Annotated in this window: 54 protein-coding genes and 2 tRNA genes (2 of these 56 only partly in view); 32 read left to right on the top strand and 24 right to left on the bottom strand. The window is 70.8% G+C overall.

Annotation, left to right across the window (positions count from 1 at the left end):
- The 3 genes in view from AB0H54_RS24490 to AB0H54_RS24480 are tightly spaced (at most 45 nt apart) and all read right to left on the bottom strand, a layout consistent with a single transcriptional unit that may run on beyond the window.
- Positions 1–332, bottom strand: the 5' portion of a protein-coding gene (locus AB0H54_RS24490; protein WP_357348133.1) for a nitroreductase family deazaflavin-dependent oxidoreductase. The gene continues 100 nt to the left of window position 1, outside the view; only the first 332 of its 432 coding nucleotides appear in the window; the start codon lies at positions 330–332; the stop codon falls past the left edge of the window.
- 45 nt (positions 333–377) lie between these two features.
- On the bottom strand, positions 378–854 hold the full coding sequence (locus AB0H54_RS24485) for an NUDIX domain-containing protein (protein WP_357348131.1): 477 nt from the start codon (positions 852–854) through the stop codon (positions 378–380).
- A 25-nt stretch (positions 855–879) separates the two neighbouring features.
- Positions 880–1290 carry a MarR family winged helix-turn-helix transcriptional regulator gene (locus tag AB0H54_RS24480; protein ID WP_357348129.1) on the bottom strand — a complete coding sequence of 137 codons (411 nt, stop codon included), beginning with the start codon at positions 1288–1290 and terminating at the stop codon, positions 880–882.
- A gap of 72 nt (positions 1291–1362) precedes the next feature.
- Between AB0H54_RS24480 and AB0H54_RS24475 the strand changes: the two genes are divergently transcribed.
- Complete coding sequence (locus AB0H54_RS24475) at positions 1363–1788, top strand: MarR family transcriptional regulator (protein ID WP_357348127.1); 426 nt, start codon at positions 1363–1365, stop codon at positions 1786–1788.
- A 12-nt stretch (positions 1789–1800) separates the two neighbouring features.
- Here the strand turns inward: AB0H54_RS24475 and AB0H54_RS24470 are convergent, their stop codons facing one another.
- From AB0H54_RS24470 to AB0H54_RS24460, 3 genes are all read right to left on the bottom strand, one after another.
- On the bottom strand, positions 1801–3066 hold the full coding sequence (locus AB0H54_RS24470) for a DUF6596 domain-containing protein (RefSeq protein ID WP_357348125.1): 1266 nt from the start codon (positions 3064–3066) through the stop codon (positions 1801–1803).
- Complete coding sequence (locus AB0H54_RS24465) at positions 3063–3458, bottom strand: YciI family protein (RefSeq protein WP_355277055.1); 396 nt, start codon at positions 3456–3458, stop codon at positions 3063–3065. Before AB0H54_RS24465 ends, AB0H54_RS24470 begins: the two co-directional genes overlap by 4 nt.
- A gap of 106 nt (positions 3459–3564) precedes the next feature.
- Positions 3565–4785, bottom strand: a complete 1221-nt coding sequence (locus tag AB0H54_RS24460; protein ID WP_357348123.1) for an FAD-dependent oxidoreductase — start codon at positions 4783–4785, stop codon at positions 3565–3567.
- Between the two features lie 144 nt (positions 4786–4929).
- On the opposite strand from AB0H54_RS24460, the gene AB0H54_RS24455 reads away from it, so the two are divergent.
- Positions 4930–5574, top strand: coding sequence for a disulfide bond formation protein DsbA (locus AB0H54_RS24455; protein ID WP_357348121.1), 645 nt, complete (start codon positions 4930–4932; stop codon positions 5572–5574).
- A gap of 48 nt (positions 5575–5622) precedes the next feature.
- Here the strand turns inward: AB0H54_RS24455 and AB0H54_RS24450 are convergent, their stop codons facing one another.
- Positions 5623–6540, bottom strand: coding sequence for a M48 family metallopeptidase (locus tag AB0H54_RS24450; protein WP_355277195.1), 918 nt, complete (start codon positions 6538–6540; stop codon positions 5623–5625).
- Positions 6541–6888: 348 nt separating this feature from the next.
- Here AB0H54_RS24450 and AB0H54_RS24445 point away from each other — a divergent pair, with 348 nt between their 5' ends.
- Both AB0H54_RS24445 and AB0H54_RS24440 read left to right on the top strand, forming a co-directional pair.
- Complete coding sequence (locus AB0H54_RS24445; RefSeq protein WP_355277062.1) at positions 6889–7362, top strand: ribose-5-phosphate isomerase; 474 nt, start codon at positions 6889–6891, stop codon at positions 7360–7362.
- Between the two features lie 33 nt (positions 7363–7395).
- Complete coding sequence (locus tag AB0H54_RS24440; protein ID WP_357348119.1) at positions 7396–8199, top strand: DNA-formamidopyrimidine glycosylase family protein; 804 nt, start codon at positions 7396–7398, stop codon at positions 8197–8199.
- Here AB0H54_RS24440 and AB0H54_RS24435 read toward each other — a convergent pair.
- Positions 8150–8782 carry an XRE family transcriptional regulator gene (locus AB0H54_RS24435; protein ID WP_357348117.1) on the bottom strand — a complete coding sequence of 211 codons (633 nt, stop codon included), beginning with the start codon at positions 8780–8782 and terminating at the stop codon, positions 8150–8152. The two genes, AB0H54_RS24440 and AB0H54_RS24435, sit on opposite strands and share 50 nt — an antisense overlap.
- 92 nt (positions 8783–8874) lie before the next feature.
- Between AB0H54_RS24435 and AB0H54_RS24430 the strand changes: the two genes are divergently transcribed.
- Positions 8875–10092, top strand: a complete 1218-nt coding sequence (locus AB0H54_RS24430; RefSeq protein WP_357348115.1) for an MFS transporter — start codon at positions 8875–8877, stop codon at positions 10090–10092.
- Between the two features lie 53 nt (positions 10093–10145).
- Here the strand turns inward: AB0H54_RS24430 and AB0H54_RS24425 are convergent, their stop codons facing one another.
- Positions 10146–11102 (bottom strand): GGDEF domain-containing protein, encoded by a 957-nt coding sequence (locus AB0H54_RS24425; RefSeq protein ID WP_355277070.1) that lies wholly within the window; start codon positions 11100–11102, stop codon positions 10146–10148.
- A gap of 698 nt (positions 11103–11800) precedes the next feature.
- Here AB0H54_RS24425 and AB0H54_RS24420 point away from each other — a divergent pair.
- From AB0H54_RS24420 to AB0H54_RS24405, 4 genes are all read left to right on the top strand, one after another.
- Positions 11801–11871 (top strand) — tRNA-Gly (locus AB0H54_RS24420).
- Positions 11872–11912: 41 nt separating this feature from the next.
- A tRNA-Pro gene (locus AB0H54_RS24415) sits at positions 11913–11989 on the top strand.
- A 46-nt stretch (positions 11990–12035) separates the two neighbouring features.
- Positions 12036–12794, top strand: coding sequence for a 3-oxoacyl-ACP reductase FabG (gene fabG, locus AB0H54_RS24410; protein ID WP_357348112.1), 759 nt, complete (start codon positions 12036–12038; stop codon positions 12792–12794).
- A gap of 111 nt (positions 12795–12905) precedes the next feature.
- Complete coding sequence (locus AB0H54_RS24405) at positions 12906–14198, top strand: GDSL-type esterase/lipase family protein (RefSeq protein ID WP_357348110.1); 1293 nt, start codon at positions 12906–12908, stop codon at positions 14196–14198.
- Positions 14199–14202: 4 nt separating this feature from the next.
- On the opposite strand, the gene AB0H54_RS24400 is transcribed toward AB0H54_RS24405, so the two are convergent.
- Complete coding sequence (locus AB0H54_RS24400; protein WP_357348108.1) at positions 14203–14571, bottom strand: hypothetical protein; 369 nt, start codon at positions 14569–14571, stop codon at positions 14203–14205.
- 160 nt (positions 14572–14731) lie between these two features.
- Here AB0H54_RS24400 and AB0H54_RS24395 point away from each other — a divergent pair, with 160 nt between their 5' ends.
- Positions 14732–15136: a DUF1801 domain-containing protein gene (locus tag AB0H54_RS24395; protein WP_357348106.1), complete on the top strand. Its 405-nt coding sequence runs from the start codon at positions 14732–14734 to the stop codon at positions 15134–15136.
- Here the strand turns inward: AB0H54_RS24395 and AB0H54_RS24390 are convergent.
- Together AB0H54_RS24390 and AB0H54_RS24385 are read right to left on the bottom strand one after the other, a co-directional pair.
- Positions 15133–15933 (bottom strand): metallophosphoesterase, encoded by an 801-nt coding sequence (locus AB0H54_RS24390; RefSeq protein ID WP_357348104.1) that lies wholly within the window; start codon positions 15931–15933, stop codon positions 15133–15135. The two genes, AB0H54_RS24395 and AB0H54_RS24390, sit on opposite strands and share 4 nt — an antisense overlap.
- A 42-nt stretch (positions 15934–15975) precedes the next feature.
- On the bottom strand, positions 15976–18456 hold the full coding sequence (locus tag AB0H54_RS24385; protein ID WP_357348102.1) for a phosphoketolase family protein: 2481 nt from the start codon (positions 18454–18456) through the stop codon (positions 15976–15978).
- 165 nt (positions 18457–18621) lie between these two features.
- On the opposite strand from AB0H54_RS24385, the gene AB0H54_RS24380 reads away from it, so the two are divergent.
- The 5 genes from AB0H54_RS24380 to clpX all read left to right on the top strand — a co-directional run bounded on the left by AB0H54_RS24380 (position 18622) and on the right by clpX (position 23667).
- The gene (locus AB0H54_RS24380; RefSeq protein WP_357348100.1) at positions 18622–19173 is read left to right on the top strand and encodes an FKBP-type peptidyl-prolyl cis-trans isomerase; all 552 of its coding nucleotides are present in this window, start codon (positions 18622–18624) and stop codon (positions 19171–19173) included.
- A gap of 137 nt (positions 19174–19310) precedes the next feature.
- Entirely contained in the window at positions 19311–20675 is a 1365-nt protein-coding gene (gene tig / locus AB0H54_RS24375; protein WP_218721480.1) for a trigger factor, read from the top strand.
- A gap of 187 nt (positions 20676–20862) precedes the next feature.
- A complete protein-coding gene (locus tag AB0H54_RS24370; protein WP_030202569.1) occupies positions 20863–21438 on the top strand; it encodes an ATP-dependent Clp protease proteolytic subunit in 576 nt (191 codons plus the stop codon).
- A gap of 42 nt (positions 21439–21480) precedes the next feature.
- Entirely contained in the window at positions 21481–22146 is a 666-nt protein-coding gene (locus tag AB0H54_RS24365; protein ID WP_218721479.1) for an ATP-dependent Clp protease proteolytic subunit, read from the top strand.
- Between the two features lie 240 nt (positions 22147–22386).
- Positions 22387–23667 carry an ATP-dependent Clp protease ATP-binding subunit ClpX gene (gene clpX, locus AB0H54_RS24360; RefSeq protein WP_218721478.1) on the top strand — a complete coding sequence of 427 codons (1281 nt, stop codon included), beginning with the start codon at positions 22387–22389 and terminating at the stop codon, positions 23665–23667.
- Between the two features lie 76 nt (positions 23668–23743).
- On the opposite strand, the gene AB0H54_RS24355 is transcribed toward clpX, so the two are convergent.
- Complete coding sequence (locus AB0H54_RS24355; protein WP_357348097.1) at positions 23744–24553, bottom strand: hypothetical protein; 810 nt, start codon at positions 24551–24553, stop codon at positions 23744–23746.
- 290 nt (positions 24554–24843) lie between these two features.
- Positions 24844–25026 (bottom strand): hypothetical protein, encoded by a 183-nt coding sequence (locus AB0H54_RS24350; protein WP_357348095.1) that lies wholly within the window; start codon positions 25024–25026, stop codon positions 24844–24846.
- Positions 25027–25205: 179 nt separating this feature from the next.
- Here AB0H54_RS24350 and mihF point away from each other — a divergent pair, with 179 nt between their 5' ends.
- A complete protein-coding gene (gene mihF / locus AB0H54_RS24345) occupies positions 25206–25520 on the top strand; it encodes an integration host factor, actinobacterial type (protein WP_019045768.1) in 315 nt (104 codons plus the stop codon).
- 79 nt (positions 25521–25599) lie between these two features.
- Here the strand turns inward: mihF and AB0H54_RS24340 are convergent, their stop codons facing one another.
- Complete coding sequence (locus tag AB0H54_RS24340; RefSeq protein ID WP_357348093.1) at positions 25600–26796, bottom strand: FHA domain-containing protein; 1197 nt, start codon at positions 26794–26796, stop codon at positions 25600–25602.
- Positions 26797–27071: 275 nt separating this feature from the next.
- Here AB0H54_RS24340 and AB0H54_RS24335 point away from each other — a divergent pair, with 275 nt between their 5' ends.
- Together AB0H54_RS24335 and AB0H54_RS24330 are read left to right on the top strand one after the other, a co-directional pair.
- On the top strand, positions 27072–27749 hold the full coding sequence (locus tag AB0H54_RS24335; RefSeq protein ID WP_355277103.1) for a TetR/AcrR family transcriptional regulator: 678 nt from the start codon (positions 27072–27074) through the stop codon (positions 27747–27749).
- Complete coding sequence (locus AB0H54_RS24330; RefSeq protein WP_357348091.1) at positions 27746–28321, top strand: GNAT family N-acetyltransferase; 576 nt, start codon at positions 27746–27748, stop codon at positions 28319–28321. The genes AB0H54_RS24335 and AB0H54_RS24330 overlap by 4 nt, the downstream gene beginning before the upstream one ends.
- Positions 28322–28680: 359 nt before the next feature.
- Here AB0H54_RS24330 and AB0H54_RS24325 read toward each other — a convergent pair whose 3' ends face one another.
- Positions 28681–30228: a glycerol-3-phosphate dehydrogenase/oxidase gene (locus AB0H54_RS24325; RefSeq protein ID WP_357348089.1), complete on the bottom strand. Its 1548-nt coding sequence runs from the start codon at positions 30226–30228 to the stop codon at positions 28681–28683.
- A complete protein-coding gene (locus AB0H54_RS24320; RefSeq protein WP_316573868.1) occupies positions 30218–30838 on the bottom strand; it encodes a helix-turn-helix domain-containing protein in 621 nt (206 codons plus the stop codon). Before AB0H54_RS24320 ends, AB0H54_RS24325 begins: the two co-directional genes overlap by 11 nt.
- Before the next feature lie 193 nt (positions 30839–31031).
- On the opposite strand from AB0H54_RS24320, the gene AB0H54_RS24315 reads away from it, so the two are divergent.
- Together AB0H54_RS24315 and AB0H54_RS24310 are read left to right on the top strand one after the other, a co-directional pair.
- Positions 31032–32660 carry an FAD-binding oxidoreductase gene (locus AB0H54_RS24315; protein ID WP_357348087.1) on the top strand — a complete coding sequence of 543 codons (1629 nt, stop codon included), beginning with the start codon at positions 31032–31034 and terminating at the stop codon, positions 32658–32660.
- A gap of 76 nt (positions 32661–32736) precedes the next feature.
- On the top strand, positions 32737–33687 hold the full coding sequence (locus AB0H54_RS24310; RefSeq protein ID WP_357348085.1) for a YegS/Rv2252/BmrU family lipid kinase: 951 nt from the start codon (positions 32737–32739) through the stop codon (positions 33685–33687).
- 63 nt (positions 33688–33750) lie between these two features.
- On the opposite strand, the gene AB0H54_RS24305 is transcribed toward AB0H54_RS24310, so the two are convergent.
- A complete protein-coding gene (locus AB0H54_RS24305) occupies positions 33751–34452 on the bottom strand; it encodes an AAA family ATPase (RefSeq protein ID WP_357348083.1) in 702 nt (233 codons plus the stop codon).
- Between the two features lie 310 nt (positions 34453–34762).
- Between AB0H54_RS24305 and AB0H54_RS24300 the strand changes: the two genes are divergently transcribed.
- The 9 genes from AB0H54_RS24300 to proB all read left to right on the top strand — a co-directional run bounded on the left by AB0H54_RS24300 (position 34763) and on the right by proB (position 47183).
- Entirely contained in the window at positions 34763–37441 is a 2679-nt protein-coding gene (locus AB0H54_RS24300; protein WP_357348081.1) for a valine--tRNA ligase, read from the top strand.
- 86 nt (positions 37442–37527) lie between these two features.
- Positions 37528–38898: a folylpolyglutamate synthase/dihydrofolate synthase family protein gene (locus tag AB0H54_RS24295; protein WP_357348482.1), complete on the top strand. Its 1371-nt coding sequence runs from the start codon at positions 37528–37530 to the stop codon at positions 38896–38898.
- Positions 38895–39323 (top strand): DUF4233 domain-containing protein, encoded by a 429-nt coding sequence (locus tag AB0H54_RS24290; protein WP_355277120.1) that lies wholly within the window; start codon positions 38895–38897, stop codon positions 39321–39323. Before AB0H54_RS24295 ends, AB0H54_RS24290 begins: the two co-directional genes overlap by 4 nt.
- Before the next feature lie 9 nt (positions 39324–39332).
- Positions 39333–39749: a nucleoside-diphosphate kinase gene (ndk, locus tag AB0H54_RS24285; protein WP_218721467.1), complete on the top strand. Its 417-nt coding sequence runs from the start codon at positions 39333–39335 to the stop codon at positions 39747–39749.
- A 565-nt stretch (positions 39750–40314) separates the two neighbouring features.
- The gene (locus AB0H54_RS24280) at positions 40315–43497 is read left to right on the top strand and encodes a translation initiation factor IF-2 N-terminal domain-containing protein (protein WP_357348078.1); all 3183 of its coding nucleotides are present in this window, start codon (positions 40315–40317) and stop codon (positions 43495–43497) included.
- A gap of 265 nt (positions 43498–43762) precedes the next feature.
- Positions 43763–44074 (top strand): 50S ribosomal protein L21, encoded by a 312-nt coding sequence (rplU, locus tag AB0H54_RS24275; RefSeq protein WP_110039506.1) that lies wholly within the window; start codon positions 43763–43765, stop codon positions 44072–44074.
- Between the two features lie 22 nt (positions 44075–44096).
- Positions 44097–44363: a 50S ribosomal protein L27 gene (gene rpmA, locus AB0H54_RS24270; RefSeq protein ID WP_022567181.1), complete on the top strand. Its 267-nt coding sequence runs from the start codon at positions 44097–44099 to the stop codon at positions 44361–44363.
- A gap of 121 nt (positions 44364–44484) precedes the next feature.
- Positions 44485–45939, top strand: coding sequence for a GTPase ObgE (obgE, locus tag AB0H54_RS24265; RefSeq protein ID WP_355277126.1), 1455 nt, complete (start codon positions 44485–44487; stop codon positions 45937–45939).
- A 146-nt stretch (positions 45940–46085) separates the two neighbouring features.
- On the top strand, positions 46086–47183 hold the full coding sequence (proB, locus tag AB0H54_RS24260; RefSeq protein WP_355277201.1) for a glutamate 5-kinase: 1098 nt from the start codon (positions 46086–46088) through the stop codon (positions 47181–47183).
- A gap of 3 nt (positions 47184–47186) precedes the next feature.
- On the opposite strand, the gene AB0H54_RS24255 is transcribed toward proB, so the two are convergent.
- The 3 genes from AB0H54_RS24255 to AB0H54_RS24245 are packed head-to-tail and all read right to left on the bottom strand — an operon-like array spanning position 47187 to position 49618.
- Positions 47187–48476 carry a hypothetical protein gene (locus tag AB0H54_RS24255; RefSeq protein ID WP_357348075.1) on the bottom strand — a complete coding sequence of 430 codons (1290 nt, stop codon included), beginning with the start codon at positions 48474–48476 and terminating at the stop codon, positions 47187–47189.
- Complete coding sequence (locus tag AB0H54_RS24250) at positions 48476–48847, bottom strand: hypothetical protein (RefSeq protein WP_357348073.1); 372 nt, start codon at positions 48845–48847, stop codon at positions 48476–48478. Before AB0H54_RS24250 ends, AB0H54_RS24255 begins: the two co-directional genes overlap by 1 nt.
- A 36-nt stretch (positions 48848–48883) precedes the next feature.
- Positions 48884–49618, bottom strand: a complete 735-nt coding sequence (locus tag AB0H54_RS24245) for an ESX secretion-associated protein EspG (RefSeq protein WP_357348071.1) — start codon at positions 49616–49618, stop codon at positions 48884–48886.
- 184 nt (positions 49619–49802) lie between these two features.
- Here AB0H54_RS24245 and AB0H54_RS24240 point away from each other — a divergent pair, with 184 nt between their 5' ends.
- From AB0H54_RS24240 to AB0H54_RS24230, 3 genes are read left to right on the top strand one after another with little or no spacing between them, the layout of a single operon-like run.
- Complete coding sequence (locus tag AB0H54_RS24240) at positions 49803–50087, top strand: hypothetical protein (RefSeq protein WP_357348069.1); 285 nt, start codon at positions 49803–49805, stop codon at positions 50085–50087.
- Positions 50088–50092: 5 nt separating this feature from the next.
- A complete protein-coding gene (locus tag AB0H54_RS24235; RefSeq protein WP_357348067.1) occupies positions 50093–50890 on the top strand; it encodes a DUF5602 domain-containing protein in 798 nt (265 codons plus the stop codon).
- A 53-nt stretch (positions 50891–50943) separates the two neighbouring features.
- Positions 50944–53685 carry an AAA family ATPase gene (locus tag AB0H54_RS24230; RefSeq protein WP_357348065.1) on the top strand — a complete coding sequence of 914 codons (2742 nt, stop codon included), beginning with the start codon at positions 50944–50946 and terminating at the stop codon, positions 53683–53685.
- On the opposite strand, the gene AB0H54_RS24225 is transcribed toward AB0H54_RS24230, so the two are convergent.
- The 3 genes from AB0H54_RS24225 to AB0H54_RS24215 form a co-directional block, all read right to left on the bottom strand.
- Positions 53679–54629, bottom strand: a complete 951-nt coding sequence (locus AB0H54_RS24225) for a D-isomer specific 2-hydroxyacid dehydrogenase family protein (RefSeq protein ID WP_355277139.1) — start codon at positions 54627–54629, stop codon at positions 53679–53681. The genes AB0H54_RS24230 and AB0H54_RS24225 overlap by 7 nt on opposite strands.
- A gap of 127 nt (positions 54630–54756) precedes the next feature.
- Positions 54757–55716 (bottom strand): non-homologous end-joining DNA ligase, encoded by a 960-nt coding sequence (ligD, locus tag AB0H54_RS24220; protein ID WP_357348063.1) that lies wholly within the window; start codon positions 55714–55716, stop codon positions 54757–54759.
- Between the two features lie 63 nt (positions 55717–55779).
- Positions 55780–56301, bottom strand: the final stretch of a protein-coding gene (locus AB0H54_RS24215; protein ID WP_357348061.1) for an MMPL family transporter. It continues 1647 nt past the right edge of the window; 522 of the gene's 2169 nt are visible here — the last part of the coding sequence; its start codon lies off the right edge, out of view; it ends in the stop codon at positions 55780–55782.

Below are 56301 nucleotides of genomic sequence, written 5' to 3'. Positions count from 1 at the left end.
TTCGCCCGTTCTTCGGGCGTGGCGATGTGGGCCGTCATCGGGCGGGTCGGGCCGGTCTGCAGCGACACCTCGACGTCCGGGTTGTCGCGCAGGTTGAGGTACCAGGCCGGATGGGTCGGATCGCCGCCGCGCGAGGCGACGACGACGATGGTGTCACCGTCGACGACCGGCGCGGTCAGCATCACCTTGCGCGGGGTGCCGGATTTGCGGCCGATCGTGGTCAGTTCGAGGGACGGCATCCCGAAGATGCTCTTGCCGATGCGGCCGCCGGTGAGCGTGAGCAGGGCGCGGTGACCGGCGTTCATGATCTTCAGCTGCAAGTCGCTGGGCATGTCCGCAATCTACTCCGCTTCCGTGAACGGGCGGGGTGCCCGCGATCAGCCGAGCAGCTCGGTGAGGCGGGCGAGGAAGGGCCGCTGGCCTTTTCCGAGTTTGTCCAGCGCGGTGGCCGGATCGAACCAGTCCGCGCGGTCGATCTCGGGGAACTCGCGCAGCCGGCCGGAGCGGGGCGGCCACTCCATCTCGAAGGTCCCCGGGACCACCTCGGTCGGGTCCAGATCGCCCTCGACCGCCCACACGGTGACGGTCTTGCGCCGGTTGCCGCTGCCGTAGGTCACGTCGCCGAGTCCGGTCCACTCGCCCTCTGGGACCGGAAGGCCGAGTTCCTCGGTGAACTCCCTGGCCGCGGCCGCGCGCGCCGATTCCTCCTCGGGCACGTACTCGCCCTTGGGAATCGACCACGCCGAGGCGTCCTTCTTCGCCCACAGCGGGCCACCCAGGTGCCCGAGCAGGACTTCGATCCCGCCCTCGCCGCGGCGGTAGACCAGGACACCCGCGCTGAATACATCCGTCACGACGGAGAGTCTGCCAGGAACGCGGTCAGTCGAGGCCGTCGACGAAGCGGCCGAGCAGGCGGGCGAACTCGGCGCGGTCGGCGTCCGGCCATCCGGTCATCGCGCGGTCGAAGGCGCCGCGGCGGCGCTCGTGCGCGCGCTCGAGCAGGTCCCGGCCGGGCTCGGTGAGCACCAGCAGCGAGCGCCGGCCGTCGGATTGGTCGGCGACGCGGCGCAGGTAGCCCGCCGTCACGGCGGCGGCGACGAGCTTGCTGGCCCGGGGCTGGTCCACCGCCAGCGCGGCGGCCACCGTGGACACCGTCGGCTCGGTGGCGTCCTCGACGACGTCGAGCACGTCGAAGGCCTGCCCGCTCGGCGCGTCCGCCGCCAGAGTGCGCCGGGTCTGGTGCCGTCGGATGGCGATCATCGCCCGTTCGATTCGCTCGACCTCGTTCACGGGCTCATGCTACCGTCGAGCATGTACATGCAATAGAACATGTAGTTGCTGATAGGCATGAAAGGGTGTGCGATGACCGAGCGCAGGTTGATCGGCTACCAGGTCAAGCGCCTGGACCAGCTCATCGAGGCGAGCTTCGATCGGGCGGTCGAGAGCGTGGGGATGTCGCGGCGCGAATGGCAGACGCTGAACACGATCGCCCGGGAACCCGGCGCCGATCTGGTCGACGCGCTGCGCCCGTTCTGGGAATCCGACGGCGAGTCGATCGCGGACGTCACCGCTGCCTTGGCCACGCGTGGGTGGATCACCCGCGAGGCGGACGGCCGGTGGACCGTCACCGACGCGGGCGGGGCGGCGCACGAGTCCTCCGCGCGGTCGGTGGGGGCGATCCGTCGACAGCTGGCCGAGGGTGTCACCGAAGACGAATTCGCCGCGCTCACAGGCACTCTCGCGCGCATGATCGCGAACCTGGAGCGGGCGGGCAGGTCCGCTCCTTGAGCGTGGCGGCGCTCAAGGGACGGGTGCGGCCGGACCCGGGTCGACGGCATCGGCGACGCCGGGGCGGTCCACCGCGCCCGAACGCACGCGGGCGGCGCGCAACAGCAGGTAGTCGCGCTCCGGCACGCTCGCCGTCTGTGTGGCGGCCAGCTGGTACTGGGCGACGGCGGCCGCGTCGTCACCCGTCATCTCGTGCAGGTGCCCGCGCACCGCGGCCAGGCGGTGGGAGCGGGCCAGCGGCTCGGCCACCGTGTCGGCGAGGGCGAGTCCGGCGGCCGGGCCGTGCACCATGGCGGTCGCCACGGCCCGGTTCAAGGTGACCATCGGATTCGGATTCGATCGCTCGATCATGGTGTAGAGCACCAGGATCCGGGCCCAGTCGGTGTCCGCCACGTGCGCGGCCTGGGCGTGCAGGCCCGCGATCGCGGCCTGGAGCTGGTAGCTCCCGGTCAGGCCCGCGGGCATGGTCGCGGTGAGCAGGCGCAGGCCCTCGGTGATCTGGGCGCGATCCCAGCGGGTGCGGTCCTGTTCGTGCAGCGGGACCAGCTCGCCGTGCGGACCCGAGCGGGTGGCCCGGCGGGCGTCGGTGAGCAGCATCAGCGCGAGCAGGCCGGTGACCTCGGTGTTGTCGGGTAGCAGGGCGCGCAGCGCGCGGGTCAGCCGGATCGCCTCGGCCGACAGGTCCGCGCGGCGCAGCCCCGACCCGGCACTGCTGGTGTGGCCCTCGGTGAAGATCACGTAGAGCACCTGGAGCACCGCGCTCAGCCGCGCGGCGTCCTGCGCGCCGTCGGCGAACGGGCGCTCCGACTCGGCCAGCCGCTTCTTCGCGCGGGAGATGCGTTGCGCCATGGTCGCTTCGGGGACCAGGAAGGCGGCGGCGATCTCGGCGGTGCTCAGGCCGCCGACCGCGCGCAGCGTCAACGCGATCGCGCCCGCGGGCGGCAGGTCGGGGTGGCAGCACAGGAAGTACATGTCGAGGGTGTCGTCGTCGGCGCTCGCCTCGACGGGCACCTCGCGCACGAACACCGTGGTCTCCCTGCGTCGCCGGGCGACCTCGGCGCGCACCGCGTCGGCCATCCGGCGCTGGGCGACCTGGATCAGCCAGCCGCGCGGATGCTCCGGCAGGCCCTCGGTCCGCCACTGGGTGGCGGCGGCCAGCAGCGCGTCCTGCACGGCGTCCTCGGCCAGGTCGAAATCGCCGAACCGGCGGACCAGGACACCGAGGACCTGCGGGGCGAGCTCGCGCAGCAGGTCCTCGGTGCGTGGGGTCGTACTCACTCCGCCGGGGCGCTCATGACCTGGCGCACCTCGATGTACTCGCCGATCGGCGTGCCGCCGGGGCCGGGCGCGGCCGAGGCCTGCGCGGCGATCTCGATGGCACGCTCGCGCGAGTCGACGTCGACGATCCAGTAGCCGGCCAGGAACTCCTTGGTCTCCGGGAACGGGCCGTCGGTGACCACCGGCGCCGAGCGGCCGTCGGAGAGCACGATCAGCGCCTGATCCGGCCCGGCAAGGCCCTGGGCGTCGACCAGTTCGCCCGCGGCGGCGAGCTGTTCGCCCAGTACCCGCTGGAAATCGATGTGGGCGGCGATGTCCTCGGGCGCCCACTCGGGAATCGGGGTGTTGCAGTAGGCGGCCTCGGCGTAGGTCTTGACCAGCATGAACTTCATCGCATCGCTCCTGGTGTCGGGGGCGCCCCGCGGGCGCGCTCGAGACATGGTCGGAGCGGGCGCGCGCCGTTCGACACATCCGCCCCGCCAGTCGGTGTGAACTGGGTCACAGGGGAATGTCGGGGTCGGCCAGCCGTTCCGGATCGACCGGGGCACCCGAGAGGATCAGCTGCTTGATCCGCTCGGTCACGTCCCAGACATTGACGTTCATCCCCGCCACGACCCGGTTCTGCGGGTCCAGCCAGAACGCCACGAACTCGCGTTCGTCCTGGTCGCCGCGCACCACCACGCGCACGTCGTCGTCGCGGCCGACATAGCCGGTGTACTCCATGCCGACGTCGTACTGATCGCTGAAGAAGTACGGGAGGCGGTCGTAGGAGGCGGGTTTGCCCAGCATGGTCAGCGCCGCCACGGCGGGCTGGTTCAGCGCGGTGGCCCAGTGCTCGACCCGCACCGGCCGGTTCAGCACCGGATGCTGCTGCTCGGCGATGTCGCCGACCGCGACCACGTCCGGATCGCTGGTGCGCAGGGCCGCGTCGACCACCACGCCGCCGTTCGTCGTGAGCCCGGCGGCCAGGGCGCCTTCGATATTGGGCGCCGCGCCCACCGCGACCAGCACCGCCTGCGCGGGCACCACCGTGCCGTCGCCGAGCTGCACGCCGGTCGCGATGCCGTCCTCGGTCAGGATCATCTCGACATTCGTGCCGGTCCGCAGGTCGACGCCGTGCGAGCGATGCAGCTCGGCGTAGAACGCGCCCATCTCGGGACCGAGCGCGCCGATCAGCGGCAGCTCGGCCGCCTCTAGCACGGTGACGTCGACCTGCCTGGCCCGCGCCTGCGCGGCGACCTCGAGCCCGATCCAGCCCGCGCCGATGATCACCAGCTTGCGGTGCGAGCGCAGGATCTCGGCGAGCACATCCGAATCGCCGATCGTGCGCAGGGTGTACACGTTCGGCGCGGCGGCCCCCGGAATCGGCAGGGTGCGCGGGCGCGAACCGGTGGCCAGGGCCAGCTTGTCGTAGCTCAGGGTGGAACCGTCGGGCAGCGTGACGGTGTGCGCGGCCGGATCGAAGGCCGTCGCGGTGGTGCCCAGCCGCAGGTCGATGTGGTGATCGCGGTACCAGGACCCCTGGTCGACGGTGAAATCGGGAAGCTGCTGGGTGCCGGCCAGATGCTGTTTGGACAGCGGCGGCCGCTCGTAGGGCAGCTCCTCCTCGGCGGCCAGCACCGTCACCCGGCCGTCGAAGTCGTTGGCGCGCAGAGCCTCGGCCAGCTTGGCTGCACCGAGTCCGCCGCCGATGACGACGAAATGCTGATTCGAGCTCATGAACGGACTCCTTCTCGCGGACGACCGGACTCCCTCGCCTCGAGCCTAGTGCGCGAGCTGCCGCACGGGAACGATTCCGGTCGTCGCGGGGTTGCACCATCCGGTGGGCGTATCGGCCCGCCGTGCTGACCCGAGAGGAAAATCGTGAGCGATCAGGCCACGAAGGACGTCGTCGATTTCTGGTTCGATCCGCTGTGCCCCTGGTGCTGGATCACGTCCCGCTGGATCCTCGAAGTGGAGCAGGTGCGCGATATCGAGGCGCGCTTCCACGTGATGAGCCTGTCGGTGCTCAACGAGGGCAAGGACGATCTGCCCGAGGTCTACGTCGACCTGATGGCGGCGGGCTGGGGCCCGGTCCGGGTCGCCATCGCCGCCGCCGAGAAGTCCGGTGACGAGATCCTGCTGCCGCTCTACACCGCGCTGGGCACCCGCATCCACGAGCGCAGGGACGAGTACCAGCGCGACACCGTCGCCGAGACGCTGTCCGCGGTCGTCGCCGACGCGCTGGCCGAGCTGGAGCTGCCCGCCGAGCTGGCCGGCGCCGCGACCAGCACCGAGTTCGACGAGGCGCTGCGCACCAGCCACCACGCGGGCATGGACAAGGTCGGCCCCGATGTGGGCACGCCGACCATCCACGTCAACGGCGTCGCGTTCTTCGGTCCCGTGCTCTCGCGCATCCCGCGCGGCGAGGACGCGGGCCGGGTGTGGGACGGCGTGGTCGCGCTGGCCTCGTACCCGCACTTCTTCGAGCTCAAGCGCACGCGCACCGAGGACCCGGTCTTCGACTGAGTGCCGAACGGGGTGCCGGACTCACCGTCCGGCACCCCGCCGACTTGATCACACCGGCTTCGGCGGCAGCGCGCGCGGCGCGGTGATCGGCGGATAGCCGCCCGGTGGCGGGATGGCCCCGGGGTGGGGTGCGCTCGGGCGCAGGAACATCGGGCCGTGCTTGCTGCGGTCGCGCAGCGCCCACATCCGCCAGGTGAGGACGGGATGGCTGGACATGGCGTTGACCAGCCAGACGAATCCGCCCTTCTCGATCGCGGCCCGGTCGGCCATCTCGTCGAAACCGACCTGGGCGTTGAGGTACTTGCCCGCGGCCAGCGTCCCCATCGCGCCGGGCGCGCCCTGGTACCGATTGCAGAAGCCGTGATTGTCCGCGGTGTACTCCTGCGCGCGGATCAGCGAGGACCCCAGGATCGGCAGCCACGGCGCGACGAACATGCCGAGCTGGCGCCAGTACGACACGTGCCCCGCGGCGATATGCCCCACCTCGTGGCCGATGATGAAGGCCAGCGCGTCGGGATCGCGGGCGGTGCCGCCGATTTCGAACAGGTCGCTGTAGACCACCACGAACCGGCGGAACCCGTGCCCGGACGCGAACGCGTTGATCTGGCCGTTGCCCAGCACGACGTAGGCGTCGGGCACCTTGCTCATCCCGAATCGCGCCGCCGCCTCCTGCACCATCCGGTAGCCCTCGGGGAACTGCGTCGGCGACATCTTCACGCCGTTGATCCGCTGGGTGGCGTAGTTGAGGCCACGGCCGAGCCACAGCAGCACCGGCGCGAACACGAGCAGCAGCACGTACGGACTGGTCAGGATCGAACCGGTGTCGACCGGCTGGCCCTTGTCGTCGAGCACCGGCTCGGCGAACAGCTCGACCAGCAGGATCAGCGCGACCAGCAGATACGCCACCGTCGTGAACATGATCACGACCACCAGCAGCGGGATCTCCCACGAATGCCGGGCGGGCATCCCGAACGGCGACAGCCCGCGCGGCTGCTGCTGCGGGGGGATCGGCGGGCCGCCGGGCGGGTAGTAACCGGCCTGTGGCACCGGGGGATACGGGCCGGGGTACTGCGGGGCGGGCGCGTACGGCTGCGCCGGGAATCCACCGGTCGGCGGGGCCTGCTGGGCCCAGGGCGACGAGGCGGGCCCGGGGTACTGCGGTGGAACGGGGGCGTCGCCGGTGCCCTTGTCCAGCGACGGTACCGACTCGGCGGGTGGGCCGGAATGCCCCGGCGGGGGACCTGCCGAAGGCGGCTGATGCGGTTCGTGCGGGTGCATGAAACGACTCTAAGCGGGCCTGACACAATCGCAGCCATGCGCGTTTACCTGGGTGCCGACCATGCCGGTTTCGAACTGAAGAATCACGTCAAGGCCCATCTGCAGGAGGCCGGACACGACGTCGTCGACTGTGGTGCTCTCGAGTACGACGCCCTCGACGACTACCCCGCGTTCTGCATCGAGGCGGCCCGCCGCACCGTCGCCGACCCGGGCTCGCTCGGCCTGGTCTTCGGTGGCAGCGGCAACGGCGAGCAGATCGCCGCCAACAAGGTCCCCGGCGCGCGCTGCGCCCTGGCCTGGAGCGTCGAAACCGCCAAGCTGGCCCGCGAACACAACAACGCCCAGCTGATCGGGATCGGCGGCCGCATGCACACCACCGAGGAGGCGCTCGCCATCGTCGACGCGTTCCTCGCCCAGGCGTGGTCGGAAGAGCCGCGCCACCAGCGCCGCATCGACATCCTCGCCGACTACGAGAAGTCCGGCGAGGCCCCCGCGGTCCCCGCGTACTGACCGTTCCGTACCAGATCGAGGAAGGTGTGTTTCTTGCCTGAGGGGCACACCCTTCATCGCATCGCCCGCCTGCATCACGAGCGGTTCGCCGGTGGAGCCGTGCGGGTTTCGAGTCCGCAGGGGCGGTTCGCCGAGGGCGCGGCGATGGTGGACGGGCGGGTGCTGGAGTCGGCCGAGGCCGTCGGGAAGCATCTGCTGCACCACTACGCGTCCGGGCTGACGGTGCACGTGCATCTGGGCCTGTACGGCACCTTCAGCGAGGGCGAACTGCCGTTGGCCGCGCCGGTCGGCCAGGTGCGGATGCGGATGCTCGGCGCCGCAACGGATTTCGGCAGCGACCTGCGCGGGCCGACCGCCTGCGAGGTGCTGCTGCCGCCGGAGGTCGACGCGCTCCTCGCCCGCCTCGGCGCCGACCCGCTGCGCCCCGACGCCGATCACGAACGGGCGGGTGCGCGCATCCGGCGCTCGCGCCGGGCGATCGGCGCGCTGCTGATGGATCAGGCGCTGATCGCCGGCGTCGGCAATGTCTACCGCGCGGAAGTGCTGTTCCGGCACGGTATCTCGCCGTTCCGGCCGGGCACCTCGATCAGCGCCGAGGCGTGGGACGCGCTGTGGGCCGACCTGGTCGAGCTGATGCCGGTCGGTGTGGCCACCGGCCGCATGCACGTGGTCCGGCCCGAACACGACACCGGCGCACCGTCCTACGCCAAGGACCGGCCGCGCACCTACGTCTACCGCCGCCAGGGCGAGCCCTGCCGGGTGTGCGCGACCCCGATCGCCCACGGTGTCATGGAGGGGCGAAACCTCTTCTGGTGCCCGACCTGTCAGCCGCGCTGAGGCTGCCGGGCGAACTCGCCCTGACGTGGATGCGCTCACCGTGCGCACCGAAGAGACTGAGGATCTCGACACCGCCCCGGCCCGCCGCGCCGAACCAGTGCGGGATCCGGCAGTCGAATTCGGCCGCCTCGCCCGCGCCCATGACGAAATCGTGGTCACCGAGCCGGACCCGCAGCCGCCCGCGCAGCACGTACAGCCACTCGTAGCCGTCATGGGCGCGCGGGAACGGGTCCTCGTCGCGGGCGGGAATGATCATCTTGTAGGCGCGGGGTTCCCCGGGGTGACGGGACAGCGGGATCAGCAGCCGGCCGCCGTCGCCGGTGGACCCCTGCGGCACCCGGGGATCGACGACGCGTGGCGCCGCGACGATCTCGTCCAGCCCGATGCCCAGCGCCGCCGTAATCGGCAGCAGCAGTTCGAGACCGGGTCTGCGCTGCCCCGATTCCAGCCGTGACAGCGTGCTCGTCGAGACGCCGGTGGCCCGCGCGACCGCGGCCAGGCTGACGTTCCGCTTCTCCCGCGCCCGGCGCAACCGCGGCCCGATCTGCTCGATCACCGCGCCGACGGTCGGTTGGTCCTCCATGTGCCCAGTGGATTCGATTCGTCCCGGAAACGGCAAGGTTCTTTGCCGATACCGCAAAGGCGTCGGGATGCTCGTCGCGGAGGTGATCCGAGATGGATTCGACAATGGAAACGGGCATGATCGCCCCGGCGTCACGTATCGGCGCCTGGCTGCCCGCCGGGGTATATCTGCTGGGGTTCAGTCTGTTCGCGATGGGCAGCGCGGAGTTCCTGCTCGCGGGCGTGCTGCCCGATGTGGCGCTCGATCTGGGGGTGCCGCTCTCGTCCGCGGGCATGCTCATCACCGCGTTCGCGCTCGGTGTGGTCGTCGGCGGACCGCCGTGCGCGGTGCTCGGCCTGCGCCTGCCGCGGCGCTCGGCGCTGCTGGTGACCCAGGCGGTCTTCGCGGCGAGTATCGCGATCGGGCTGGTCGGTGACTATCGGGTGCTGCTGATCTCGCGGGTCGTCGCCGGTGTCGCCTACGCGGGGTTCTTCGCCGTCGCGTCGGTCACGGCGGTTCGCCTGGTCACCCCGGATCGGGTCGGGCGGGCGTCCGCGGTGGTGGTGAGCGGGCTGAGTGTGGCGATGGTGGTCGGTGGTCCGATGGGGACGCTGCTGAGCCATTTCCTCGGCTGGCGTGGGGGATTCGTCGCGGTCGTGCTGCTGACGCTCGCGGGAGTGGTCGGCTGCCTGCTCGGAATCCCCACCGCCGCAGCGGAATCCGAGGTGAGGCCGGAGGTGCGCCGCGAGCTCGCCGTGATGCGCGAGCCGGCGCTGTGGGGCATCTACGCGATCACCATCCTGAGCACGGCCGCCTACATGATCACGTTCAACTACCTGGCGGCGCTGCTCGGCGAGGTCACCGGTGTTGCGGCCGTGTGGATTCCGGCCGTCCTCGCGCTGTTCGGCGTGGGCGCCTTCGTCGGTCTGTCCGTCGGCGGCCGGATCGCCGACCGGCGGCCGCACACCGCGCTGACGGCCGGGACGATCGCCATCGGCCTGCTGTCGGTGCTGCTCGCGACGGCGACGGCGTGGGTAGGGGTGGTGGTGCCCGCGGTCTTCGCGCTCGGGGTCGCGGCGTTCGTCCTCAATCCCGCGCTCTACGGCCGGGTCTTCACCATCGCGGCCGCGGCGCCGACGCTCGCGGGCGCCACCACGGTGTCGGCCTTCCAGCTGGGGATCAGCGGCACTCCGGTGCTCGCGGCCGTCACCCTCACCCACGGCGGCGGGCTCACCTCGGTCGGCCTGATCGGCGCGGTGCTCGCGGTCGCGGCGCTGCCGCTGATCCGGCTCGACGCGAGACGCCGAGCCGGATCCGAGCACACTGCCTGACTACATCGAAAGGGGTTGAGCCGGAACGCGAAGTGCAGGCTTCGCGATCCGACTCAGCCCGCGACCGCGGTTCCCAGTTCCGGGTCGCCCGATTCGGCGAGCGCGAAACGCCGCCCGCCCGCGGATTTCGCCGAATACATCGCGCGGTCGGCGCGACGCAGCAGATCGGTGAAATCGCACGTCTTTCCCGGCGCGCAGAACGCCGTGCCCACGCTCGCCGAGACCGGTACCGGCCCCGCGCTCGACCACACCGGGTCGCGCAGCGCCGCCACCACGTGGTGCGCCAGCTCGCCGAGGGTGTCGCGCCGCGGGTTGGCGGCGACGACGAACTCGTCACCGCCGTACCGGCAGATCACCGTCTCGGGCGGGCACACCTCGCGCAGCCGGTTGGCCAGTTCGACCAAGACCTCGTCGCCGATCGCGTGCCCGTAGCCGTCGTTGATCTGCTTGAACCGGTCCAGGTCGACCACCAGTACACCGACGCCGCGGGTCGGGTCGGCCGCGAAGGCCCGCACCCGTTCCTGCAGCAACGTGCGGTTGGCCAGATCGGTCAGCGCGTCGTGGGTTGCTTCGTGGCGCAAGCGGTGCTGCAGCGCGGCGATCTCCTGTACGCGCAGCGACACTTTCGCCGAGATGTTCTGTTCCTGTTGCGCGAGCGCCCGTTCCTGCAGCGCCTGCGCGTAACTGTCGATGGCCTGACTGGCGACCAGCGGCCAGCGGGTGGCCACCAGCGAGCCGGGCACGCCGGAGGGGAAGCCGAGCAGCCAGCGGGTGGCGTGCGCCAGCATCCTGGTTCGTTCGAAGGGCGCCTCGGCCAGCCGGGCGCCGAGCATCCGCGCCTGTGGCACCGGGAACGGTTCGGTCCGCGCCAGATGCAGCAGCCGCTCGACGATCTCGACGAGCACCGGCTCCAGCTGGTGCGGCGCCGTGGACGATCCCGGTTCGGCGCACACCGCGCGGGCCCAGGCGCGGGCCATCGCGGCGACCGGTGGCTCGATGTGGACAGTCATCGACATCACCGGCGGTCGGTGGCGACGAGCTCGCCACCTCGATCGTTCGCACTGCTACGCGGTTGAGTCCACCGAGTTCGGCACACGCTCACCGCCCCCTTTCCAGATACCCCCGTCCGGCAAAAAGGATCCTAGCAAGCCACCCGAGACCGAAAATCCGCGTTGTAGAACGCGTTGCAGTCTCTCGCGAATGGCGATCGGCTATGACATCGCTACAGGTGTTCCGGCGTTACACACTTCCCGAAAAAACTTTGGGAAGACCGAAACATGCAGCGTAGAGCCCATCTCGAGGGGGTGGGCGTTGCATTGCCATGCGGTTCCTCCTGGCCCAGGGGCGAGTCGTGACGAGGTGGCCGAGTGACCACGACTCCCCCCGACAAGGAGCCCGTCACGCGCCATTTCATGGTGGCCTACTCGCCGCCCACATGCCAGGTTTTTAAGGAAAATTCTCCTATTTATTCCCCCGGTGGAGCAGGCGCCGGTCCCCATTGGCGCGCATCAACCATCGTGGCCGGGCGGGGGTTCGTGTGGATAGGGTCATTAGGCCCTAATCGGGCACCGGCGCCGGCGGGGGTCGTCACCGCGGGGGCGGGGCGCGCCGCCGTGCTCGCCGGGGGCGGATTGGCATTTAGCGCGCGGGATTCGGTACAGTCGTGGCGCACACGACATCGTGGCGATCCCATCGATGTCGTATGCCTGCGGGTGTAGTTCAATGGTAGAACCTCAGCCTTCCAAGCTGATGGTGCGGGTTCGATTCCCGTCACCCGCTCAAACATGAATTCCCTCGACGGCGTCGCAGCCCCGAGGCCTCGGGGTGTAGCGCAGCTTGGTAGCGCATCCGCTTTGGGAGCGGAGGGTCGCAGGTTCAAATCCTGTCACCCCGACCATCACCATTCGCCCAGCTCACGGTTGTGTCAGCGCGGAGGAGTGCACATGTCCACGGAACGCAGGGTCGCGATCGTCACCGGTGCCGCGCGGGGCATCGGCGCCGCGGTCGCCGGAAAGCTCGCCGCCGACGGATTCGCCGTCGCCGTGCTCGATCTCGACGCCGCCGCCTGCGCGAACACCGTCGCCGCCATCGAGGCCGCCGGGGGCAGCGCCCTCGCCGTCGGTGCCGATGTGGCCGACGAGGCCGCGGTCGCCGCCGCGGTCGAGCGGATCGCCACCGAGCTCGGCGCGCCGACCGTGCTGATCAACAACGCGGGCGTGCTGCGCGACAACCTGCTGTTCAAGATGTCGGTGGACGACTGGGACACCGTCCTGAACGTGCACCTGCGCGGCGCCTTCCTGATGACGAAGGCGGTGCAGAAGTACATGGTGGACGCGAAGTTCGGCCGCATCGTGAACCTGTCGAGCACCTCGGCGCTCGGCAACCGCGGCCAGGCCAACTACTCCGCCGCCAAGGCGGGCATGCAGGGCTTCACCAAGACCCTGGCCTTCGAGCTGGGCAAGTTCGGCGTCACCGCGAACGCGATCGCGCCCGGCTTCATCGAAACCGACATGACCGCCGCGACCGCCGCGCGGGTCGGCGTCGACTTCGAGGCGTTCAAGCAGGCCGCCGCCGCGCAGATCCCGGTCAACCGGGTCGGCACGCCCGCCGACATCGCCAACGCGGCATCGTTCTTCGTGAGCGAGGGCGCGGGCTTCGTGTCCGGCCAGGTCCTCTACGTCGCCGGTGGCCCCACCAACTGACGCTAAGCCGGTGGGCGCGAAGAATTTTCGCGATTCGTACCCGCCGGTACGGCACCGCTTTTACTGTTACCCCCGATAACGGTCGGGTGGTGACTCTGGAGGCTGTGCGGCGTGGGGAAGTGGGCGGTTCTCGGGGCCGCGTTGGTACTGGCCGGATCGATGTCGACCGGGATCGCCGGGGCAGCGCCGAGCACCTGCGATGAACCCGCCTGGGTGGGCAGCTGGATGGCGGCGCCGTCCGATTCGCTCAGTGCCGCCGACCCGTCGCTGATTCCCCAGCTGTCGGTCTCGGATCAGACCTATCGCGTGGTGATCACGCCGCACCGGGGTGGCTCGGAGCTGCGGGTCCACCTGACCAATCGCACCCGGCCGATCGCGATGACCGTGGGGCACGTGACGGTGGGGGCCCAGAGCGCGGGCGCGGCGGTGCGCCCCGACTCCGTGCGCGAGGTGACCTTCGGCGGCGAGCGGGCCGTGACCATCGCGCCGTGGAGCGATGTGGTGAGCGACCCGGTCCGGCTCGAGTTCGAGGCGTTCGCGCCGCTGGCGGTGAGCGTGCACGCGCCCGGACTCGCGGTGCTGCCGACCGAGCATTTCAACGGCAACGCCACCAGTTATTACAGCCTCCCGTTCGCCGGTGATCGCACCACCGATCCGTCGGGCGCGCCGCTGCCGTTGAGTACGACCACGGTGCCGTTCGTCTCGGGTCTCGATGTGCGGGCGCCGGGGGCGGTCTCGACCATCGTGGCCTTCGGCGACTCGATCACCGACGGCTATGTGTCGGCCACCTACCTCGGCACCCCGCAGGACCCGAGCGTGATCGATCGGAACGTGCGCTATCCCGACTTCCTGCAGCGCAGGCTCGACGCCGCGGGCAAGCCGTTCAGCGTGCTCAACGCGGGGATCTCGGGCAACCGGGTCACCCGCGACGGCTTCATCCCGCAGTTCGGGCCGCACGCGGGCGCCCGGCTGCAGGCCGACGTCATCGACAAGGCCGGGGTCAGCGAGGTGATCGTGCTCGAGGGCATCAACGACCTGGGGATTCCGATCGGCGCGGGCTACGACGAGGTGGTCGCCGGCTACACCGGGCTGATCGACCGCCTGCACGCCGCCGGGCTGCGCGTCCACCTGGGCACCCTGCTGCCGACGAGCAACGCCCTGCTGGACGGCATGGCCACGCTGCCGTACGCGAATCCGGTCCGGCAGCGGATCAACGCCTGGATCCGGACCCAGCGGCTGTCCGACAGCGTGGTGGATTTCGATGCGGCGCTGCGGGATCCGGCGAACCCGGACGTCCTCGATCCCCGCTACGCGGGCGCGGACAACCTGCACCCCAACGCGGCGGGCTACCGGGCGATGGCCGAGGCGATCGACCTCGACCGGTTTCTTCCCGTCTGCGGCTGAAGACTCAGGCGCAGCGGAACCGGAACTCGGTACTCACCTGGGTGCCCGCGGCGACCTGCAGGCGCACCGGTGCGGTGTCGGCCAGCGCGCACCCGCCGGGCACGGTGATCACCCTCGCCTCGTAGCAGCCGTCGGGCAGAGCGGCGGTGGCGCGGCCGTCGGGGCCGCTGGTCAGGGTCGTCACGACCTGGCTCTCGCCGCAGCGGGTCACCGTGATCTCGGCGCGGTTGACCGGGATCGGGTCGCGGCCGGTGAAGGCCAGGACGCTCAGCGTCCCGGCGGTGCCGGTCCCCGGCGGCGCCGGATCGGCGGCGGCCAGCCCGGCGCCGACCAGCGGACAGAGCACGGACAGGGCGAGCATCGTTCGGCGCATGAACCTCTCCTCGGCGATGAGTCGGGTCGTCCGCTGCGATGGTAAGCCCGTTTCGCCAGGTCGCGGCCCGCTCGCCCGGGATGTCGAGTTGACGATTCGGCGACGATCCCGCCGGGCGCGCTGCCCGGACACCGGCCCGCCGATGTGTCACCATCGATCGGTGACCTACGTCGCCGATCCGCGCGTGGACGCCTACATCGACGCGCTCCCCACCTGGCAGCAGGCCGTCTGCCGCCAGGTCCGCGACCTCGTCCACGCCGCCGACCCCGAGGTCACCGAGACCGTGAAGCGGCGCGTGCAGCCCTATTTCGTCCTCGACGGCAATATCTGCGCGCTGCTCGCCGCCAAGACGCACGTCAACATCTTCCTCTACGACGGCGCCATCGTCCCCGACCCGGACAACATCATCACCGGCGGCCACGACAACAAGACCGCGCGCACCGTCGCCGTCTACGAGGGCCAGACCCTCAACGACCGCGCGCTGAGCAAGATGCTGAAACAGATCATCGCCGACAACCGCGCCGGCGGCTGGCGCAAGATCAAACAGGCCCGCGGCGAGGACTAGCTGCCGGGGGTGATGCCCGCGCGTTCGCTCCAGATCTGTTCGGCGGGGACGGAGATCGTGGTCAGTTCGGGGTAGCGCAGGGCGGAGAGGGTGCCGCCGAAGACGGCGCCGGTGTCGAGGCAGAGGGTGTTGTTGACCCAGGTCAGTTTGGTGACGGGGGTGTGGCCGTAGAGGACGGTGGCGGCGCCGCGGTAGTCCTGGGCCCAGTCGTAGCGGATGGGCAGGCCGTGTTCGTCGAAGTCGCCGGTGGGGGAGCCGTAGAGGGCGAAGGAGCGGGCGCGGCCGGAGGTGCTGCCGTGCAGGCTCTCCGGGAGGCCGGCGTGGGCGACGACCAGCTTGCCGCGGTCGAGCAGATAGTGGCTCGGTAGCTCGCGCAGGAAAGTGTGTGCGGCGGCGCGGAATTCGGCGTCTTCGGTGGCCAGCTGGGCCAGGGACAGCTCGAGACCGTGGGCGACGCGGACATTGCGGCCGTCCAGCGCGCGCACCAGTTTGTACTCGTGGTTCCCGGTGACGCACAGCGCGGTGCGCGCGGCGACCATGCCCATCGCCAGGCGCAGCACGCCGGGGGTGTCGGGGCCGCGGTCGACGAGATCGCCGACGAAGACCACCGTGCGCGCGTCCGGGTGCGCGGCGCCGACCGCCCGGCCGCGCTCGTCGCGCTCGATGATGTAGCCGAGTTCGCCCAGCAGGGTTTCCAGCTCGCCGCGGCAGCCGTGTACGTCGCCGATCACGTCGAAGGGGCCGGTGAGGTCGCGACGATCGCGGGGGAGGGTGTCGGGGCGGCGGGGCTCGGTCATCGACTCCATCGTCGTGCAGCGCGGGCCCGCGCCGCAACCGCGTTACGTCACAGTGGGGATCGCGGCCTCGGGCCAGACCCAGTTCGCGACGACCGGGATGTCCTCGCCGTGCTCCCTGGTCCAGCGCCGGGCGATCAGCCGGGCGTCGACCATCTCCTGGCGCAGGCCCGCCGCCCGCCCGCGCAGGCCGGGCACCCGATCGATCACGTCGAGCACGAGGTGGAAGCGGTCGAGGTCGTTGAGCATCACCATGTCGAAGGGAGTGGTGGTCGTGCCCTTCTCCTTGTATCCCCGCACGTGCAGTTCGGCGTGGTTGGTGCGGCGGTAGGTGAGCCGGTGGATCAGCCAGGGGTAGCCGTGGAAGGCGAAGATCACCGGGCGGTCGGTGGTGAACAGCGCGTCGAACTCGGCGTCGGGCAGGCCGTGCGGGTGTTCGCCTGCGGGCAGCATCCGCATCAGGTCGACGACATTGACCACCCGGACCCGCAGGTCGGGCAGCCGATCGCGCAGGATCGCGGCGGCGGCGAGGGTTTCCAGGGTGGGGATGTCGCCCGCGCAGCCGAGCACTACGTCGGGGACGGTGCCGGGGTCGTCGTTGTGGCAGGCCCACTCCCAGATCCCGACCCCGCGGGCGCAGTGCAGCGCGGCCTCGGACACCGAAAGCCAGTCCGGCCCCGGCTGTTTGCCCGCGACGACCACATTGGCGTAATGCAGCGAGCGCAGGCAGTGGTCGTAGGTGGACAGCAGGGTGTTCGCGTCCGGCGGCAGGTACACCCGCACGATCTCGGGACTCTTGTTCGCCACGACATCGAGGAACCCCGGGTCCTGATGGGTGAATCCGTTGTGGTCCTGGCGCCACACGTGCGAGGTGAGCAGGTAGTTCAGGCTGGGGATCCGGCGCCGCCACGGCACCGCCAGGCTGGCGTCGAGCCACTTGGCGTGCTGGTTGAACATGGCGTCGACGATGTGGATGAATGCCTCGTAGCAGGTGAACACCCCGTGCCTGCCGGTGAGCAGGTAGCCCTCCAGCAGGCCCTGGCACAGGTGCTCGGAGAGCACCTCCACGGCGCGGCCGGTCGGCGACAGGTCGACGTCCCAGCGGCCGACCTCGGCCTGCCAGTCCCGTCCGGTCACCTCGAGGATGTCCTGGAGCCGGTTGCTGACCAGTTCGTCGGGGGCGAGGGTGAGGAAGTTGTGCGGATTGCGCACCGTGACATCGCGCAGCCAGCTGCCCAGCACCCGGGTCGCCTCGTGCGGTCCCGACCCCGGCCGCTCGACGGCGACGCCGTAGTCGCGCCAGTCCGGCAGGTCCAGATCGCGCACGAGCAGCCCGCCGTTGGCGACCGGGTTCAGGCTCATCGGCCGGTCCGGGATCTGGCTGAGCAGGGCGGCGACCGGGGCGCCGTGCTCGTCGAACAGTTCCTCGGGGCGATACGAGCGCAGCCACTGCTCCAGTACGCGCCGGTGCCGAGGGTTGGTGCGGGCCGCGGGCAGGGGGACCTGGTGGGCGCGGAAGGTGCCCTCGACCTGTTCGCCGTCGACGACCGGGGGACAGGTCCAGCCCTTCGGGGTGTGCAGCACGATCATCGGCCAGCGCGGCCGCGCGGTGTCGCCGTCGGCGCGGGCCGCGCGCTGGAAGCCGGCGATGGCGTCGAGGCAGGTGTCCATCGCCGCGGCCAGCGCCTGGTGTACCGGGGCCGGGTCGTCGCCGGAGACGATCAGCGGTTCGTAGCCGTAGCCGCGCAGCAGCGCGACCAGTTCGTTGGTCGGGATGCGGGCGAGGATCGTCGGGTTGGCGATCTTGTACTCGTTGAGCGCGAGGATCGGCACCACGGCGCCGTCGCGCGCCGCGTTGAGGAATTTGTTCGCGTGCCAGCTGGCCGCCAGCGGGCCGGTCTCGGCCTCGCCGTCGCCGATCACGCAGAACACCGTCAGATCGGGATGATCGAGCGCGGCGCCGTAGGCGTGCAGCAGGCTGTAGCCGAGTTCGCCGCCTTCGTGGAACGAGCCGGGCGTCTCCGGCGCGCAGTGGCTCGGCACGCCGCCGGGGAAGGAGAACTGGTGGAACAGCCTGCGCATGCCGTGGCTGTCGCGTGCGATGTCGGGGTAGAGCTCGGCGTAGGCGCCCTCCAGCCAGGCACAGGCGTTCGGTCCGGGGCCGCCGTGGCCGGGGCCCGCCACGTACACCGCGTCGAGCCCGCGATTCCGGATCACCCGATTCGCGTGCGCCCACACCAGATTCAGGCCGGGCACGGTGCCGAAATGGCCGAGCAGGCGCGGCTTGATGTCCTCGGCGTGCAGCGGCTCGCGCAGCAGCGGATTGCGCATCAGATAGATCTGGCCGACCGCCAGATAGTTGGCGGCCCGCCACCAGGTGTCCACCGCGACCAGCTCGTCGCGGGACAGCGGGCCGGGGGCGTCGGTGAGGACGTAGGGCTGCGGGGCGATGGTCTCGCCGTCGCCGTCGCCGCCGCCCACGTTGTCGGCGGCGGTGTCGGCGTCGAGATCGCTGGTCCGGGTCATCGCGGACTCTCCTCGTACTCGGTGAGCTGCGGCGCCGTCCGCGCCGCCGGGACCTGCACGGGGCGCCGATTCGGCACTCGGCGACACCGGTGGAGAAACGCACCGCCGAGCCTACCGCCGTGCCCGTTCCCGGCGCCGCGCCCGCGGTCTATTACTGTGCGGGCCATGCATTCTCTCGGCAGGATCATCGGCATCGGACTCGTCGCGGCCGCCGCGATCGCGACAGCGGCGTGCGGCTCGGACTCGGATTCGGCGAGTTCGCCGAGCAGCACCGCCGCCGCCGGCCAGTCCACGGCCAGCAAGGGCCGCGAATGCACCGCCGACGACATCGAGGTCAGCGGTGGCTACGGCGACGCACCGGAGATCACGATTCCCGACTCCTGTGATCCGCCCAAGACCCTGATCGTCAAGGACCTGGTCGCGGGCAACGGCCCCGGCGCGGTCGCCGGTCAGCCGCTGACCATGAACTACGCGCTGGTCACCTGGTCGGACAAGGAGACCCTGGACAGCTCGTTCAAGCGTGGCAAGCCGTTCCAGCTGACCCTCGGCGCCGGCCAGGTCATCGAGGGCTGGGACCAGGGTCTGCTCGGCGTGCAGCAGGGCGCGCGCCGGCTGCTGATCGTGCCGCCGAACCTCGGCTACGGTGCGGGCGGCAACGGCGTCGCGCCGAACGAGACGCTGGTCTTCGTCACCGACGCGGTGCAGGTCGGCCGCTAGCCGCCGCCCAAACAGCCGCCGATTGCACGGCCGCGAAGGCGGTCAACTACCCTGGTCGGGATGCGTTCGTCGCACCGATTCATGGCGCGACGTCCCATGCGGGGACACCACTGAACTACGAACCAAGGAGCATGTCCGTGAAGAGCACCGTCGAGCAGCTGAGCCCGACCCGGGTCCGGATCAACGTCGAGGTGCCCTTCGAGGAGCTGAAGCCCGACTTCGACAAGGCGTACAAGGCGCTGGCCCAGCAGGTCCGCATCCCCGGCTTCCGTCCGGGCAAGGCTCCGGCCAAGCTGATCGAGACCCGTGTCGGCCGTGGCGCCGTGCTGGAGCAGGTCGTCAACGACGCGCTGCCGGGTCGCTACGCCGAGGCCGTGCAGTCCGCCGAGGTGAAGGTCATCGGCCAGCCCGAGATCGAGATCACCAAGATCGAGGACGGCGAAGAGCTGGCGTTCACCGCCGAGGTCGACGTGCGCCCCGAGATCGCGCTGCCGGACTACTCGGGCCTCGAGGTCACCGTCGACGCGTTCACCATCGAGGACGCCGACATCGAGCAGCAGCTCACCTCGCTGCGTCAGCGTTTCGGCACCCTGACCGGTGTCGAGCGCGCCGTGCAGGACGGCGACTTCGTCTCGATCGACCTGTCGGCCACCGTCGACGGCGAGGACGTGCCGGAGGCGGCCACCACCGGCCTGTCGCACGAGGTCGGTTCGGGTCAGCTGATCGAGGGCCTCGACGAGGCGATCACCGGTCTGTCGGCCGGCGAGTCGAAGGAGTTCACCTCCACCCTGGTCGCCGGCGAGCACGCCGGTAAGGAAGCCGTCATCACCGTCACCGTGCAGTCGGTGAAGGAGCGCGAGCTGCCCGAGGCCGACGACGAGTTCGCCCAGCTGGCCAGCGAATTCGACACCATCGACGAGCTCAAGGAAGACCTGAAGGGCCGCGTCGAGCGCGTCAAGAAGGTCGAGCAGGCCGGTCAGATCCGCGACAAGGTGCTCGACACCCTGCTCGAGACCGTCGAGGTCCCGCTGCCCGAGGCCGTCGTCAAGGCCGAGGTCGACGCGGTGCTGCACGACGCCGTCCACGGCTTCGACCACGACGAGGCCAAGCTGGCCGAGGCGCTCGAGGCGCAGGGCTCCTCCCGCGAGGAGTTCGACAAGGACACCCAGGAAGCCGCCGAGAAGTCGGTGAAGACCCAGCTGCTGCTCGACGCCATCGCCGAGGCCGAGAACACCCAGGTCGGCCAGCAGGAGCTGACCGAGCGAATCCTGTTCCAGGCCCAGCGCTACGGCATGTCGCCGGAGCAGTTCATCCAGCAGGTGCAGCAGGCCGGTCAGCTGGGCGCGGTGTTCGCCGACGTCCGTCGTGGCAAGGCGCTGGCCGGTGTCGTCGGCCAGGTGAAGGTCACCGACTCCGAGGGCAACGTGGTGGACACCACCGAAATGTTCGGTGACCCCGCGGATTCCGCCGAGACCGAGCAGGTCGAGGCCGCCGCCGAATAAGTTTTGTGATGCCGGTGTGACCGGTACCCCACACGGGGTGCTTGGATTGCGCTGTGAGCGAAGAAGGGCGGTACCGGGAGTTCGGTGCCGCCCTGCTTCGTTACTGTTTGTGACGACGAACCGTATGGCCGTAGCAATCGGTGAGAAGAGAAGGCAGGTATCCGTGACAATCAACCAGGCAGGGGTCATGACAGCCGCTACTGCTGGTCTCAACCTCAGTGATTCGGTGTACGAGCGGCTGCTGCGCGAGCGCATCATCTTCCTCGGCACGCAGGTCGACGATGACATCGCGAACAAGCTGTGCGCGCAGATCCTGCTGCTCTCGGCCGAGGATCCGACCAAGGACATCTCGCTCTACATCAACTCCCCGGGTGGCTCGGTCACCGCGGGTATGGCCATCTACGACACGATGCAGTTCGCCGAGTGCGACATCAAGACCGTCGCGATGGGCCTGGCCGCGTCGATGGGGCAGTTCCTGCTGACCGCGGGCACCAAGGGCAAGCGTTTCGCGCTGCCGCACACCCGGATCATGATGCACCAGCCGTCGGCGGGCATCGGTGGTTCGGCGGCCGACATCGCGATCATGGCCGAGCAGTTCGCCCACACCAAGCGCGAGCTCAACGAGCTGCAGTCGCTGCACACCGGCAAGTCGGTGGAGCAGGTGACCGAGGACGCGGACCGCGACCGCTGGTTCACGGCGAAGGAAGCCCTCGAATACGGCTTCATCGACCACGTGGTCACCCACGCGAACCAGGCGAAGTAACGCCGCCGTCCCCCCTCACTCGAGACAAGCTTGGAGATAAAGATGGCCAACCTCTTCGACCCGCGCGCCGGACATGGCGGCTCCGCTGCGGGCCTCCCGCAGGCGCGCTACATCCTGCCGCAGTTCACCGAGCAGACCTCGTTCGGTGTCAAGACGTCGGACCCGTACAACAAGCTCTTCGAGGAGCGCATCATCTTCCTGGGCAACCAGGTCGACGACGTCTCGGCGAACGACATCATGGCGCAGCTGCTGGTGCTGGAGTCCCAGGACCCCGACCGCGACATCACCATGTACATCAACTCGCCCGGTGGCTCGTTCACCGCGCTGATGGCGATCTACGACACCATGCAGTACGTCCGCCCCGACGTGGTGACGGTGTGCCTGGGTCAGGCCGCCTCGGCCGCCGCGGTGCTGCTGGCCGCCGGTGCGCCCGGTAAGCGCGCCGCGCTGCCCAACGCGCGCATCCTGATCCACCAGCCGTCCTCGGGCGGCGTGCAGGGCCAGGTGTCCGACCTCGAGATCGCCGCGGCCGAGATCGAGCGGATGCGCCGCCTGATGGAGGTCACCATCTCGCGCCACACCGGCAAGTCCGAGGAGCAGGTCCGCAAGGACACCGACCGCGACAAGATCCTGACGGCCGAGGAGGCCAAGGAATACGGCATCGTCGACCAGGTCTTCGATTACCGGAAGCTCAGCGGACAGAAGTGACACGCCCGGGCCCGTCGCCCGATCTGGGCGGCGGGCCCATCTTTTTTCGACCGTGGGCCTCACAATGGTGAGAACCCGCACAACGCTTCACAGAAACATGCGCGAGTTGTCGACCTCTCTCGCGCACACCAGGTACGGTCGACTCAGGGACCACTGCTCTGATTGACGGCACCGAAACGTATTTCCGGCCCAATCGGGGGACGACGGTCGCACTCGGACAAGGAAGTAGGGACCTACGAGATGGCGCGCATCGGAGACGGCGGCGATCTGCTCAAGTGCTCGTTCTGCGGAAAGAGCCAGAAGCAGGTCAAGAAGCTCATTGCGGGCCCCGGGGTCTATATCTGCGACGAGTGCATCGACCTCTGCAACGAGATCATCGAGGAAGAGCTGGCCGAGTCGAGCGAGGTCAAGCTCGACGAGCTGCCCAAGCCGTCGGAGATCCGGGACTTCCTGGAGAACTACGTCATCGGGCAGGACACGGCCAAGCGCACCCTCGCGGTCGCGGTCTACAACCACTACAAGCGCATCCAGGCCGGCGACAAGGGCCGCGACAGCCGCGGTGAGACCGTCGAGCTGGCCAAGTCGAACATCCTGATGCTCGGCCCCACCGGCTGCGGTAAGACCTACCTCGCGCAGACGCTGGCGAAGATGCTGAACGTGCCGTTCGCCATCGCCGACGCCACCGCGCTCACCGAGGCGGGCTACGTCGGTGAGGACGTCGAGAACATCCTGCTGAAGCTCATCCAGGCCGCCGACTACGACGTCAAGCGCGCCGAGACCGGCATCATCTACATCGACGAGGTCGACAAGATCGCCCGCAAGAGCGAGAACCCGTCGATCACCCGCGATGTCTCCGGTGAGGGCGTGCAGCAGGCGCTGCTGAAGATCCTGGAGGGCACTCAGGCGAGTGTGCCGCCGCAGGGCGGTCGCAAGCACCCGCACCAGGAGTTCATCCAGATCGACACCACCAACGTGCTGTTCATCGTGGCGGGCGCGTTCGCGGGCCTGGAGAAGATCATCTCCGACCGCACCGGACACCGCGGCATCGGCTTCGGCGCCGAGGTCCGCTCCAAGGCCGAGGTCGACACCGACGACCACTTCGCCGACGTGATGCCCGAGGACCTGATCAAGTTCGGCCTGATCCCCGAGTTCATCGGCCGCCTGCCGGTCGTCGCCTCGGTGACCAACCTGGACAAGGAATCGCTGGTCAAGATCCTCTCGGAGCCGAAGAACGCGCTGGTCAAGCAGTACGTGCGGCTGTTCGAGATGGACGGCGTCGACCTCGAGTTCACCACCGACGCCCTCGAAGCCGTCGCCGACCAGGCGATCCTGCGCGGCACCGGTGCCCGTGGCCTGCGCGCCATCATGGAGGAAGTCCTGCTCCCGGTGATGTACGACATCCCCGGCCGCGACGACGTCGCCAAAGTGGTCGTGAACGCCGACACCGTCACCGAGAACGTCCTCCCGACGATCGTCCCGCGCAAGACCCAGCGCACCGAGCGCCGCGAGAAGTCGGCGTAGAGCCAACACAGCGCCATCGAAAGAGGGCCCCTGCTCCAGCTTGGAGCAGGGGCCCTCTTTTGGTGTGTGGTTGTCGCTAGCTCTCGCGGAAGGCGGGCGCCGCGGAGAGGAGGTCCTCGGCGTCGTCGGAGGGGATCTCGGCGGAGGCGCGGGCGATGGCGGTGCTGTAGCGGGCGCTGGCGGCGTTGTGGATCATCAGGGCCACGCCGATCATGACCGGGGCCACGGCGTGGACGGCGGCGTCGTACCAGTGCTTGGCGCTCAGGTGGGGATAGGTGTTGAGGGCGATGGTGAGCGAGAGCAGGAACAGTTCCGCGACCAGCACCTGGGTGCGGTTGCCCATCACGCCCCACTCGGCCACCCGGGTGGTGCCGATCATGATGATGACCAGGCAGACGCTGATCATGGCCTCCAGGCCGAAGCTGGCCCAGTAGAGCGGGTCGCTCGGGCCGCCGGGGGCGATGTTGTGCTGGACGTTCACCGCCGACCACAGCATGCCCGCGATGACCACGCCGGCCAGGGCGCGCAGCGACCAGGTGCGGTGCTGGTAGAGCGAGGCCAGCCGGGCGCGCGGGTTGGATTCGCGGCGCTGGGCGGCGATGGCCTTGCGGGCCAGCATCACGTCCGCCATCTCCGCCCGCTCCATCTCGGCGGTGGTCTCGCGCAGCCGATCGGCGTGCATGGACGCGGCCTTGATCTGCTTCCAGCGCTGGTCGCGCTCGTAGGTGCGGATCTTCTCGGCGAGCTCGCGCTCGGCGCGCAGTTCGTCTTCCGACAGTGCGTCGGTCAGGGCCGGATCGGACTGGTAGGCGATGCGCCGCCTGGCCCGTTCGACCCGGACAGGCAACGCAACGACCTCGTCATCGAGCGGGTGTTCCTCGCGCATCGCAACTCCAAGTAGCAAAGGGGTTCGCCGGGTCGCGTCATTCTTGCGCATGGAGCCGCGGAGAGCACAACCGCGGGCCGGATTTCTCGCCGACCCGCCGCTGCCGGAAACGTCTGGCGCACAACTGTGTAGCTGTCATCGCACGGTCACGGGGAGACGGTGACGACCGGTGACCGGTCGCGCCCGGGGTCGAGGAGCTTCGTTGATCCTCCGTGGTTCGCCGTTGAACCTTGGTCCCGTTTTGTGCTTCTGCTGGTGTTTCGTCGCAGCTGGGCGTGGTGTTACGTGGCTCACCCCGCGGAGAAATCGCCGTACTTCGGCGCCCCGTCGGCGCGGTGGCTCGCGATGAGCACGCCGGTGGTGGGGGCCGACCAGCCGCCGTGGGTGAAGCCGTCGACGGTGTCCTCCTGCGGCCCGCCGGGCGCCTGGTAGACGCCGTCGATGGTGAGGAACTGGGTCAGGGAGAGCTCCATGGCGCCGATCCTTTCGTCCGTTTCGTCCGTCTTGCAGGTCGTTCACCCATTACGACGGGCCCAGCACGCAAAACTCATCGGCGTATCCTCGCGGTGTGTCGGACTGGTGCTGCCGTTCGGTTGCTGTTTACTCGGTCCGTCAATCAGATGTTCGAGTGACGAGTGGAAGCGGAGGAGACATGGCACTGCCTACGATGACCGCCGAACAGCGCACCGAGGCGTTGGCCAAAGCGGCTGCCGTGCGCAAGGCGCGCTCGGAACTGATCGGCAAGGTGAAGGAGGGCAAGGTCACCGTCGCCGATCTGCTCAAGAAGGCCGACAGCGACGACCTGGTCAAGAAGACCAAGGTCGCCGCCGTGATCAAGGCGCTGCCGGGTGTCGGCCCGGTGAAGGCGGCCAAGCTGATGGATCAGGCCGAGATCCCCGAGGATCGCCGCATCGGCGGCCTCGGTGCTCGCCAGCGCGCGGCACTGCTGGACGCCCTCGAGGCCTGAGCCGAATCGCGGTCCGACGCCCGTGGACGCACAGCGTGCACACCACGGGCGTCGGGACAGTTCGGCCCGATGAGCTGGTTCAGACGCAGTAGGTCAGCAGGAAATCGTTGATGCGCAGGCGCCAGCCCGGTTGCAGTTCGATGGGCAGGGTGCCGACGCGCGACCAGCGTTCGGAGTCGGGGGCGGCGAAGAACGTACCGGAGGTGGCGGGGGCCTCCCGGACGAACACCTTGCCCCGGTCGGGGGCGACGAAGGCGTGGACCCGGGATACGAGCCGGTCGCGTTCGATCAGGATGGGGGTGGCGGCGGCGGCTCGCACCGATTCGTCGCCGGAGGGGTTACGGCCCAGGACATAGGGCCGATCCAGCGGATAGCTCAGCCCGTCCTCGGTGACGAGGGCGCCGCGCGAGCTGGTGGGATGCGGTCCGGACTTCCCCAGGGCGACGGGCTCGGCCCGTTTCGCCGCGTCCAGGGCCTGGGACCAGGCCAGCGGCGCGTTGGTGGCGGGGGAATTGCGCGGACCGGTGCTGACGGTCTCACCGTCGACGGTCGCCGGGCGCGAGCCCGTGCTCACCGTCTCGCCGTTGGGATCACCCACCTCGGGGGCGGCCACGAAACCGGTTGCCGGACCGGAGGATCCGGCCTCGGCGCTGGGGACGGCGAAACCCGCGGTCGCCGGTCTGGCCTCCCCGTTCTCGGTGTGACCCGCCGGTGTGCGCAGGGCGCGGAAGCCGGTGGCCTCGGTGGGCGGCGGCTCGTCGATCGCCTCGACCCGGCGCGGCGCTGGATTGCGGCGCCGTCCGAGGTTGAGCACGAATCCGTTGCCGGTGACGATGCCGGCCCGCAGGTCGGTGCGTGGATTGGCGCTGGTCGGGTCGGCCATCTCGGCGCCGACCGCGATCCGGCGGACGGGCTCGCGGATGATCTCGTCGACCCAGGTGAAGGCGCGGTCGCCGGCCAGGCGGCGGTTGCCCTCGGCGCCGGAGATCTCGGCGATCACCGCGCCGCGCAACAGGATCAGCATCCCGTCGGCGGTCGGGGCGAGGACGCCGAACGGCGGCGGGGCGGACGCGCCGCCGAAGACGACGCCGGCCAGTCGCTGGGCCAGCGCGGCACCGGGCGCGGAGGCCGCGGTGCTCATCGCGACGGTTTCGACCGCGCCGAGTAGTCGGTCGGTGGACGGGGTCTCACCCGCGAGATACATGACGACGTCGCCGAATCGGGCGACGATCCCGGTACCGGGCACGATGGCCACGGTAGACGAATGCGCGCGCATCAATGCCTCCTTGTCGGACTGGCCTTTGCCAGCATAGATCGAGTCGTCGCGTGCGGTTGCGGGATGTGGCCGCGAACAGTGGGCGAACAGGGGCCCACCTGCGGTTTCGCGGAAGGGAGTCGGGATCGATGCGGTACTGGCGCAGCGGTTTTCGGCAGGCCGGGCAACCCGTTCGCTCGGCGGGCGGGCACAGCGAGGCCCGCGGGAGTCGCCCATCGAGCCGTACGAACATTGTTCGTGTCAAACGTCGTTCGTCGCCCACGTATGATCGGCGCATGAACGCCGCACCCGTCAGCCGCCGGGCCCGACCGGCGAAGGCGCCGTTGAGCCGCGAGGTCGTCATCGAGACCGGTCTGCGCATCCTCGACAGCGACGGCCTGGCCGCGCTCACCATGCGCCGGGTCGCCCAGGAACTCGACACCGGCGCCGCGTCGCTCTACGTCTACGTCGCCAACCGCGACGATCTGATGACCGGCATGCTCGATCATGTCCTGTCCACCGTCACCACGCCCGCCGACGGCGACTGGCGTGCGCGCCTGACCGCCGTCGTCGAGCGCGCCATCGAGGTGCTCGGCAGGCACGAGGGGCTGGCACTGGTCGCGTTCGGCCGGATCCCGACCACCGAACACGCGCTCGGCCTGATCGAACAGCTGCTGGCGCTGCTGCGCGAGGGCGGCCTCGATCCGGCGACCGCCTCCTGGGCCGTCGACCTGATCCATCTGCACATCACCGCCGAGGCGGCCGAGCAGGCGGCCTACAACACCCAGGGCGGCACCGAGTCGGACTACCTCGCCGAGATCGGCGGGCGCTTCGCCGAACTGCCCGCCGAGCGCTACCCGACGATCGTCGCGCTGCGCGAGCAGATGCTCGCGGGCGACGGCGACGCGCGCGGCCGGTGGGCGCTGCGCGCCATGCTCAACGGCATCCTCGCCACCCCGGTGGACGCGCGGTGACCGGCGTCGACGAGTCGGGGATCGCCGAGCGACCGCGGGCGAGCGGCGGTCCCCTCCGGCCCGCGACCGAGGCCGAGATCCCGGTGCTGCAGGAGATCGAGCAGCGCGCAGGCGCCCCGTTCGCCGCGGTGGGCATGACCGCGGTCGCCGACGACGACCCGCCGCACGCCGACACCCTGCGCGACTACATCACCGCGGGGCGCGCCTGGGTCTGGCCCGACGACACCGGCCGCGCCATCGGCTACCTGGTGCTCGGCATGGTCGACGGCGAGCCGCACGTGGACCAGGTCTCGGTGGACCCGGCCCACGCCGGGCTGCGCATCGGCAAACGCCTGATCGACCACGCCGTCCGCTGGGCGAAAGAGCGTGGGCTGCGCGAGATCACCCTCACCACGTTCACCGAGGTCCCGTGGAACGGCCCGTACTACGAGCGGCTCGGGTTCACCTACATCCCGGCCGCCGACGAGACACCGGAGCTGCGCGCCATCCGCGCCGCCGAGAGCGCCCACGGCCTCGACGAATGGCCCCGCGCCTGCATGCGTGCCGACCTGGACACCTGGATCTACGGCTGACGGTCGCCCGGCCGCCGATGCGAGCGGCCGGGCGATCGGCGCAGGGGGGCTCGGTCCGCCGGACCAGCCGCGTCGCGCCGGGGTGGCAGTCGGTCGGACCGCTGTGCGAAGCCGCGCCCAGGTGGCAGTCGGTCGGACCGCTGTGCGAAGCCGCGCCCTGGTGGCAGTCGGTCGGTCCGTTGCGCGCAGCCGCGCCGGGGTAGCGGTCGGTCGCGCCAGTGCGCGCAGCCGTGCCGGGGTAGCGGTCGGTCCGTTGCGCGCAGCCGCGCCGGGGTAGCGGTCGGTCGCGCCAGTGCGCGCAGCCGCGCCGGGGTGGCGGTCGGTCGGGCCAGTGCGCGAAGCCGTGCAGGGCGGCGCGGTCAGCTGCCGACGACCGCCCTGGCGAAAGCGGCCTCGGCGGCGGGAGTGGCGGCGGCGCGGTCCTCGGGGACCAGGCCGATGCGGGTGCGGCGGTCGAGCAGGTCGTCGACGGTGAGGGCGCCCTCGTGGCTGATGGCGAAGTCGAATTCGGCGGCGGTGACATCGATTCCGGGGGCGACCGGCTCGCGCAGCGACGGGTCGGCCAGCCACGCCGAGACGATCCGGCCCGCTTCACTGCCGTAGCGCTCGATCAGGACCGGGGGCGCGTCGATGCGGTCGCGGGCCGCGCCGGCGACGGCGCCGACCAGGGGGAGCCTGGTCGTCCGGCAGGCCGAGGCGGGCAGCCCCGCGTGGTCGATGGCGGCGTCGACGGCGTCCTGCGCCATCTGGCGGTAGGTGGTGAGCTTGCCGCCGACGACGGTGATCAGGCCGTCGGGGGAGGTGAGGACCGCGTGCTCGCGGGAGATGTCGGCCGTGCTGTCGTCGGCGGTCTCGAGCAGCGGGCGCAGACCGGCGAAGCGGCCACGGATATCGGCGCGGGTCAACGGTTCCCGCAGCGCGGTGTTGATGGTGTCGAGCAGGAAGTCGATCTCGGATTCGGTGGGCTGCGGCTCGTCGGGGATCGGGCCCGGCGCCTCCTCGTCGGTGAGACCGAGGTAGACGCGGCCGTGCGCGGCGGGCAGCGCGAACACGAAGCGGCTGATGCTGCCGGGGACCGGCACCGTCAGCGCGGCGCTCAGGCCGCCGAACGCGGCGGCGTCGAACACCAGGTGGGTGCCGCGGCTGGGCCGCAGCTTGATGCTGTGGTCGACCTCGCCCGCCCACACACCGGTCGCGTTGATCACGGCGCGGGCCCGCACGGTCAGCGTCTCGCCGGTGATCGTGTCGCGCAGCTGGACCGAATCACCGCTCGCCGTCACGGCTTCCGCCCTGGTGAGCACGGTCGCGCCGTGGGCGGCCGCGGTGCGGGCCAGGGCGACGACCAGGCGCGCGTCGTCGACGAGCTGACCGTCCCAGGCCTGCAGGCCGCCGCGCAGGCCATCGCGGCGCACGGTCGGGGCCAGGCGCAGCGCCTCGGCGGCGGCGACGCGGCGGGAGCGGGGCAGGGTGTCGGCGGAGGTGCGGGCGGCGACGCGCAGCGCGTCACCGGCGGCGAAACCCGCGCGGATGAGCGAACTCTGGGACGCCTTGATGCCGGGCAGCAGCGGCACCAGCTGGGGCAGCGGGCGCACGAGATGCGGCGCGGTGGTGCGCAGCATGACGCCGCGCTCGACCGCGCTCTCGTGCGCGATGCCGACCCGCCCGCTCGCCAGGTAGCGCAGGCCGCCGTGCACCAGCTTCGAACTCCAGCGGCTGGTGCCGAACGCGAAGTCGGTGCGCTCGATGAGCAGCGTGCGCAGTCCGCGGGAGGCGGCGTCGAGCGCGACGCCGGCGCCGGTCACGCCGCCGCCGATCACCAGGACGTCGACCTCGGGGCGATCGCCCAGCGCGGTCAGGTCGGCGGTGCGGCGGGTCGCGTTCAGGGCGGCCTTCGAATCAGGAGTCATCACAGTCCTTGTCGCGAGGAGGGAGCAGGTAACCCTCGATCGCCCTCGACAGCTCCGCGTCGAACTGCGCACCGGCCAGCAGCGGCTCCACCGTGCCCGCGGACTGCACCGCGGACTGGGTGATGAGCAGCAGCATGGTCGCCATCTGCTCGGCATCGCCCGCCCGGATCGAACCGTCGTCGTGGCCGAGCCGGATCGCGGTCGCGAACAGCTCGATCAGCGTGCGCTGGTTGCGCCCCAGCCTGCCGAACACATAGGTGAGCATGAGGTCGGTGTCGGTCCGGAAGATCTTGGCGAACACCGCGTTCGCCCGGATCGCGGCCGCACCGGCGACGATGCCGCGCACCAGCCGATCCCGGCCGAGGCCGATCTCGGGCATGGTCTCGCCGACGATCGTGCGTAACTCACGGACCAGGAGCTCGGCGATCAGCGACCCGGTGTCGGGCCAGCGCCGGTACACCGTCGGCCTGCTGACCCCGGCGCGGCGCGCCACCTCGGTGAGCGTGGTGCGACGGACACCGAAATCGACGACACAGGCGCGCGTGGCATCGAGGATCGCCACGTCGGTGGGCGAGAGTTGCTCGTCCGCGTTGGTTGCGATGTCGATCATCGTGCTTCACCCCGGTGTGTTCGGCGGCGCCGGAAGGGGCGCCGTGGTCGAGCTGGAACGCTCAAGGGTATCGAGCGGGCCAGCGGGGTCGGTGTCGTGAATGCGGGGCAGTGACATCCGACAGCGATCGGATGTCGACTCGAGGACATATCGTACTGGTTACTGCTTGACACTATATGTCAGAATGTAACGCATGGTCGAGACGCAACCCGAAAATTCCGGTGCCGCCACCCTGCCGCCGAGTATGGTGTGGGACGCCTGGGGTGTCCCCGCTGGACACCAGCCCCTGTCGGCGCAGATCCGCGGCCTGCTCGCGCAGGTGTTCGGCATCTCGGGCGAGCCGGTGGCGCGTCGCGACGAGGGCGACGTGCCGCTGCGCCCCGCCGCCCTCACCGACGCCGACCGCGCCGGGATCGCCGCTATCGTCGGTGACGAAAATCTCAGTACCGAGAATGTCGCCCGGCTGCGTCACGCGGGCGGCAAGAGCACCCCCGATCTGCTCCGGCGCCGGGCCACCGGCCCGCAGGACGCGCCGGACGCCATCGTCTTCCCGGCCGATCACGCGCAGGTCCTCGCGCTGCTGGCCTACTGCTCCGAGCACGCCGTCGCGGTCGTCCCGTTCGGCGGCGGCACCAGCGTGGTCGGTGGCGTCGACCCGGTGCGCGGGCAGTTCGACACCGTCATCGCGCTGGATCTGCGCAGGCTCGACACCCTCACCGGCGTCGACCCGGTGAGCGGGCTCGCCACGCTCGGCGCCGGCGTCACCGGTCCGCAGGCCGAGAAGCTGCTCGGCGCGCACGGGCTGTCGCTGGGGCACTTCCCGCAGAGCTTCGAATTCGCCACCATCGGCGGGTTCGCCGCGACCAGGTCGTCCGGTCAGGCCTCGGCGGGCTACGGCCGCTTCGACGACATGGTCGAGCGCCTGGTCGTCGCCACTCCGCAGGGCACCGTGGAACTCGGGCGCGCGCCCGCCTCGGCCGCCGGGCCGGACCTGCGGGAGCTGTTCGTGGGTTCCGAGGGCACCCTGGGCATCATCACCTCGGTCACGCTGCGCGTGCACCCGGTCCCGGCGACCACGGCCTACCAGGCCTGGTCGTTCCCCGACTTCGCCACCGGCGCCGCCGCGCTGCGCACCCTGGTGCAGACCGGCGCCGCGCCGACCGTGCTTCGCCTGTCCGACGAGGCCGAGACCGGGCTGAACCTGGCCCGCTCCGGGGACATCGGCGGCGCGCCGGTCACCGGCTGCCTGGCCATCACCACCTACGAGGGCACCGAGGCGCACGTCGCCGCCCGCGCGCTGGAGGCGAGCGGGCTGCTCACCGCCGCCGGTGGCACCGCGCTGGGTGAGGCGCCGGCCCAGCAGTGGGAGCACGGCCGCTTCGCCGCGCCGTACCTGCGGGACGCGCTGCTCGACGTCGGCGTGCTGTGCGAGACCCTGGAGACCGCGACCACCTGGGCGAACCTGTCGAACCTGAAGACCAAGGTGACCGGGGCGCTGATGGATTCGCTCGGCGCGCAGGGCACGCCCGCCCTGGTGATGTGCCACATCTCGCACACCTACCCGACCGGCGCCTCGCTGTACTTCACCATCGTCGCCAAGCAGCTCGACGATCCGATCGCGCAGTGGCGGATCGCCAAGTCGGCGGTCGGCGACGCGATCATCGCCGCGGGCGGCACCATCACCCATCACCACGCCGTCGGCGCCGACCACCGTCCGTGGATGCAGTCGGAGATCGGTGACCTGGGTGTTCGTGTCTTGCGCGCGGTGAAGCGGGAACTCGACCCCGCCGGCGTGCTGAATCCTGGAAAGCTGGTGCCGTGAGGGAGTCTCGGCGAGTGATCCAGAACCGTCGCGCGCGGTCGCGCACGACGGCGCCGAGTCCCGGTGAGGTGGAGTCGTGAGTGAACTCGCGGTGCGACGCGTGCTCGTCGTCACCAATCCGCATTCGGGCGCGGGCCGGGGCGACGGCGTCGCCGAGGCCGTGCTGGAGCGGTTGCTGGCGCAGGGCGTCGAGGTGGCCGAGGTCCGCGCGCCCAGCGCGGCCGAATCCGTCGAGCAGGTCAGGGCGGCGGTGACCAGCGAGCTCCGCAGGCCCGACGCGGTGCTCTGCGTCGGCGGCGACGGGCTGATGAACGTGCTGCTGGCCGCGGTCGCGCACAGCACGGTGCCGCTGGGCCTCGTCCCCGCGGGCACCGGCAACGACCTGGCCAGGGAACTCGGCATCCCCACCGGTAACCCGGAGGCGGCCACCGACATCGTGCTGCGCGGGCGGGTCCGCCACATCGACCTCGGCCGGATCGAGTCGACGTACGCGACACCCACCTGGTTCGCCACCGTCGTCGGCACCGGGTTCGACGCGCGGGTCACCCTGCGCGCCAACAAGATGCGCTACCCGCGCGGGCCGCTGCGCTACACCGTGGCCGCGGTGGCCGAGCTGATGCGCGGCTACACGCTGCCGTTCACGATCGAGCTGTCGGGCCTGGCGCCCGGCGCGCTCGACAACCCCGAGGGCGAGCACACGGTCGTGCACACCGACGCCGTGATGGCCCCGATGGGCAACACCCGCACCTACGGCGGCGGCATGCTGGTCTGCCCGGAGGCGGTCGCCGACGACGGCTACCTCGACATCACCGTGGTCGGCGCGGTCTCCCGGCTGGAGATGGCCCGGCTGCTGCCCGCGCTGTCGGCGGGCAAGCGCATCGATCATCCGTCGACCAAGCGCTACCGCGCCCGGCGGATCACCGTGAGCGCCGACGGCGGTTATGCCACCGCTGACGGCGAGCCCGCCGGGATGCTGCCGGTCACCGTGCAGGCGATGCCGGGCGCGCTGACGGTACTGGTGCCCTGAGGCGACGCCGCCCGCGCGCCGTGCCGGGCGTGGCGCCGTGCCGAGCGCGGGTCGGCGGCCGGCTCAGGCGGCGTCGAAGGTGACGCGGGCGACCGTGCTCAGGGTCGGGCGGTCGACGATCACCACCGACGCCGAGTCCAGCGGTGACGGCGACACCAGGAGCGGTCCCTCGCCGCGTGCGCCCAGGTCGCGCATCATGTGTTCCCACCGGCGGCAGTGCGCGGTGAACGCCACCCCGTTGACCCGCCTGCCCCGGGTGATCTGCCCGTCCCTGGCCTGCGTCGCGGGCACATCGATCAGCACCATGTGCAGTTCCCGGCGACCCTCGCGGGCCCAGCGCGCGATCAGCTTGCGGCTCCAGCCGAAGGTGGCGCAGTCGTGGATGGCGACCGGTCCCTCGGCGGTGTGCAGCGCGGCGCGGATGGCGCGGTAGTGCGCCAGGTGCACCAGGGGTCGCCACAGCGGGTACGGCAGCAGGCCGAGCCGATGCCGGAGCCGGTTGCGGGTGTGGTTGGAATCGAGCACCAGCGCGCCCGAGGCCGTGCGCACCGGCTGCTCGGCTTCCGGTCCGGCGGCGAAGAAGCGGTGTAGCGCAGTGGATTTGCCCGCGCCGGGCACACCGGCGAAGACCAGCACGCTGGCGGCGGGGTAGTGGAGCTCGTCGACCTCGCCCGCGCGCAGGTCGAGCAGCGCGGCGGGCCGGACGGTCCGGGTGCGCGCGGCGCGGGGCGGGGGAGAGGCGGCGGAATCGAGCGGGGGCGTCACCCTCTCCAGAATCCGCGAAAACGGACAATTCGGCAATCCGGGATTACCCGGATCTTCGCCGGAGCCGGTTGGCTCACAACAACTTCCGCGTGTCGTTGTGGCCGGGGGACAAAAGTTACTCGCGCGGCAACCTGAAGCTGAGAATTGCCTATGGATTCCCCGGGGCACCGCGAATCGCCGGTAGTATCACAGGGGTAGACGGAGTCTTCGGTGTCCCTCATCCACCGAAGATTCCGTCTCTGTTTTTCTCCGGGGCCGACCGCCGGAGGTGGTGGTAAGTCGCCGAGGCGGCGCCCCTTAGGATTGGGGCGTGACCAGCGCAGCCCCAGACAACTCGCGTAATCGTGCCGATGCCCTGCCCAAGAGCTGGAACCCCAGCGAGGTAGAGGCCGACCTGTACGAGGGCTGGGTAGCCGCCGGATACTTCGGCGCCGACGCGACCAGCGGCAAGCCCGCCTACTCGATCGTGCTGCCGCCGCCGAACGTCACCGGCACCCTGCACATGGGCCACGCCCTCGACCACACCCTCATGGACACCCTCACCCGCCGCAAGCGGATGCAGGGCTACGAGGTGCTGTGGCTGCCCGGCATGGACCACGCCGGCATCGCCACCCAGACCGTGGTGGAGAAGCAGCTGGCTGTCGACGGCAAGACCAAAGAGGACTTCGGCCGCGAGCTGTTCATCGACAAGGTCTGGGACTGGAAGCGCGAATCCGGTGGCGCGATCCAGGCGCAGATGCGCCGCCTCGGTGACGGCGTCGACTGGAGCCGCGACCGTTTCACCATGGACGAGGGCCTCTCGCGCGCCGTCCGCACCATCTTCAAGAAGATGTACGACGCGGGCCTGATCTACCGGGCCGAGCGGCTGGTGAACTGGTCGCCGGTGCTCAAGACCGGCATCTCCGACCTCGAGGTGGACTACAAGGACGTCGACGGCGAGCTCGTCTCGCTGCGCTACGGCTCGCTCGACGACAACGAGCCGCACGTCGTGGTGGCCACCACCCGGGTGGAGACGATGCTCGGCGACACCGCCGTGGCCGTGCACCCCGACGATCCGCGCTACGCCGCGATGATCGGCAGCACCGTCTACCACCCGATCACCGGCACCCAGATCCCGATCATCGCCGACGACTACGTCGACCCTGAGTTCGGCACCGGCGCGGTGAAGATCACCCCCGCGCACGACCCCAACGACTTCGAGATGGGCCTGCGGCACAACCTGCCGATGCCGACGATCATGGACGAGGGCGGCCGGATCACCGGCACCGGAACCGAATTCGACGGCATGGACCGCTTCGAGGCACGGGTGAAGGTGCGCGAGCGCCTCCAGTCCGAGGGCCGCGTTGTCGCCGAGAAGCGGCCCTACGCGCACAGCGTCGGCCACTCCGAGCGCTCCGGTGAGCCGATCGAGCCGCGCCTGTCGATGCAGTGGTGGGTCAAGGTCGAATCGCTGGCCAAGGCCGCCGGCGACGCCGTGCGCGAGGGCGACGTGAAGATCCATCCGGCCAGCCAGGAGCCGCGCTGGTTCGACTGGGTCGACAACATGCACGACTGGTGCATCTCGCGCCAGCTGTGGTGGGGTCACCGCATCCCGATCTGGTACGGCCCCGAGGGCGAGATCGTCTGCCTCGGCCCCGACGAGGAAGCCCCCGAGGGCTGGGTGCAGGACCCGGACGTCCTCGACACCTGGTTCTCCTCGGGCCTGTGGCCGTTCTCCACGATGGGCTGGCCCGACGCCACCCCGGAGCTGGCCAAGTTCTATCCGACCAGCGTGCTCGTCACCGGCTACGACATCCTGTTCTTCTGGGTGGCCCGGATGATGATGTTCGGCATGTTCGTCAGCGACGACCCGGTGCTCACCGTCGGCAAGGGCGGCCAGAAGCAGGTGCCGTTCGAGGACGTCTTCCTGCACGGCCTGATCCGCGACCAGTTCGGCAAGAAGATGTCGAAGTCGCGCGGCAACGGCATCGACCCGCTGGACTGGATCAACTCCTACGGCGCCGACGCGCTGCGCTTCACCCTGGCCCGCGGCGCTCAGCCGGGTGGCGACCTCTCGGTCGGCGAACCGCATGCGCTGGCCTCGCGCAGCTTCGTCACCAAGCTGTTCAACGCCACCAAGTTCGCGCTGATGAACGGTGCCCGCTCGGGTGAGCTGCCGCCGCGCGAGACGCTGACCGACACCGACCGCTGGATCGTCGACCGGCTCGACGAGGTGCGCGCCGAAGTCGACGCCGCCTTCGACGCCTACGAGTTCGGCAAGGCCTGCGAGGCGCTCTACCACTTCGCCTGGGACGAGCTGTGCGACTGGTACCTGGAGCTGTCCAAGGTCCAGTTCGCCGAGTCCGACGCGCGCGCCGAGAGCACCGCGGTGGTGCTCGGCACGGTGCTCGACGCGGTGCTGCGCCTGCTGCACCCGGTGATCCCGTTCGTCACCGAGACCCTGTGGAAGGCGCTGACCGGCGGTGAGTCGGTGGTCGTCGCCCCGTGGCCGACCGCGAGCGGTGTGGCCACCGACACCGTGGCCGCGCAGCGGGTCGCCGACGCGCAGCGCCTGATCACCGAGATCCGCCGCTTCCGCAGCGACCAGGGCCTGGCCGACAAGCAGAAGGTGAAGGCCACGCTGGTCGGCCTGGACGAGGCCGGACTCGGCGGTTTCGCCGGCTCGGTGGCCAACCTGGCCCGGCTGACCGAACCCGGCGACGATTTCGCCACCACCGCCGAGGTGCAGGTGCGCCTGTCCGGCGCGACGGTCACCGTGCAGCTCGACACCTCCGGCGCGATCGACCTCGACGCCGAACGCCGCAGGCTGGAGAAGGATCTCGCGGTCGCGCAGAAGGACCTCGACACCACAACGGCCAAGCTGGGCAACGAGGCGTTCCTGGCCAAGGCGCCGCAGCAGGTCGTCGACAAGATCACCGGCCGCCGGGATGTGGCCGCGGCCGAAGTCGCGCGCATCGGTGCCCGGCTGGCGGAGCTGAGCGGCAAGTGAACGACGAGCCGGAGCCGCAGTACGAAGCCGACGACCACCGCCCGGCTCCGCTCGGCGCCGGACCGTCGCCGGTCGATCTGGCCGAGATGGCGCTGGTGGAGGCCGAACTCGACAAGCGCTGGCCCGAGACCAAGATCGAGCCGTCGCTGACCAGGATCAGCACGCTGATGGATCTGCTGGGCAACCCGCAGCGCAACTACCCGGCGATCCACGTCGCGGGCACCAACGGCAAGACGTCGGTGACCAGGATGATCGACGCCCTGCTCACCGCGCTGCACCGGCGCACCGGCCGGATCACCAGCCCGCACCTGCAGCTGGCGACCGAGCGGATCAGCATCGACAACGCCCCGATCAGCCCGGCCCGCTACGTGGAGACCTTCCGCGAGCTCGAGCCCTACATCGGGATGATCGACCAGCAGTCCGAGGCGGCCGGTGGCCCGGCCATGAGCAAGTTCGAGGTGCTCACCGGCATGGCCTACGCCGCCTTCGCCGAGGCGCCGGTCGACGTGGCCGTGGTCGAGACCGGCATGGGCGGCACCTGGGACGCGACCAATGTCATCGACGGGCAGGTCGCGGTGATCACCCCGATCGGCCTCGACCACACCGAGTACCTCGGCCCCGATCTCCCCTCGATCGCCAAGGAGAAGGCCGGGATCATCAAGCGCGCCCCCGAGGCACTGATCCCGGTCGACACCGTCGCGGTGATCGCCGAGCAGGAGCCCGAGGTGATGGACGTATTGCTGCGCCGCGCCGTCGAGGCCGACGCCGCGGTCGCCCGCGAGGGCGCGGAGTTCCGGGTGCTGGAGCGGGCCGTCGCGGTCGGCGGTCAGCTGCTGACCCTGCAGGGGCTCGGCGGCGTCTACGACGAGATCTTCCTGCCGCTGCACGGCGAGCACCAGGCCCGCAACGCCTCGCTCGCGCTGGCCGCGGTGGAGGCGTTCTTCGGCGCCGGCGCCGATCGTCAGCTCGACATCGAGGCCGTGCGCGCGGGTTTCGCGAGCGCGGCCAGCCCGGGCCGGATGGAGCGGATGCGCAACGCGCCCACCATCTTCGTCGACGCGGCGCACAATCCCGCGGGCGCGACGGCGCTGGCGAACACCCTGACCACCGAGTTCGACTTCCGCAAGCTGGTCGGCGTCGTCGCCGTGCTCGCGGACAAGGACGCGGCGGGCATCCTCGACGCGCTGGAACCGGTCTTCGACGAGATCGTGGTCACCAGTAACGGGTCACCGCGGGCGATGGACGTCGACGCGCTCGCCGACCTGGCCGTGCAGCGCTTCGGCGACGAGCGGGTGATCACCGCCGAGACCCTGCCCGACGCGCTGGAATCGGCGATCGCCCTGGCCGAGCAGGCGGGCGACGACGGTGACGTGATCTCGGGCGCCGGCGTCGTGGTCACCGGCTCGGTGGTGACCGCGGGCGCCGCGCGCGCCCTCTTCGGAAAGGCTCCGGCATGAGTGAGGTTCCACCGCCCACCACCGACCCGTGGAAGGGTCTGCGCGGGGTCATGGCGGGCACCCTGGTCCTCGAGGCCATCGTGGTCCTGCTGGCGCTGCCGGTGGTCGCCGATGTCGGCGGCGGGGTCACCTGGTTGTCCGGCACCTACCTGGTGGTGCTCGCGGTGCTGATGATCCTGGGCGCGGGTGTGCAGCGCAAGCCGTGGGCGATCCCGTTCAACATCGGTCTGCAGGTGCTGCTGCTGGCAGGCACGTTCATCCACCTGTCGATCGGCATCATCGGCCTGGTGTTCGTCGCGGTGTGGGCGTTCATCCTCGTGCTGCGCTCGGACGTGCAGCGCCGGATGGACGCGGGGCTACTGCCCAGTCAGCGAATGGGTGGCCGAACTGACACGAGTTCGGCTCCCGGCGGCGACGCCGGTTAGAGTGACGCCGTGACTGAGCAGACTTTGGTACTCATCAAGCCGGACGGCGTCTCCCGTGGCCTCGTCGGCGAGGTGCTCGCCCGCATCGAGCGCAAGGGCCTGACCCTCGAGGCGCTGGAGCTGAAGAACGTATCGACCGAGCTGGCCGAGGAGCACTACGCCGAGCACGCCGAGCGCCCGTTCTTCGGTTCGCTGATCGAGTTCATCACCTCGGGCCCCGTCGTCGCGGCCGTGCTGTCGGGCCCGCGCGCGATCGCCGCTTTCCGTCAGCTGGCCGGCGGCACCGATCCGGTCGAGAAGGCCACCCCCGGCACCATCCGCGGTGACTTCGGTCTGGAGACCCAGTTCAACCTCGTTCACGGTTCCGACTCGCCCGAGTCCGCCAAGCGCGAGATCGCGCTCTGGTTCCCCGAGTTCCCTGCCTGAACGGTCAGCGCCCGGAGGCGGTAGCGCAGCGTAACCACGCAGGGCGCCCGCTCAGGCAGCATCGGACGCTGCCTGAACGCGCTGTACTCGCTCGTCGCGTCCGGTGCGGACGCGACGAGCTCGAGCGGCCGAGGTTCGCGTGAGTTGCGCCGATGGCGATCCCCGCGCGAACCGTATGGGATACTGACTACGGATGTGTTCGTCACCGATGCTCGAACAGGGCGGTTGGTGACAGCCTGTCGCGCAGGTACGCGACGACGGTGACGAACATGACCGGATGACACCGCGGTTGGATGCCGATCATCGCTGCCACGGACGACCCTGTTGCTGGGGTTGCCCGCGCAGGCACGCTGGATGAGCGCTCGGAGCGCGGCGTCACGCCGTACAGCCAGGCGCCGCGTGACCGGTTGGCCCGCCAGAAGATCGATCGAGGTGAGACCGGACACGCGGGGCGAGACCAGATGACCCTCGTACCATCGGTACGAGGTGCACGGACGATGCCCCCGCGTCGGCCGCGTCACTCCCGTACCGGGGAGGGACGCGCCCGGGGGCCCGAGGAGACTTCGTGGCCGATACAGAGCCGCTGGACACAACACAACAGGATGCCGATCAATTGCCGGAGCGAATTCGAGTTCATGCACTGGCCAAGCGGTTGGGAGTGACCAGCAAACGCATCCTGGCCAAACTGGCCGAACTGGGGACCGAGGCGCGCAGCGTCCAATCGAATGTGGATCGCGCGGTCGCCGAGACCGTGCGCGACGCGATCGCCGCCGCCGACGCCGAGATCGGCGAATCCCCAGCATCCACCCCCGCGGCGGCACCGTCGCCCGCCACCCCCGTCGCCGAGCAGCCGGCCGACTCCACCACGGCGCCCGCGCCGATGTTCTCGGCGCCCGACGTCGCGAGCACCGAGGGCGTGTTCGCCGCGAGCGACGCGCACACCGATCTGTTCACCCATCGGTCCACCGAGACCCCGGCGCCCGCCGAGGCCGCGGCCTTCGACGCGCCCGCGTTCACCGCGCCGCTGTTCCTGCCGCCGGATGCCACCGCCGCCGAGGAGACGCGCAAGCGCCGCCGGGCCGAGCGCACGGCCAAGCGGACCGAGGAGCCGGTCGCCGACGTCGAGCCCGAGACCGAGACCACCGACGCCGAGGACGAGTCCGACGCCGCCGGTGACAACGACGACGCCGACGGCCAGCCGCGCCGCCGTCGCCGTGGCCGTCGTGGCCGCGGCCGTGGCCGGGGCGAGCAGTCCGCCGACGGCGACGACACCGAGACCGAGGGCGCCGAGCACGACACCGACGACGAGTCCGCCGTGTCGTCGGAGGCCGCCACCGACGAGGCCGAGCAGGCCGAGGACACCGACGCCGAGTCCGACGACGAGGACGACAACCAGCCCGAGGGCGCGAGCCGTCGCCGCCGCCGTCGCCGTCGCCGCAAGGTCGGCGGGGAGGGTGGCGATGCCGACGCCGCCGACGACGATCCGCCGAACACCGTCGTGCACGAGCGCGAGCCGCGCAACAAGAGCCGCGGCCGGGCCGGGTCCGACGAGGTGCAGGGCATCTCCGGTTCCACCCGGCTCGAGGCCAAGCGTCAGCGTCGCCGGGACGGCCGGGAGGCCGGTCGTCGTCGTCCGCCGATCCTGACCGAGTCGGAGTTCCTGGCCCGCCGCGAGGCGGTCGACCGGGTGATGGTCGTGCGGGAGAAGTCGTTCGACGCCGCCGAGCACGCGCCGGGGCACCAGATCACCACCCAGGTGGCGGTGCTCGAGGACAACATCCTGGTCGAGCACTTCGTGACCAGTTCCGGCCAGGCGTCGATGGTGGGCAATGTCTACCTCGGCAAGGTGCAGAACGTGCTGCCCAGCATGGAGGCCGCGTTCATCGACATCGGCCGTGGCCGCAACGGCGTGCTCTACGCCGGTGAGGTGAACTGGGACGCCGCCGGTCTCGGCGGCAAGGAGCGCAAGATCGAGCAGGCGCTCAAGCCCGGCGATCAGGTGCTGGTGCAGGTGTCCAAGGACCCGGTCGGTCACAAGGGCGCCCGCCTGACCACTCAGATCTCGCTCGCGGGTCGCTTCCTGGTGTACGTGCCGGGCGGCACCTCCACCGGGATCAGCCGCAAGCTGCCCGACACCGAGCGCAAGCGGCTCAAGGAGATCCTGCGCGAGATCGTGCCCGCCGACGCCGGCGTGATCATCCGCACCGCGTCCGAGGGCGTCAGCGAGCCCGAGCTGGCCCGCGACGTCGAGCGGCTGCAGGCCACCTGGCGCACCATCGAGGAGGCCGCGGCCAAGGAGTCCAACGCGCCCAAGGCCCTCTACGAGGAGCCGGACCTGCTGGTCAAGGTGATCCGCGACCTGTTCAACGAGGATTTCGCCAGGCTGGTCATCGAAGGTGACCGGGCCTGGAGCACCGTCGAGAACTACGTCCGCACCGTCGCGCCGGACCTGCTGCCGCGGGTGAACCAGCACGAGAACAACGGTGTCGACGTGTTCGAGACCTTCCGCATCGACGAGCAGCTGGCCAAGGCGCTCGACCGCAAGGTGTGGCTGCCCTCCGGCGGCACCCTGGTGATCGACCGCACCGAGGCGATGACCGTCGTCGACGTCAACACCGGCAAGTTCACCGGTTCCGGGTCGAGCAACCTGGAGGAGACCGTCACCAGGAACAACCTGGAGGCGGCCGAGGAGATCGTGCGCCAGATGCGGCTGCGCGACATCGGCGGCATGATCGTCGTCGACTTCATCGACATGGTGCTCGAATCCAACCGTGACCTGGTGCTGCGCCGGCTCACCGAGGCGCTGGGCCGCGACCGCACCCGCCACCAGGTGTCGGAGGTGACCTCGCTCGGCCTGGTCCAGATGACCCGCAAGAAGCTGGGCACCGGTCTGGTCGAGGCGTTCTCCACCACCTGTGAGCACTGCCACGGGCGCGGCATCCTCGTGCACTCCTACCCGGTCGACGCCGGGTCCGGTGCCGAGGACTCGGGCAGCCGGGCCAAGGAAGGTTCGTCGCGGCGTCGTCGCGGCAAGGACAAGAGCCAGGACAAGCCCGCCGCCACAGCCGCTCCGGCGACCAACGGCACCGCACCCGCCGAGCACGGTGAGGAGGACATCGCGGTCAAGCGGGCCCACCCGGTCGCGCTCGCGATGGCCGCCCACCACGGTGAGGACGGCGAGCCCGCCGAGGAGGTCGTGGCCGAGGCCGTGGCCACCGAGGAGGCGCCCGCCGAGCCGACCCGCTCGCGCTCGCGGTCCCGGTCGCGCCGGTCGAGCCGGGGCGCGGCCGCCCAGGCCGAGTCGGCGGTCGACAGTCCCGCGCTGACCGGGGTCATCCCGGCCGAGCAGGCCGAGGACACGGCCCCGGCCGTCGCGGCCGAGACCCCGGTCGAGCCCGTCGCCGAGCCGACCCCGGTCGAGCCGGAGCCGGTCCCGGCGGACGCCGAGCCGGAGCCCGTCGCGGCCGAGGCGGTCGCCGAGCCGGAGCCCGAGCAGGCCGAGCCCGAACCGGAGCCGGTCGTCGAGGAGCCCGCTGCCCGCGCACCGCGCAGGCGTCGGGTGGCCCGCTCGACGGCGGCCCCCGCCCCCGACAGCGCGGGCGCGGTGTTCGTCCTGTCGACGAGCGAGCAGCCGCCCGCCACGGCGGTGGTCGACTTCGCTGCCGAGCCGGTCGTCGTCCCCGCCCGCAAGCCGCGCCGTCGCGCGGTGGGCAGGCCCGCGGGCGCGCCCGCGGCCGAATCGAACTAGGAGGCCACCTGCGCGCGGGGAGCCCTCCTCGCGCGCAGGCCCCCGATCCGGCCCTGACCGGCCGAATTGGGGGAGTGGATACCGGTCTGGTAACCTAGGTCGGTCGCTGCCCCGCGATTGGGCACCTAGCCGAACGGCAGGGTGATACCGCAGGCAAGTGACCGTTGCTCTCCCCGTTCGCGGGAATGAGCCCCAGTCAAGAACACGCGTCGCGCAGCTGTGACGTGAAACGAGCACGACCAACGTGAGTGGAGGAAGCCGACCGATGGCAGCGTACGCAATCGTCAAGACCGGCGGAAAGCAGTACAAGGTCGCGGTCGGTGACCTGGTGAAGGTCGAGAAGATCGAGGGCGAGCCCGGCACCGCCGTGGCCCTGACCCCGGTTCTCGTCGTCGACGGCGCCGATCTGACCACCGACGCCGACAAGCTGGCCAAGATCTCCGTGGCCGCCGAGGTCGTCGACCAGACCAAGGGCCCGAAGATCCGGATCCACAAGTTCAAGAACAAGACCGGCTACCACAAGCGCCAGGGTCACCGTCAGCCGCTGACGGTCATCAAGGTCACCGGCATCAAGTAAGACATCCCGAGGAGACGAAGCAATGGCACATAAGAAGGGTGCATCCAGCTCCCGGAACGGTCGTGATTCGAACGCCCAGCGCCTCGGCGTGAAGCGCTTCGGTGGCCAGAAGGTCAGCGCGGGCGAGATCCTCGTCCGTCAGCGCGGAACCCACTTCCACCCCGGCGTGAACGTCGGTCGTGGCGGCGACGACACCCTGTTCGCCCTCGCGGCGGGCGCGGTCGAGTTCGGCACCAAGCGTGGCCGCAAGACCGTCAACATCGTCGTCCCGGAGCCGGCCCAGGCCTGACCGCCTGGAGCGTCAGCTCCCCACGGACACCGGAGCGGGTCAGGGTTCATTCCCTGACCCGCTCCGTCGTGTTCGCCCACCCTTACCGCAATCGACCAGTCAGAAGGAGGAGGATCAACCCATGTCCAAATTCATCGACCGCGTCGTGCTGCATGTTCGTGCCGGTAGAGGTGGACACGGTTGCGCCTCGGTGCATCGTGAGAAGTTCAAGCCGCTCGGTGGTCCCGACGGCGGCAACGGCGGCAACGGCGGGGACGTGATCCTCGAGGTCGACGCCAACGTCCACACCCTGCTCGACTTCCATTTCCACCCGCACGCCAAGGCAGGCAACGGCAAGCCCGGCGAGGGCGGCAATCGCGACGGCAAGATGGGCACCGATCTGGTGCTGAAGGTGCCCGACGGCACCGTGGTGGTCGATTCCGCCGGTGCGGTCGTCGTCGACCTGGTCGGCGCGGGCAACAAGTTCGTGGTCGCCAAGGGCGGTCGCGGCGGTCTCGGCAACGCCTCGCTGGCGTCCAAGGCGCGCAAGGCCCCCGGTTTCGCGCTGCTCGGTGAAGAGGGCGAAGAGCTCGACCTGGTGCTGGAGCTGAAGTCGGTCGCCGACGTCGGCCTGGTCGGGTTCCCGTCGGCGGGCAAGTCCTCGCTGGTGTCGGTGCTCTCGGCCGCCAAGCCTAAGATCGCCGACTACCCGTTCACCACGCTGGTCCCGAACCTGGGTGTGGTCGCCAGCGGCGACACCACCTTCACCGTCGCCGACGTGCCGGGTCTGATTCCCGGCGCCAGCGACGGCCGTGGCCTCGGCCTGGACTTCCTGCGCCACCTGGAGCGCTGCGCGGTGCTCGCGCACGTGGTCGACTGCGCGACCCTCGAACCGGGCCGTGACCCGGTCTCCGATGTCGATGCGCTCGAGGCCGAACTGGCCGCGTACAAGCCGGCGCTGGCCGGTGACGCGAGCCTCGGCGATCTGGCCGACCGGCCCCGCGTGGTCATCCTGAACAAGACCGATGTCCCCGACGCCGCCGAACTGGCCGAGATGGTGACCGCCGAGTTCACCGAACGCGGCTGGCCGGTGTTCGAGATCTCCGCGGTGAGCCGCGCCGGGCTGCGTCCGCTGACCTTCGCGCTGGCCGACATGGTCCGCCAGTATCGCGAGGATCACCCCAAGGCCGCGCCCAAGCGCCAGATCATCCGCCCGATCGCGACCGACGAGTCCGGGTTCAGCGTCATCGCCGATCCGCAGGAGCCGGGTGGCTTCATCGTGCGCGGCACCCGGCCGGAGCGCTGGGTGCGCCAGACCCAGTTCGACAACGACGAAGCCGTCGGCTACCTCGCCGACCGCCTGGCCCGCCTCGGTGTCGAGGCGGAGCTGGTCAAGCAGGGTGCCGAGCCGGGGTGCTCGGTGACCATCGGCGACGTGTCGTTCGAGTGGGAGCCGCAGGTGTCCGCGGGTGTCGACATCGTGCCGACCGGGCGTGGCACCGATGTGCGGCTGGAGAACAACAGCCGGGTCGGCGCGGCCGAGCGCAAGCACGCGTCGCGGGCGCGTCGCGGGCTGCTCGACGAGAACGAGAAGTAAGGGGTCCGGCCGCCGCGCGGCACCGAAAACCGGTGTCGCGCGCGGCCGTTCGATCGGCATACTGCGGTGGGTCACCGGCTCGGTCCGGGACCGTCGACGATGGTGATCGCGGTGCAGGGAGTAAGGCTATGCGGGTGAGTTCGGAGCTGAGTGCGGCGCGCCAGGCCATCGTGTCGGCGCGCGCGGTCGTGGTGAAGATCGGTTCGTCGGCGCTGACCAGCCTCGAGGGCGGTCTGGACACCGACCGGCTCGACCGGCTGGCCGACGCCGTGGAGGCGCGGATGCGGGCCGGCTCGGACGTGGTCGTGGTGTCCTCCGGCGCGATCGGCGCTGGCATCGCCCCGCTCGGCCTGTCGCGCAGGCCCAAGGACCTGGCCACCAAGCAGGCCGCGGCCAGCGTCGGCCAGCTGGCCCTCGCGCACGCCTGGGGCACCTCGTTCGCCCGCTACGACCGCACGGTCGGCCAGGTGCTGCTCTCCGCCGACGATTTCGCCCGCCGCGAGCACCACCGCAACGCCCAGCGCACCCTCGACCGACTACGCTCGCTCGGCGCGATCGCCGTGGTCAACGAGAACGACACGGTCGCCACCGAGGAGATCCGCTTCGGCGACAACGACCGCCTCGCCGCCCTGGTGGCGCATCTGGTCGGCGCCGACGCCCTGATCCTGCTCTCGGACGTCTCCGGCCTCTACGACGGCGACCCGCGCAAGGGCGCCGCGAACTTCATCCCCGAGGTGCGCAGCAGCGCCGACCTCGACGGCGTCATCGCGGGCAGCGGTGGCGCGCTCGGTACCGGCGGCATGGCCTCGAAGCTGTCCGCCGCCCGCCTGGCCGCCGACGCGGGCATCCCCGTGCTGCTGGCCTCGGCCGCCGACGCCGCGACGGCGCTGGCCGACGGCACCGTCGGCACCGCCTTCGCCGCCCGCCCGGTCCGCCTGTCCGGCCGCAAGTTCTGGGTCCGCCACGCCGCCGACACCCGCGGCGCGGTCCTGATCGACGCGGGCGCCGTCGAGGCCGTCGCCAAACGCCGCTCCCTGCTCGCCGCGGGCATCACCGGCGTGCGCGGCCGCTTCTTCGGCGGCGACGTCGTCGACCTGGTCAGCCCCGACAACCGCGTGGTCGCCCGCGGTGTCGTCGAATACGACAGCACCGAACTGACCACCATGCTCGGCCGCTCCACCACCGAACTCCCCGACACCATGCAGCGCCCGGTCATCCACGCCGACGACCTGGTCAAGGTCTGATCATCACCGCCGGGGTGGAATGACCCCTGGCTGATCCAGGTCCAGCGGTGGTGCGGGCGGGGGAGTGGCGGGCTGCGGCTGCGGTGCGGTCGTCTCCGGGATCGGCCCGGTGACACCCGGCTGCCCGCCCGGATCGACCGGTCCACCGGGCACCGGCGGCACCACGATGCCCGCGTGCGGTTCCGGTGCTCGCGGAACCGGTTGCGGTGCGGGTGCTTCCGGTGCGGGGCTCTGCGGCGCGGGGGGTGCTGATGATTCCGGTTGCGGCGCGGGCTGTTCCGAGGTCGGCGCAGGGGCTTGCGGCGCTGGTTCGGAGGTGGGCGGTGCGGGTTCCGGTTGGGGGGCGGGCTGTTCGGAAGTGGGTGCGGGCGACTGAGGCGCCTGGGTGGTGGGTTCCGGTTGTGGCGCAGGCGGTTCCGACGTCGGAGCGGGAGGTGCCGGTTGATCGGTTGTGGACGGTGCCGGTCGTTCACTGGTCGGAGCGGATTGTTCCGTCGTCGGGGCGGGGGTCGCCGGAGCCGGGGTGGTGGTCGGGGGAGCGGGTGTCTCGCTCGACGGTGCGGGAGTGTCCGGCTTCGGGGTTTCGGTGGTCGGGGCCGGATTCTGGCTCGGTGCAGAGCTTTCGCTGTTCCCGCCCGGCGCGGTCGTGCCGCCGGTATCCGGCGTCGAACCGCCCTGCGTCGAATCACCCTGCGGTGCAGCGGGTTGCGTTGACCCCGGCGACGATCCGTTGCGTCCCTGTTCCGTCGAACTCGGGGACCCCGGCGGCGCGGGCAAGGCGGGCACACCCGTCCCGGCCAGCGAGTACGCGGGCTTGTAGATCATGTTCATCGCCAGCACGGCTTCCTGGCGCAACGCCTCCGCCGCCATCTGCGCGTCGATGACATGGGCGGCTTCGAGCAACCGCGCGATGGTGCCGATCGGCCCGGACCCACCGGGCGCCACCACCGCGAGCTTCACCGCTTCCGCGGCCGCGGCGACGCCGCCGAGGCGGGCGCCGACCTCGCCGAAGACCGTCGCCAGCTCGCCGATCGAGTCGGCGAAGCTGCGGGTGCTGGCGAAGGCGGCGTCGGCCGCGGCGCCCTCCCACCCGGTCTCGTCGATGACGCGGTCGGCATTGGACCTGGTCAGCGGCATGGTCGTGGTCAGCGCGGCGGCGCATTCCAGCCAGGCGAGCGAGGCGTCGAGCACCTCGGCGGCGTCGATCTGCTGGGTGCGGGCATAGATCTGCTCGTGCGGCATGGACTCGAAATGCTCCATCGCACTGATGTAGGTGGGGTCGGTGCCGCCCATCAGCGCCGCCTCGGGTCGACCGCGCGCAGGGCGGCGGCCGCGGCGGCGTCGGCCTCGTCGAGTAGACCGGCGCTGAGCAGGAACGCCTCTTTCATCCGGTAGGCGGCCTCGATGTAGTGGTCGAGCAGATCGGCGGCGTCGCGGGCCTTGTGCGCGAACCCGGCCTGCAACTGCTGCGCGGAGACGAAACCGCCGAATCCACCTGCCTCACCGGCGGATTCGAGGCGCTGACGGAGCTGTCCGAGCCGGTCGGCCTGCTGTTCGTAGAGGTCGGCACAGCGGCGCGCGGCATCGGGATCGAACTTCACGGTCCCCGCCGCGGCGGCGCTGCGGAACCGGGAGATCTCGGCTCTGCTGCTCTCGATCGTCATCGCGTCTCCCCTCCAGATCGTGCGTCGGCGTCCAGGCTAGCTGGACCTTCTGGTGTTGGAACTGTGCACAGGAGCGAGCCTGCGCTGCAGCTGGGCGGCCAGCTGACCGGCCGCGGCGGGCACGACGTGCACCGTTTCCCCCGCGCGCAGCAGATAGCGGCCGTCGCCGGCCACATCGATCCAGCTGTAATGCACCGGCGGCACCGGCGTGGCGCGGTCCAGCCCGGTCTCGATGCGGATGTGGCCCTCAGCGGTGTGCGGGCGGCGCAGCAGGCGCTGGATCCGGGGGACCGCGGGATGGGTCGCGACCACGGTCTCCTCGTCACGGACGGCGTCGGCGGCGGCCTCGCGTGCCGGTTCCCGGCCGGGCGGGGTGTCGGGCAGACAGGCGGCGACCCTGGCCCCGATCCCGGCGGTGTGCCCGATCGAAACCCGCACGCGGCCACCGTAGTCGGGCCGGGTGCCGGGCTCCTGGACGATGAGGACCGCGTGATCGAAGACCGAGCAGGCGAGCAACCGGATCTCGCTGCCGGGGGTGTGCGCGCCGCCGACGAGCGCGATCCTGGCGTGGGGTGCGGCGACGATCCGCAGGCAGGCGGCGAGGTCGGGGTCGCCGCCGCCGGGTAGTCGATGATCGAGGTCGGCGCGTAATCGGGCGGCCTCGTCCTCGGTGCGCGGTGATTCGAGCACCCGGATCGGGAAGGGCATTCTGTCCTGACCGGATTCCCGCCACACGTGCGCGAATTCGTCAGCGCTGAAGGTCCATCCCATTGCCGATCCCATCCTTACCGAACCAGGACGAGGACAGCCTAACCGTCGTGTCCGATTCCGGCGCATCGTTCTTCCGTCCGGATGGAAACTTCGGGCGCTCTGAGTAGCGAGATGAGTATTTCGGCGGACGACGACCGGCGTCGCGGCTCCTACCTTCGGGACAGATCCGTCGAATGGAGGAGCCATGACCTACGTCCACATCACCGAGAGTCCCGGCGTGGGGCTCGCGCAGTATCGGACGGTGCACGAGGCGCTCGGACCGGAACCGGTCGCGGGCAATCTGTGGCACTTCGTCGGAGAATGCGACGGCGCGCTGACCGTCGTCGACATCTGGGAGTCGGCCGACGACGCCGACCGGTTCGCCGCCGAGCGGCTCTTCCCCGCCTTCGACCGGGTCGGCATCCGCCCCGGACCCGATGCCCGCGTGCGCGCTTTCGAGGCCGCCGTGCAGACCGTGGCCCAGGGGTGAGCGGCATGCGCACCCGAACCCTCACCGCCGCGCTGGCCGCCCTGCTCGTCCTGGCCACCGCCGCGGCCTGCGGCGACGACTCCGACAAGACCTACTACGGCGACGAACGCGTCCTGGGCAACGGCCAGATCCGCACCTTCGTGACCACCGACGGGTCCGGCACACCGACCGCGGTCGGCCTGCGGATCCAGGAGGCGGCCCTGGAGGGCCTGCCGATGCCCGCCACGATGCCGGAGGGCCCGCCGCCTGCCAGCCCGCCGCTGGCGTTGCCGAAGGAAGCCGCGGGCACGGTGGTCGATCACCTCACCTTCGACTGGGTGCCGCACGGCCACCCGCCGATCGGCATGTTCGACGAGCCGCATTTCGACGCCCACTTCTATTTCATCGACGACGCCGCGGTGGCGGCGATCAGCCCACAGGACCCGGCGTTCCTGACGAAGGCGGCGCACAACCCCGATTCGAAGTACATGCCTGCCAACAACACGACGCTGCCCGAACCGATCGAGGTGCAGGCGGTGCCCGCGATGGGGGTGCACTGGGTCGACATGAGCAAGCCGGTCGCGCCGGGCGATTTCACCCAGACCCTGATCAACGGCGCCTGGGACGGCCAGTACATCTTCACCGAGCCCATGTTCACCAGGGAATGGCTGCTCACCAAGCCGTCCTTCACCGGCGACATCCCGCAACCGCAGGCCTACCAGCACACGACCCGGTATCCGACCACCTATTCGATCAGCTACGACGAGAACGCGAAGGAGTACGTCGTCACGGTCGGCGGGTTCACCGAGCGCACCGCCTCCTGACCCTTCTGTAGGGCCCTCACCTGCGAGTATGCTCTGGTACTCGGAGGTGCGGCGTGATCACCGAGCTCATCGGACGCGAGGGGGAACTGGCCGATCTGCTGGCCCGGCTCGACGACGCGGTGCACGGCACGCCGCAACTGGTGATCTGCTCGGGTGAGGCGGGCGTCGGGAAGACCCGGCTGGTCGCCGAACTGGCCGGGCGCGCCCGCGATCGCGGGGTGCGCACCCTGTGGGCCCGCGCGCTCGAACTCCCCGATACTCCGCCGTTCTGGCTGTGGCGCCAGGCGCTCGGCACCGGGACACCCGCGCCCGGCGCCGACCGGGTGGCGCTGTTCGAGGGCTTCGCGGCCGGGCTCGACGGCGCCGACACCGGCGTGCTGCTGGTGGTCGACGACATCCACTGGGCCGACGAGCCGTCGCTGCAGGCACTGCTCTACGTCGTGCGCGCACTGCGGGAGCGCCGGATCATGGTGTGCGCCATCGAGCGGGCCGGCGCGACGGACGGCGGCTGGACCGCGATCAAACCGAAGCTGCTGCGCGAGCCGGTCACCGCCTCGCTGCTCCTGCGCGGCCTGTCCCCGGCGGATTCGGCCCGCTGCCTGCGCATGGAGGCGGGCCGCGAGCTGCCCGACGAGCTGGCCGGCGAGGCCTTCGACATGACCGGCGGCAATCCCTTCTACCTGCGTGAACTCGGTCGCTCGATGCGCGGATCCACCGACGGCGCGCTGCGCCTGCCGACGAGCCTGCGTGAGGTGGTGCGCGGGCGGATGGCGCCACGGTCGAGCAGGGCGCAGGAGTTGCTGCGCGCGGCGTCGATGCTGGGGGAGCGGTTCTCGATCGCGGTCGCGGCCCGGCTGGTCGCCCGTCCGGCGGTGGACTGCCTCGCCGCCGTCGACGAGGCGATCGAGGCGGGCCTGCTGACGACCGCCGACGACCCGGGCACCGTGCGGTTCGCGCATGCGCTGGTGCGGGCGGCCCTGCTCGACGGCCTGTCCCTGCAGCAGCGGGTGGTGCTGCACCAGCGGGCGGCGCTGGCCATCGAGGCGCTGTATCCCGATGCGGTCGAGGCGAATTCGGCCGCGCTGGCCTGGCACTGGGCCAACGCCGCGGTGACCGGGGCGCACGAACCCGCCGTCCGCTGGGCGCGGCGCGCGGCGGCGGTCGCCCTGCGTGAGCTGGCCTTCGAGGAGGCGGTCCGTCTGTACGGACTGGCACTGACCCACGCCGCCGCGCTGGATCCGGTCGACCGGGGCAGGCTGCTGCTCGAGCGCGCCGCCGCGTCGGTCCGGGCCGGTGACCTGGCCGCCGCCCGCGCGGATTGCGCGGCCGCGGAGGCGCTGGCGCGCAAGGCCGGGGAACCGGCGCTACAGGCCGAGGCCGCGCTGGTGCTGGAACCGATCGGGGACCGTGGCTGGGATCGCGATATCGCCGACGCCTGCGCCGAAGCGCTCACGGCCGACGACCTGCCCGAACCCCTGCGTGCCCGGCTGCTGGCCCGGGCCACCGAGACCGCGATCTACCTGGGCAGACTCGACGGCGTCGACGAATCCAGCCGGGCCGCACTGCTATCGGCCGATCGTGGTGACGATCCCACCGTCCTCGCAGCGGCGTTGCGGGCCCGGCAGCTCGCCTGTAGCGGACCCGACCATCGCGACGAACACGGCGTCCTGGCCGCCCGCATGATCGCGGCGGGCGAACGCGCGCGCGATCCGGCCGTGGAGATGTGGGGCAGGCTGTGGTGCATCGATGCCCTGTGGGAGCACGGCGACCTGGGCGAGATCACCGGGGAGCTGTCCTGCCTGAGCTGGTGCGCCGAGCGCACCGGCGGCCCGATGTCACGCTGGCATCTGCTCGTCGCCGAAGCGGCGCTGGCGCAGGCCAGGGGCGAATTCGCGCTCGCGCTCGACCGGGCCGGACAGGCCAACGCGCTGGCGACCACACTGGGCCATCCCGCGGGGGAGGGCGCGTTCCGGGCCCTGCGCGCCGTCGTCGGCCATCACGTCGGGCACGACCCGCAGGCCTTGACCCAGCCGCACGCGCCGCTGCGCGGCGAGGTCCGCAACCTGCTGTTCGCCGCCCTCGGCACCGCCTTCCCGCTGGTCGACAGCGGCATGATCGCCGAGGCCGAGCCCCTCTACCGCGGCCTCGGCCGGCCCGAGAAGTGGCCGGTCCCACCGTATTTCCTGCTCAATGTGCTTGCCATCGGCGGAGCGGTCGCCGCCGCGCTCGGCCTGCGCGAGGATGTCGCCTACTTCCGCGACCGGCTGACGCGCTATCGCGACGGACACATCACCGGCGGTGGCGGCAATGCCCACTACCTCGGCCCCACGACCCTGTGGCTCGGGAAATTCGCTGCCGCACTGGATGATCCGGACACCGCTGGTACCGACTTGCGCTCCGCCGCCCACACCGCGCGTGCCATCGGCGCCCCCGGTTTCGCCGTCGAAGCCGAATGCGAACTCGCCGAACTACAGTTCGCGAGCGGCGCCACCGCCGACGCGGTCGCCCTGGCCGCGGCCGCCCTGCCGGTGGCCGAGTCGCTCGGCATGCCGCCCTGGGCCGAGCGGCTGCGCGTGCTCACCGCCACCCGGAACGACTGCGCCACCCTGACTCCGCGCGAACGCGAGGTCGCCGACCTGGTGGCCCGCGGCCTCACCAACCGGGAGATCGCCGCCGCGCTGGTGCTGTCCGAACGCACCGCGCAGAACCATGTCCAGCACATTCTCACCAAACTCGGCTTCGCCAAGCGCAGCCAGATCGCGGCCTGGGTGGGGCGCGGCCGGATCGCTCAGTAGCCGCGGCGCGGTTCCACGATCGCCAGCAGCGGCGCGCCCGCCACGAACCGGGTCACATTCGCGGCGACGTGATCGGCGAACGCGGCCAGGCGCAGCTGGGGCGGATTCGAGTCGTGCGGGGTGATGATCGCGTTCGGCAGCGTCCACAGCGGATGCCCGTCCGGCAGCGGCTCCGGCTCGGTGACATCGAGACCGGCGCCGCCGATCACGCCCCGGGTCAGCGCGTCGACCAGCGCGTCGGTGTCGACCAGGCTGCCGCGGGCCACATTGATCACCCAGGACGAGGGCTTTAGCCGGGCCAGTTCGTCGGCGCCGACCAGATGCCGGGTCTGCGCGGTCGCCGGCGCCGCGATCACCACGTGGTCGGTGTGCGACCACACCCGGCTCAGCTGATCGGCGGGCAGCGTCTCCATGCCCTCGGGAATGCCGTCGCCGGTCACCGGCGTGCCCGACCGGTTCACCGCGATCACGTGCGCGCCCAGCGGCGCCAGCATCGGGATCAGGGCCCGCCCGATCCCGCCCGCGCCGACGATGGTCACCGTCTTGCCGCGCAACGAGCCGACGTGCGGGAAGAACTCGCGCTGCTGCCACGAGGTCGCCCGCAGGTGCTCGGGCAGATACCGGACCCCGGCCAGCAGCAGCATCAGCGCGTGCTCGGCGACACTGTGCGAGAACGCGCCCGCCGCGGAGGTGAACAGCACGTCGGGGTGCGCGGCGAAGACGTCGGCGTCGAAGTAGTCCTCGATCCCCGCCGCGGGCAGCTGCACCCAGCGCACCGACGACGGCAGCGTCGCCGGGAAGGCACCCGGTGTGCCGGTCCAGATCAGCGCCTCCGCGTCGGCGAGCTCGCCGACCTGGGCACCCGCCCCGACGACCGCCTTCTCCAGCAGACGGGATGCCTGCGGGTCCGGACCGAGCGCGATCGTGGTCGCGGATTCCTGCACGGAGACCTCCTGGATGCTCGGCCGCCCACGCCGCACCGTGCGGCCGAGCAGTGTCGGAATCCGATTCTTCCCTCTCGCGCGCGACCGTGCCGCCCCACCCCGGCTGCGCGGGGTCAGCCGGGCGGGTTCACGGTTCGTCGAGGTCGACGGGTTCGTCGACGCCGTGCCGGTCGGCCAGGTCGAGCAGCGGCGTGATGTCGAAGACCGCGTCGTCCATGTCGGCCTGGAGATCGCCGAGTTCGGCGTAGCGGGCCGGGACGGTTTCGATGGTGAAGTCGCGCGGGTGGATGTCGTCGATCTCGGTCCAGCGCACCGGCGTCGACACCGTCGCCGCGGGCACCCCGCGCACCGAGTAGGCGGCGGCGATGGTGTGATCGCGGGCGTTCTGGTTGTAGTCGACGAACAGCCGGTCCGGATCGCGGTCCTTGCGCCACCACGCGGTCGTCACGTCGGCGGGCGCGCGCCGCTCCACTTCCTGAGCGAAGGCCAGCGCGGCCCGCCGGACCTCCTTGAAGCCGTGTTCGGGCGCGATCCGCACGTAGACGTGCAGTCCCGAGCCACCGGAGGTCTTGGGCCAGCCGACCGCGCCCAGCTCGTCGAGCACCTCGTGCACCACCCCGGCGACCCGCCGCACCCGCGACCACGGGCAGTCCGGCATGGGATCGAGGTCGATGCGCCACTCGTCGGGTGACTCGGTATCGCTCGCCCGCGAATTCCAGGGATGGAACTCCACGGTCGACATCTGCACCGCCCAGATCACGTCGGCGAGTTCGTGCACGCAGAGTTCGTCGGCGTGCCTGCCGTAGCGCGGGAAGTACACCCGCACCGTCGAGATCCAGTCCGGCGCGCCACCGGGCAACCGCTTCTGATGCACCTTCCCGCCGGGCAGGCCCTTGGGGAACCGGTGCAGCATGCAGGGCCGGTCGCGCAGCGCGTTGACGATGCCGTCGCCCACGCTCAGGTAGTACCGCACCAGGTCGAGCTTGGTCGCGCCGAGCTCGGGGAAGTACACCCGGTCCGGATTGCTGACCCGCACCGTGTGCTCACCCACCGGTAGCTCCACCGCCGGTGTCGCAGACTTGGCCACACGGGCAACGATAGACGAGCAGGCCCGCTCCCGAGGGGGAGCGGACCTGCGGTGCCTTCCGTGTCAGCGGCGCTGTCGCGCCGGTGGCGTGTAGTAGCTCTCGGCGTAGGAGTACTCGGCCCAGCGGGGTGAGCGCTCCTCGTCGCTGTCGCCACCGTGGCCAGGCCACCAGGCCCGCTTGCCCAGCAGCGCGGTGACCGCAGGGGTGAAGAACAGCGCCATCACGAAGGCCGCGATCGCGATGCCCACCGAGATCGCGAAGCCCATCTGCGACAGCGAGCTGTTGCCCGCCAGCATCATCGAGGCGAAGGTGCCCGCCAGGATGAGTCCGGCCGCGGCCACCGTCGGCCCGGTGTGGCGCACCGCCAGCGCCGCCGCCTCGCGGGGCGTGTGCCCCTCCCGCGATTCCTCCCGCAACCGGGCGACCATCAGGATGTTGTAGTCGGTGCCGAGGGCGACGACGAACAGGTACATGATCACCGGCAACGTGAAGATCAGCCCGTGCTCGCCCTGGATCTGCTGGAACACCAGCACCGTCGCGCCCAGCGTCGCGGCGAAGCCGAGAAACACCGATGCCATCAGGTA

The organism is Nocardia sp. NPDC050718 (assembly GCF_040654235.1).
In the GTDB taxonomy this organism is placed as follows: domain Bacteria; phylum Actinomycetota; class Actinomycetes; order Mycobacteriales; family Mycobacteriaceae; genus Nocardia.
This window is presented reverse-complemented; position numbering and strand designations above follow the sequence as displayed.

Bases quoted from the DNA above. Each gene is read 5' to 3' on its own strand.
- AB0H54_RS24365 (WP_218721479.1), top strand. From the start codon at position 21,481: ATGGCCAACCTCTTCGACCCGCGCGCCGGACATGGCGGCTCCGCTGCG.
- AB0H54_RS24370 (WP_030202569.1), top strand. From the start codon at position 20,863: ATGACAGCCGCTACTGCTGGTCTCAACCTCAGTGATTCGGTGTACGAG.
- AB0H54_RS24450 (WP_355277195.1), bottom strand. From the start codon at position 6,540: ATGCCCGCCCGGCATTCGTGGGAGATCCCGCTGCTGGTGGTCGTGATC.
- AB0H54_RS24475 (WP_357348127.1), top strand. From the start codon at position 1,363: ATGACCGAGCGCAGGTTGATCGGCTACCAGGTCAAGCGCCTGGACCAG.
- obgE (WP_355277126.1), top strand. From the start codon at position 44,485: ATGTCCAAATTCATCGACCGCGTCGTGCTGCATGTTCGTGCCGGTAGA.
- AB0H54_RS24335 (WP_355277103.1), top strand. From the start codon at position 27,072: ATGAACGCCGCACCCGTCAGCCGCCGGGCCCGACCGGCGAAGGCGCCG.
- AB0H54_RS24245 (WP_357348071.1), bottom strand. From the start codon at position 49,618: ATGGGATGGACCTTCAGCGCTGACGAATTCGCGCACGTGTGGCGGGAA.
- AB0H54_RS24435 (WP_357348117.1), bottom strand. From the start codon at position 8,782: ATGGAGGACCAACCGACCGTCGGCGCGGTGATCGAGCAGATCGGGCCG.
- rpmA (WP_022567181.1), top strand. From the start codon at position 44,097: ATGGCACATAAGAAGGGTGCATCCAGCTCCCGGAACGGTCGTGATTCG.
- AB0H54_RS24255 (WP_357348075.1), bottom strand. From the start codon at position 48,476: ATGGGCGGCACCGACCCCACCTACATCAGTGCGATGGAGCATTTCGAG.
- AB0H54_RS24430 (WP_357348115.1), top strand. From the start codon at position 8,875: ATGGATTCGACAATGGAAACGGGCATGATCGCCCCGGCGTCACGTATC.
- AB0H54_RS24295 (WP_357348482.1), top strand. From the start codon at position 37,528: ATGGCGCTGGTGGAGGCCGAACTCGACAAGCGCTGGCCCGAGACCAAG.
- rplU (WP_110039506.1), top strand. From the start codon at position 43,763: ATGGCAGCGTACGCAATCGTCAAGACCGGCGGAAAGCAGTACAAGGTC.
- clpX (WP_218721478.1), top strand. From the start codon at position 22,387: ATGGCGCGCATCGGAGACGGCGGCGATCTGCTCAAGTGCTCGTTCTGC.
- AB0H54_RS24235 (WP_357348067.1), top strand. From the start codon at position 50,093: ATGCGCACCCGAACCCTCACCGCCGCGCTGGCCGCCCTGCTCGTCCTG.
- AB0H54_RS24400 (WP_357348108.1), bottom strand. From the start codon at position 14,571: ATGCGCCGAACGATGCTCGCCCTGTCCGTGCTCTGTCCGCTGGTCGGC.
- AB0H54_RS24315 (WP_357348087.1), top strand. From the start codon at position 31,032: ATGGTCGAGACGCAACCCGAAAATTCCGGTGCCGCCACCCTGCCGCCG.
- AB0H54_RS24325 (WP_357348089.1), bottom strand. From the start codon at position 30,228: ATGACTCCTGATTCGAAGGCCGCCCTGAACGCGACCCGCCGCACCGCC.
- AB0H54_RS24460 (WP_357348123.1), bottom strand. From the start codon at position 4,785: ATGAGCTCGAATCAGCATTTCGTCGTCATCGGCGGCGGACTCGGTGCA.
- AB0H54_RS24425 (WP_355277070.1), bottom strand. From the start codon at position 11,102: ATGACTGTCCACATCGAGCCACCGGTCGCCGCGATGGCCCGCGCCTGG.
- AB0H54_RS24240 (WP_357348069.1), top strand. From the start codon at position 49,803: ATGACCTACGTCCACATCACCGAGAGTCCCGGCGTGGGGCTCGCGCAG.
- AB0H54_RS24445 (WP_355277062.1), top strand. From the start codon at position 6,889: ATGCGCGTTTACCTGGGTGCCGACCATGCCGGTTTCGAACTGAAGAAT.
- AB0H54_RS24390 (WP_357348104.1), bottom strand. From the start codon at position 15,933: ATGACCGAGCCCCGCCGCCCCGACACCCTCCCCCGCGATCGTCGCGAC.
- AB0H54_RS24385 (WP_357348102.1), bottom strand. From the start codon at position 18,456: ATGACCCGGACCAGCGATCTCGACGCCGACACCGCCGCCGACAACGTG.
- mihF (WP_019045768.1), top strand. From the start codon at position 25,206: ATGGCACTGCCTACGATGACCGCCGAACAGCGCACCGAGGCGTTGGCC.
- AB0H54_RS24380 (WP_357348100.1), top strand. From the start codon at position 18,622: ATGCATTCTCTCGGCAGGATCATCGGCATCGGACTCGTCGCGGCCGCC.
- AB0H54_RS24290 (WP_355277120.1), top strand. From the start codon at position 38,895: ATGAGTGAGGTTCCACCGCCCACCACCGACCCGTGGAAGGGTCTGCGC.
- AB0H54_RS24350 (WP_357348095.1), bottom strand. From the start codon at position 25,026: ATGGAGCTCTCCCTGACCCAGTTCCTCACCATCGACGGCGTCTACCAG.
- AB0H54_RS24250 (WP_357348073.1), bottom strand. From the start codon at position 48,847: ATGACGATCGAGAGCAGCAGAGCCGAGATCTCCCGGTTCCGCAGCGCC.
- AB0H54_RS24320 (WP_316573868.1), bottom strand. From the start codon at position 30,838: ATGATCGACATCGCAACCAACGCGGACGAGCAACTCTCGCCCACCGAC.
- AB0H54_RS24340 (WP_357348093.1), bottom strand. From the start codon at position 26,796: ATGCGCGCGCATTCGTCTACCGTGGCCATCGTGCCCGGTACCGGGATC.
- AB0H54_RS24355 (WP_357348097.1), bottom strand. From the start codon at position 24,553: ATGCGCGAGGAACACCCGCTCGATGACGAGGTCGTTGCGTTGCCTGTC.
- fabG (WP_357348112.1), top strand. From the start codon at position 12,036: ATGTCCACGGAACGCAGGGTCGCGATCGTCACCGGTGCCGCGCGGGGC.
- AB0H54_RS24465 (WP_355277055.1), bottom strand. From the start codon at position 3,458: ATGAAGTTCATGCTGGTCAAGACCTACGCCGAGGCCGCCTACTGCAAC.